41 protein-coding genes and 1 riboswitch are annotated in these 48,272 nt (G+C 69.3%); of the genes, 25 read left to right on the plus strand and 16 right to left on the minus strand.

Features of this window, described 5'->3' with window-relative positions:
* On the minus strand, window positions 1-437 hold a 437-nt coding region (locus PPSIR1_RS29610), incomplete at its 3' end, for a PAS domain-containing protein (RefSeq protein ID WP_232296567.1).
* A gap of 227 nt (window positions 438-664) precedes the next feature.
* Between PPSIR1_RS29610 and PPSIR1_RS29615 the strand changes: the two genes are divergently transcribed.
* Together PPSIR1_RS29615 and PPSIR1_RS44200 are read left to right on the plus strand one after the other, a co-directional pair.
* Window positions 665-1,852 (plus strand): FIST signal transduction protein, encoded by a 1,188-nt coding sequence (locus PPSIR1_RS29615; protein ID WP_006974898.1) that lies wholly within the window; start codon window positions 665-667, stop codon window positions 1,850-1,852.
* Window positions 1,849-2,835, plus strand: a complete 987-nt coding sequence (locus PPSIR1_RS44200) for an STAS domain-containing protein (RefSeq protein WP_006974899.1) — start codon at window positions 1,849-1,851, stop codon at window positions 2,833-2,835. Before PPSIR1_RS29615 ends, PPSIR1_RS44200 begins: the two co-directional genes overlap by 4 nt.
* 10 nt (window positions 2,836-2,845) lie before the next feature.
* On the opposite strand, the gene PPSIR1_RS29625 is transcribed toward PPSIR1_RS44200, so the two are convergent.
* On the minus strand, window positions 2,846-3,598 hold the full coding sequence (locus tag PPSIR1_RS29625; RefSeq protein ID WP_006974900.1) for a hypothetical protein: 753 nt from the start codon (window positions 3,596-3,598) through the stop codon (window positions 2,846-2,848).
* 138 nt (window positions 3,599-3,736) lie between these two features.
* Here PPSIR1_RS29625 and PPSIR1_RS29630 point away from each other — a divergent pair, with 138 nt between their 5' ends.
* The 5 genes from PPSIR1_RS29630 to PPSIR1_RS29650 all read left to right on the plus strand — a co-directional run bounded on the left by PPSIR1_RS29630 (window position 3,737) and on the right by PPSIR1_RS29650 (window position 9,847).
* A complete protein-coding gene (locus tag PPSIR1_RS29630; protein ID WP_006974901.1) occupies window positions 3,737-4,621 on the plus strand; it encodes a 3-hydroxyacyl-CoA dehydrogenase family protein in 885 nt (294 codons plus the stop codon).
* 193 nt (window positions 4,622-4,814) lie between these two features.
* Window positions 4,815-4,969: riboswitch (cobalamin riboswitch) on the plus strand.
* Window positions 4,970-5,008: 39 nt separating this feature from the next.
* Window positions 5,009-7,255 (plus strand): TonB-dependent receptor plug domain-containing protein, encoded by a 2,247-nt coding sequence (locus PPSIR1_RS29635; RefSeq protein ID WP_006974902.1) that lies wholly within the window; start codon window positions 5,009-5,011, stop codon window positions 7,253-7,255.
* A complete protein-coding gene (locus tag PPSIR1_RS29640) occupies window positions 7,252-8,493 on the plus strand; it encodes a hypothetical protein (RefSeq protein WP_006974903.1) in 1,242 nt (413 codons plus the stop codon). Before PPSIR1_RS29635 ends, PPSIR1_RS29640 begins: the two co-directional genes overlap by 4 nt.
* 142 nt (window positions 8,494-8,635) lie before the next feature.
* Window positions 8,636-9,199 carry a hypothetical protein gene (locus PPSIR1_RS29645; RefSeq protein WP_045117012.1) on the plus strand — a complete coding sequence of 188 codons (564 nt, stop codon included), beginning with the start codon at window positions 8,636-8,638 and terminating at the stop codon, window positions 9,197-9,199.
* Window positions 9,200-9,319: 120 nt separating this feature from the next.
* Window positions 9,320-9,847: a DUF1993 domain-containing protein gene (locus PPSIR1_RS29650; protein ID WP_006974905.1), complete on the plus strand. Its 528-nt coding sequence runs from the start codon at window positions 9,320-9,322 to the stop codon at window positions 9,845-9,847.
* 24 nt (window positions 9,848-9,871) lie between these two features.
* Here PPSIR1_RS29650 and PPSIR1_RS29655 read toward each other — a convergent pair whose 3' ends face one another.
* Window positions 9,872-12,976, minus strand: a complete 3,105-nt coding sequence (locus PPSIR1_RS29655) for a serine/threonine-protein kinase (RefSeq protein WP_157596108.1) — start codon at window positions 12,974-12,976, stop codon at window positions 9,872-9,874.
* A 135-nt stretch (window positions 12,977-13,111) separates the two neighbouring features.
* Between PPSIR1_RS29655 and PPSIR1_RS50350 the strand changes: the two genes are divergently transcribed.
* The 3 genes from PPSIR1_RS50350 to PPSIR1_RS44205 are packed head-to-tail and all read left to right on the plus strand — an operon-like array spanning window position 13,112 to window position 16,241.
* Entirely contained in the window at window positions 13,112-14,230 is a 1,119-nt protein-coding gene (locus PPSIR1_RS50350; protein WP_006974907.1) for a serine/threonine-protein kinase, read from the plus strand.
* Between the two features lie 41 nt (window positions 14,231-14,271).
* The gene (locus PPSIR1_RS29665; RefSeq protein ID WP_086001814.1) at window positions 14,272-15,204 is read left to right on the plus strand and encodes a serine/threonine protein kinase; all 933 of its coding nucleotides are present in this window, start codon (window positions 14,272-14,274) and stop codon (window positions 15,202-15,204) included.
* Window positions 15,201-16,241, plus strand: coding sequence for a GNAT family N-acetyltransferase (locus PPSIR1_RS44205; RefSeq protein ID WP_006974909.1), 1,041 nt, complete (start codon window positions 15,201-15,203; stop codon window positions 16,239-16,241). The genes PPSIR1_RS29665 and PPSIR1_RS44205 overlap by 4 nt, the downstream gene beginning before the upstream one ends.
* 120 nt (window positions 16,242-16,361) lie before the next feature.
* On the opposite strand, the gene PPSIR1_RS29675 is transcribed toward PPSIR1_RS44205, so the two are convergent.
* Window positions 16,362-17,315, minus strand: coding sequence for a M57 family metalloprotease (locus PPSIR1_RS29675; RefSeq protein ID WP_198154642.1), 954 nt, complete (start codon window positions 17,313-17,315; stop codon window positions 16,362-16,364).
* 363 nt (window positions 17,316-17,678) lie between these two features.
* Here PPSIR1_RS29675 and PPSIR1_RS29680 point away from each other — a divergent pair, with 363 nt between their 5' ends.
* Window positions 17,679-18,728, plus strand: a complete 1,050-nt coding sequence (locus tag PPSIR1_RS29680) for an NAD(P)/FAD-dependent oxidoreductase (protein WP_006974911.1) — start codon at window positions 17,679-17,681, stop codon at window positions 18,726-18,728.
* Here the strand turns inward: PPSIR1_RS29680 and PPSIR1_RS29685 are convergent.
* On the minus strand, window positions 18,652-19,491 hold the full coding sequence (locus tag PPSIR1_RS29685) for an AraC family transcriptional regulator (RefSeq protein ID WP_086001815.1): 840 nt from the start codon (window positions 19,489-19,491) through the stop codon (window positions 18,652-18,654). The genes PPSIR1_RS29680 and PPSIR1_RS29685 overlap by 77 nt on opposite strands.
* Window positions 19,492-19,573: 82 nt before the next feature.
* A complete protein-coding gene (locus tag PPSIR1_RS44210) occupies window positions 19,574-20,308 on the minus strand; it encodes a hypothetical protein (protein WP_006974913.1) in 735 nt (244 codons plus the stop codon).
* 13 nt (window positions 20,309-20,321) lie between these two features.
* On the opposite strand from PPSIR1_RS44210, the gene PPSIR1_RS29695 reads away from it, so the two are divergent.
* Complete coding sequence (locus PPSIR1_RS29695; RefSeq protein WP_006974914.1) at window positions 20,322-21,494, plus strand: hypothetical protein; 1,173 nt, start codon at window positions 20,322-20,324, stop codon at window positions 21,492-21,494.
* A 102-nt stretch (window positions 21,495-21,596) separates the two neighbouring features.
* Here PPSIR1_RS29695 and PPSIR1_RS50355 read toward each other — a convergent pair whose 3' ends face one another.
* A complete protein-coding gene (locus tag PPSIR1_RS50355; RefSeq protein ID WP_006974916.1) occupies window positions 21,597-22,145 on the minus strand; it encodes a M48 metallopeptidase family protein in 549 nt (182 codons plus the stop codon).
* 102 nt (window positions 22,146-22,247) lie between these two features.
* Between PPSIR1_RS50355 and PPSIR1_RS50360 the strand changes: the two genes are divergently transcribed.
* Window positions 22,248-22,640 carry a c-type cytochrome gene (locus tag PPSIR1_RS50360; protein WP_006974917.1) on the plus strand — a complete coding sequence of 131 codons (393 nt, stop codon included), beginning with the start codon at window positions 22,248-22,250 and terminating at the stop codon, window positions 22,638-22,640.
* Between the two features lie 132 nt (window positions 22,641-22,772).
* On the plus strand, window positions 22,773-23,639 hold the full coding sequence (locus PPSIR1_RS29710) for an AgmX/PglI C-terminal domain-containing protein (protein WP_086001816.1): 867 nt from the start codon (window positions 22,773-22,775) through the stop codon (window positions 23,637-23,639).
* A gap of 9 nt (window positions 23,640-23,648) precedes the next feature.
* Here the strand turns inward: PPSIR1_RS29710 and PPSIR1_RS29715 are convergent, their stop codons facing one another.
* A complete protein-coding gene (locus PPSIR1_RS29715) occupies window positions 23,649-24,587 on the minus strand; it encodes a hypothetical protein (RefSeq protein WP_086001817.1) in 939 nt (312 codons plus the stop codon).
* Window positions 24,588-24,632: 45 nt separating this feature from the next.
* Between PPSIR1_RS29715 and PPSIR1_RS29720 the strand changes: the two genes are divergently transcribed.
* Window positions 24,633-25,490, plus strand: coding sequence for a YkgJ family cysteine cluster protein (locus PPSIR1_RS29720; protein ID WP_157596111.1), 858 nt, complete (start codon window positions 24,633-24,635; stop codon window positions 25,488-25,490).
* Window positions 25,491-26,013: 523 nt separating this feature from the next.
* Here PPSIR1_RS29720 and PPSIR1_RS29725 read toward each other — a convergent pair.
* From PPSIR1_RS29725 to PPSIR1_RS29735, 3 genes are read right to left on the minus strand one after another with little or no spacing between them, the layout of a single operon-like run.
* On the minus strand, window positions 26,014-26,856 hold the full coding sequence (locus PPSIR1_RS29725) for a hypothetical protein (protein WP_006974921.1): 843 nt from the start codon (window positions 26,854-26,856) through the stop codon (window positions 26,014-26,016).
* Window positions 26,857-26,873: 17 nt separating this feature from the next.
* Complete coding sequence (locus PPSIR1_RS29730) at window positions 26,874-27,674, minus strand: hypothetical protein (protein ID WP_006974922.1); 801 nt, start codon at window positions 27,672-27,674, stop codon at window positions 26,874-26,876.
* Window positions 27,674-28,861, minus strand: a complete 1,188-nt coding sequence (locus tag PPSIR1_RS29735) for a hypothetical protein (protein ID WP_006974923.1) — start codon at window positions 28,859-28,861, stop codon at window positions 27,674-27,676. Before PPSIR1_RS29735 ends, PPSIR1_RS29730 begins: the two co-directional genes overlap by 1 nt.
* 424 nt (window positions 28,862-29,285) lie before the next feature.
* On the opposite strand from PPSIR1_RS29735, the gene PPSIR1_RS29740 reads away from it, so the two are divergent.
* The 4 genes from PPSIR1_RS29740 to PPSIR1_RS29755 all read left to right on the plus strand — a co-directional run bounded on the left by PPSIR1_RS29740 (window position 29,286) and on the right by PPSIR1_RS29755 (window position 33,366).
* A complete protein-coding gene (locus PPSIR1_RS29740) occupies window positions 29,286-30,311 on the plus strand; it encodes a hypothetical protein (RefSeq protein ID WP_006974924.1) in 1,026 nt (341 codons plus the stop codon).
* A gap of 61 nt (window positions 30,312-30,372) precedes the next feature.
* Entirely contained in the window at window positions 30,373-32,352 is a 1,980-nt protein-coding gene (locus tag PPSIR1_RS29745) for a hypothetical protein (RefSeq protein WP_006974925.1), read from the plus strand.
* A gap of 13 nt (window positions 32,353-32,365) precedes the next feature.
* Window positions 32,366-32,791: a hypothetical protein gene (locus PPSIR1_RS29750; RefSeq protein WP_006974926.1), complete on the plus strand. Its 426-nt coding sequence runs from the start codon at window positions 32,366-32,368 to the stop codon at window positions 32,789-32,791.
* 83 nt (window positions 32,792-32,874) lie between these two features.
* A complete protein-coding gene (locus PPSIR1_RS29755) occupies window positions 32,875-33,366 on the plus strand; it encodes a hypothetical protein (RefSeq protein ID WP_006974927.1) in 492 nt (163 codons plus the stop codon).
* A 3-nt stretch (window positions 33,367-33,369) separates the two neighbouring features.
* On the opposite strand, the gene PPSIR1_RS44215 is transcribed toward PPSIR1_RS29755, so the two are convergent.
* Window positions 33,370-34,707 (minus strand): serine/threonine-protein kinase, encoded by a 1,338-nt coding sequence (locus PPSIR1_RS44215; RefSeq protein ID WP_006974928.1) that lies wholly within the window; start codon window positions 34,705-34,707, stop codon window positions 33,370-33,372.
* A gap of 38 nt (window positions 34,708-34,745) precedes the next feature.
* Between PPSIR1_RS44215 and PPSIR1_RS51335 the strand changes: the two genes are divergently transcribed.
* From PPSIR1_RS51335 to PPSIR1_RS29770, 3 genes are all read left to right on the plus strand, one after another.
* Window positions 34,746-35,279: an RNA polymerase sigma factor gene (locus PPSIR1_RS51335; RefSeq protein WP_086001820.1), complete on the plus strand. Its 534-nt coding sequence runs from the start codon at window positions 34,746-34,748 to the stop codon at window positions 35,277-35,279.
* A 401-nt stretch (window positions 35,280-35,680) separates the two neighbouring features.
* Window positions 35,681-36,832, plus strand: coding sequence for a hypothetical protein (locus PPSIR1_RS48425; RefSeq protein WP_157596112.1), 1,152 nt, complete (start codon window positions 35,681-35,683; stop codon window positions 36,830-36,832).
* A 323-nt stretch (window positions 36,833-37,155) separates the two neighbouring features.
* On the plus strand, window positions 37,156-38,280 hold the full coding sequence (locus PPSIR1_RS29770; RefSeq protein ID WP_006974930.1) for a tyrosine-type recombinase/integrase: 1,125 nt from the start codon (window positions 37,156-37,158) through the stop codon (window positions 38,278-38,280).
* Between the two features lie 231 nt (window positions 38,281-38,511).
* Here PPSIR1_RS29770 and PPSIR1_RS29775 read toward each other — a convergent pair whose 3' ends face one another.
* Window positions 38,512-40,587 (minus strand): PrkA family serine protein kinase, encoded by a 2,076-nt coding sequence (locus PPSIR1_RS29775; RefSeq protein ID WP_006974931.1) that lies wholly within the window; start codon window positions 40,585-40,587, stop codon window positions 38,512-38,514.
* A gap of 381 nt (window positions 40,588-40,968) precedes the next feature.
* Between PPSIR1_RS29775 and PPSIR1_RS29780 the strand changes: the two genes are divergently transcribed.
* The 3 genes from PPSIR1_RS29780 to PPSIR1_RS29790 are packed head-to-tail and all read left to right on the plus strand — an operon-like array spanning window position 40,969 to window position 44,401.
* Window positions 40,969-42,078, plus strand: a complete 1,110-nt coding sequence (locus PPSIR1_RS29780; protein ID WP_006974932.1) for a DUF444 family protein — start codon at window positions 40,969-40,971, stop codon at window positions 42,076-42,078.
* A complete protein-coding gene (locus tag PPSIR1_RS29785; protein WP_006974933.1) occupies window positions 42,078-43,601 on the plus strand; it encodes a SpoVR family protein in 1,524 nt (507 codons plus the stop codon). The genes PPSIR1_RS29780 and PPSIR1_RS29785 overlap by 1 nt, the downstream gene beginning before the upstream one ends.
* Before the next feature lie 53 nt (window positions 43,602-43,654).
* Complete coding sequence (locus tag PPSIR1_RS29790) at window positions 43,655-44,401, plus strand: aspartate/glutamate racemase family protein (protein WP_006974934.1); 747 nt, start codon at window positions 43,655-43,657, stop codon at window positions 44,399-44,401.
* Between the two features lie 255 nt (window positions 44,402-44,656).
* Here PPSIR1_RS29790 and PPSIR1_RS29795 read toward each other — a convergent pair whose 3' ends face one another.
* The 3 genes from PPSIR1_RS29795 to PPSIR1_RS44220 form a co-directional block, all read right to left on the minus strand.
* The gene (locus PPSIR1_RS29795) at window positions 44,657-45,058 is read right to left on the minus strand and encodes a hypothetical protein (protein ID WP_157596113.1); all 402 of its coding nucleotides are present in this window, start codon (window positions 45,056-45,058) and stop codon (window positions 44,657-44,659) included.
* A gap of 353 nt (window positions 45,059-45,411) precedes the next feature.
* Window positions 45,412-46,902: an ATP-binding protein gene (locus PPSIR1_RS29800; RefSeq protein WP_006974936.1), complete on the minus strand. Its 1,491-nt coding sequence runs from the start codon at window positions 46,900-46,902 to the stop codon at window positions 45,412-45,414.
* A partial coding sequence (locus tag PPSIR1_RS44220; RefSeq protein ID WP_269744733.1) for a contractile injection system tape measure protein occupies window positions 46,902-48,272 on the minus strand: 1,371 nt, incomplete at its 5' end. The genes PPSIR1_RS44220 and PPSIR1_RS29800, both read right to left, overlap by 1 nt.

The following is a 48,272-nucleotide window of genomic DNA, read 5'->3' on the forward strand; positions in this document are numbered from 1 at the left end:
TCCCCGGTCTCGAGCACCTCTTCGTCGATGGCGCGGACCCGAGCCATGAGGCTCGCGGGCAGCAGCTCCTCCTCGAGGCGCCCGACGACGTCCGCCGGATCGATGCCAAACTTTTCGCGAAAGCCCTCGCTGATCCACCCCACCCGCCGCTCGGAGTCGCTCAGGTAGGCGACCAGCTGCGAGGCGTCCATGAACATTCGAAAGCGCTCCTCGGCCCGGGCGTACTCCTGCTCTTGCTCCTCGACCAGCGCGACCAGGTCGTAGTGCGCGACGAGGTTGCGGGCCACGCTCATGATCGGGCCCAAGCTGGCGATGAAGGCGTCGTCGAAGCCGCCGCTGCGATTGATCAACCCGACGACCAGCTCGTTGCGCGCGACCTCCGTGTCCGCGGCGGTCATCCTCGGCGTGGAGCTGCGCGCGATCGGCAGGGTGAGCATGTTGTCCACCGGCAGTCCCTGAGGGCCTCGAACAGGCAGGGCCGCCGCGCCGTGAACAAGTCGGCGAGGGGCCGGGGGGGCGCCGCGCCGGCTCCGAGCTCCCGACCCTCTGAGCGCTCCACTGTAGCGATCAGGGTCTGGCGCGGCTTCGCCCGTACCGACCCCTCAGTCATTGAATTCGGGCCTCCCGGGCGCTTTAGCACCAGCGAAGCTGGTAGATTTCCACCATGGATATCGCCACGGTGACGAGCTTGGAGGCGGACACCCGCGCGGCCTTCTCCGCGGCCTATGCCGCGCTGGTCGGGAAGCTCGGCGGTCCACCCGACTGGCTGATCGTGCAGTCCGCCGTGCGCCACGAGGTCGCCACCTTGCGCGAGGCGGCGCGGCTCAGCGGCGTCGAACAGCTCCACGGCAGCAGCTCGTGCCTGGGGGTCATGAGCGACGCGGGCGTCGACACGGCCGGGGGCCTGGGCCTGTTCGGCCTGCGCGACAGTGACGGGGACTTTGGCGTCGGCAGTGCCCCGCTGGGGGACGATCCAGCGGCGGCGGCCGGAGCTGCGCTGCGCCAGGCCATCGCCAACGCGCAGCGCGAGGGCGAGCTGCCCGAATTGGTCTGGGTCAGCGCGTCCCCAGGCACGGAGGAGCGCTGCATCGCGGGGATCGAAGCCGAGATTGGAGCCGGCGCGCCCATCGTGGGCGGCAGCGCGGCCGATGACGCGGTCGCGGGCGGCTGGTACCTCTTCGACGCCCACGCCGACTACGGCAGCGGCATCGTCGTCAGCGTGCTCTATCCGTCCACGGGGGTCCACTCCGTGTTCCACAGCGGCTACTCGCCGACGACCACGACGGGCACGGTCACGGCGGCCACCGGTCGCGCGATCGAGACCATCGACGGCGACGCAGCAGCGGCGACCTACGACCGCTGGACCGGCGGGGCCGTGGGCGAGGCCTTGGAGGCGGGCGGCAGCGTGCTCGGGAGCACGACCTTGCACCCCATCGGCCGGCGCGTGGGCGAGGACGGCGGGGTCAGCTACTACCGCCTCGCCCACCCCGAGTCGGTCACCGCCGAGGGCCACCTGGTCCTGTTCGCCGAGGTCTCCGTCGGCGACGAGCTGATCTTGATGACCGGGAGCACCGACGCCCTGCGCTCTCGGGCGGGGCGCGTGGCCGCCGACGCCCTGGCCCGCGCGCGGCGGCCCTCCTCGGAGATCGCCGGCGCGCTGGTGATCTTCTGCGCCGGCTGCATGCTGACGATCCGCGACGAGCTCGACGACGTGGTCGCGAGCTTGCGCGGGGTCCTGGGCGACGTGCCCTTCCTGGGCGGCTTCACCTTTGGAGAGCAGGGCTGCTTCGTCGGCGGAGAGAACTGCCACGGGAACCTGATGATCTCGGTGACGGTGTTCGAGCGAGCATGAGCGAGGAGTTCAACGAGCACATCGAACGCCTCGAGCAGGCCCTCGCGACCGAGCGAGAGCAGCGACAGACCTCCGAGGCCGCCCTCGCCGGGCTGCGCCTGATTGCGACCGCCAAAGACCTCGACGCGACGGACCGGGCGCTGTGCGAGGGCCTGCGCCCCCTGCTCGCCTACGAGCGGGCCGTCATGCTGCGCGCCGACCCAAAAGACCCGGACCTGCTCGGGCCGCGGGACGCCGAGGACCCCCAGCTGCGGGCCTTTCGCTGGCCCCCGGGGCGGCTGCGCGATCGCGTCGCCAAGGGCCAGACCGTCGCCCTCTACGACCTGCGCAAGGTCCCCGAGCTCGCGCCGCGCCTCGACGCCCCCGCCTTCCGCTCGATGCTGTGCATGCCGCTGTCGCTGCCCAACCGCCCCGCGATCTTGATCGGCCTGCACTCCGAGCCCGGCTTCTTCGGCTCCCACTACGTCGCGCTCGCGCGCAGCTTCGCGGCCACCGCCGTGCGCATGCTCGAGAGCCTCGACGCCCGGGCCCGGGACCAGCAGCGCCTGCTCGCCGAAGAGCACGCGCGCAGCCTGACCCGGACCAACGAGGCGCTGCGCGAGCAGCTCGAGACCATCCAGAGCCAGCGCCAGGAGATCCAGCGCCTGCGCGCCCCGGTCCTGCTCGTGGCCGAGCGGACCCTGGTCATCCCGCTCATCGGAGCGCTCGATCCGGGCGACCTCGCCGAGGTCACCGAGTCCCTGCTCGACGCCCTGGTGGCCCACCGCGCGCGCACGGTGATCCTCGACCTGACCGGCTTCGAGTCCCACGACGCGGGCGTGACCGCGCGCCTCGGCGCCCTCGCCCGGACCACCGCGATGCTCGGGGGCCGCTGCGTGCTCAGCGGGCTGCGGCCGGCCGTCGCCCTCGCGCTCTCGGTCGCCGGGGTCGACATGCCAGCCTACGCGAGCCTGGCCGCGGCCCTCGTCGCCCAGCGAGCCTAGCGAGCCCTCGTCAGGTGAACAGCGCCGCGAGCACGGCGAGCACGCCGGCCGCGAGCAGCACGAACACCATGCGCCGCTCGAGCAGATCCGACTCGCCGTCGCCGATGTCAAAGTCGAAGGGCTCGCGCCGGCTGAGCTCGCTCGGGGCCTCGCCCTCGTCCTGGCGCGCGTGCGAGCGCTCGACCACGCGCGCGCGCTCCCGCGCCCGGGCCCGGGCGGCCTTGCGCCGACGGATGAGCTCGGCGGCCACCGGGATGTCCGGCAGCTGCAGCCGCGCGGTGTCCCCGTCGAGGACCTCGTCCGCGCCCAGCCGAACCACCGGCATGGCCAGGCTCGAGCTGTCGTTGATGGGCAACAGCTCGCGCAGCTGCAGGTCCCCGGGCGAGCGCCGCCGGCGAAAGCGACCGCTGTTGGTGCAGAAGGTGTCGAGGACGTTGAGCACCGAGCTGCTCTGCAAGTTGAGATCGTGGCTGACGTCGAGGCGGACCAGGAACTGCCGGTGGCTGCGCGCGCTGTTGAACACGGCCTCGACCCGGCCCATGTGCGGCCCGTCCAGGGCCTCGCTCTCGCAGGCGAACAGCAAGGTCCAGCGCTTGGGCTCGGCGAGGACCTGGAGCACCCGCTCGGGCGCCTCGTCCACGCCCACGAGCACCGTCGCCGCCTGATCCTGCTCGGCCAGAGCCCGGGCGAGCGCGCGGACCAGCTCGGCGTCCTGCGTCGCGCCCGCGAGCACGAGCGCCACCTCCTTGACCTCGATGGGCACGGTCGGCCATCGATTTTACACACTCGGGGGCCAGCCGTGCGCGCCCGGCCCCCCGCCCCAAGAAAACACACGGTCGGCTCGGCCCACACCCCGCTCTCGGGCACGGCAAGGGCCCCGCGCTTGCGGTAGATCGCGGTCATGTCCGACTCCTCGACTCTCCCCAACGATGCGATCGCGACCGTCGCCGTGCTCGGCGCGGGCACCATGGGCCACGGCATCGCCCAGGTCTGCGCCATGGCGGGCTGCGCCACCCGGCTCCAAGATCTCGGCGCCGAGCAGGTCGAGGCCGGCCTCGCCCGCATCGCCAAGAACCTCGACAAGGGCGTCGCCCGGGGCAAGGTCAGCGAGGAGCAGAAGGCGTCGACGCTCGCCAAGCTGAGCGGGACCCCGGACCTGGCCGAGGCCGTGCGCGGGGCCGACCTGATCATCGAGGCCGCCCCCGAGAAGCTCGAGATCAAGCGCGACCTGTTCACCCGCGTCGCCGCGGTCGTCGGCGACGACGCCATCCTCGGGACCAACACCAGCTCCCTGTCGATCACCGACATCGCCGCGCCCATCCCCAACCCGAGCCGCGTCATCGGCCTGCACTTTTTCAACCCGGTGCACATCATGAAGCTGCTCGAGATCGTCGTCGGCAAGCAGACCAGCGACGCGGTCCTCGGCCGCATGCGCGCCTTCTCCGAGCGCATCGGCAAGCAGGCCATCGTCGTCCAGGACGCGCCCGGCTTCGCGACCAGCCGCCTGGGCCTGGTCATCGGCCTCGAGGCCATCCGCATGGTCGAGCAGGGCGTCGCCTCGCCCGAGGACATCGACAAGGCCATGACCCTCGGCTACGGCTTCCCCATGGGCCCGCTGAAGCTCACGGATCTGGTCGGCCTCGACGTGCGCCTGAGCATCGCCGAGTACCTCGCCGGCAAGCTCGAGCAGGGCGAGCACTTCAACCCGCCCCAGCTCCTGCGCGACATGGTCGCCGAGGGCAAGCTGGGCAAGAAGTCCGGCCAGGGCTTCTACAGCTGGGAGTAGCGCCAAGCCCCACGGGGTGGGGGCGCAAGAGCCCCGCGCTCGAGGACCGACCCGACGCTGCGACTCGGACTTGGGGCGGCGGCGCGTGGTGAGCGGCCCGAGGCTGGTAGGCCCTCAGGCTTGACCGGCGTCGGGGGGCGTGCGAGGACGGTCTCAACCAACCCCGCGCGGGTGGTGCCGCTCGAGCCGGGCAGTCCGGCGAGGCGGCGAAGAGGGAACCCGGTGCGAACCCGGGACGGCTCCCGCCACTGTGAGCGGCGACGCGAGGGCACGAACGCCACTGGGACCACGGACACGCGGTCTTGGGAAGGACGCCCGAGCGGAAGACCCGCGAGTCAGGAGACCTGCCCCCGCGCCTCGAACCGGTGAGACGGGAGTCAACTCGCCATGGTCCACGCCCTGCCGAGCGCCCTCCTCCACCTCTCGCTGCTGTGCGCCTCTCCGCCCCCCGCGTCCCCCCCGGCCGCGGTCGAGGGCGGCGAGGATGATGCGGCCGAGACCGCGGCGAGGCCCTACCGCACGGAGGTCGTCAGCGACGACGCGGGCGACGGCCTCGACGCCCAGCGGGCCCTGAGCAAGGCCAACCTCGGCTTCGTCACCGCCATCGATCTGCGCGCCGAGGGGCCGCTGCCGAGCGACGATCTGGCCACCGTGGTCAGCCGCGCGCCGGGGGTCACCGTGCGCTCGATCGGCGGCCTCGGCCAGTTCAGCGCCATCTCGATCCGCGGCAGCACCAGCTTGCAGGTCCCGGTCTTCCTCGACGGCGCCCCGCTCACCGGCAGCCTCTCGGGCCTCGTCGACCTCTCGACCGCCCCCCTGGACGCCCTCGCCCGCGTCGAGGTCTACCGCGGCCACGTCCCCGTGCGCTACGGCGCGGCGGCGATCGGCGGGGCCGTCGATCTGGTCGGCGAGGTCCACCGCGGGCCCCCCCGGCTGTGGGCCGCCGCCGGCTTCGGCAGCTTCCTCGCTCGCGAGCTCCGGGTCGGCTACGCCCAGGCGCTCCCGGGCGGGTGGAGCGTGGCCACCCGGGTCGGCTACGCCGGAGCGCGCGGCGACTTCCCCTACTTCGACGACGGCAACACCCCGCAGCTCGAGGCCGACGACGGCCAGGCCCGGCGGGCCAACAACCACTACGACCGCGGCCTGGGCCAGCTGCGCTTCGATCACCGCCGCGGCCCGACCACCGCCGCGATCCAGGGCCTCGCGTGGTGGAAGCTCCAGGGCATCCCGGGCACGGCCCAGGCCCCCGCGAGCGAGACCAACCTGCGCATGGCCTCGGGCCGGCTCATCGCCAAGCTCCGCCACGCCGAGGGCCTGGGGCCCGGGGGCTACTTCGAGTGGGTGGGCAGCGTCGCCGTCGAGGACCGCGTGCTCCGGGACCTCGACGGCGAGGTCGGGCTCTCGGCCAACGACCAGCGCGCCCTCGGGGTCGACGGCTGGCTGTCCCCGCGCATGCGCGTGGCCCTGTGGCGCTCGGCCTGGCTCAACCTCAGCGCCGAGCTGCGCCACGAGCGGATCGACGTCGACGAGCGCTACGGCGCCGACGCCCAGCCCGGCGAGGGCCCGGTGCTCAGCTCCGGCGACGCCGCGCGCTCGCGGACCGGCCTCGGCCTCGGCCTCGAGCTCGACCAGTGGCTGCTTCGCCGGCGCTGGGCCGTCTCGCCGGGCCTGCGCCTCGACGCCGCCGACAGCCGCTTCGCTGTACCCGAGGGCGAGGGCGAGGTCGACGACGAGGGCCGCGACGAGCGGATCTTCGGGGTCTCCCCGCGCCTGGCGACCAAGGTGAAATTGCTCGAGGGCGTGGAGCTGCGCGCCAGCGTCGGCCGCTACCTGCGTCAGCCGACCCTGAGCGAGCTGTTCGGCGACCGCGGCTACGTCGTCGGCAACGAGGGCCTGCGCCCGGAGCAGGGCACCAAGGTCGACGGCGGCCTGCTCCTGGACCTGCGCCGGCCCGCGGACACGGACGCAGCAACTGGAAAACGCGTGGCCGTGTTCGCCCAGGTCGTCGGCTTTGCGACCTGGAGCGTCGACCGCATCGCGTGGATCCGCAGCGGCCCCGTGGTCCGGGCCATCAACCTCGCCAGCACCCGCGTGCGCGGCCTCGAGACCGGGCTGAGCGTGCGCGCCCGCGTGGGGCCCGGGCCCGCGGCCACGCGCCTCGAGCTCGACGCCGCCTACACCTTCCTCGACAGCCGCAACGACACCCCCGAGGCCGAGCAAAACGGCAAGCCGCTGCCCGGCCGGCCGCGCCACTCCCTGCTGCTGCGCCCGGGCCTGGCCCACCGCTTCGCCCCCAAGCGCCGCCGGCCCAGCCTCGAGCCGCGCGTGGGCTACGAGCTCGAGTGGATCGCCGGGACGACCCTCGACCTGTCCGGCCGCGTCGAGCTCCCGCCGCGCCTGCTCCACGGGCTCAGCGCGTCCCTGCGCCTCGCCGACCGCGTCGAGCTGGGGCTGAGCGTGCGCAACCTGAGCGACCAGCGGCGCGTGGTCATCGACCCCAGCGAGGGCCCGCCGACGCCCTACCCCGCCGCGCTCAGCGACTTCATCGGCTACCCCATCCCCGGGCGCAGCGTGTGGGGGACGCTGCGCGTCGACTTTGCCCTCCGCCCGTCCGCGCCCCGAGGTCCCGCATGAACCGCCGCCTGCTCGCCGCCCTGCTCCCGAGTGCCTTCGCCTTCGCTTGCACCGACGACGCGGCCGGAGGCGACGACGAGGCCGGGGCCGTCGAGGTCCTGGTCCCCGAGCTCGTCGACGGCTACCCGAGCCTCGCCGGCCCCTGCCGCGGACCCGTCGAGGCGCCCACCCACCTCGTGGTCACGAGCACGGACTTCAACACCGGCGCCGTCGGCCTGGTCACGCTGCCCGGCGAGGGCTCCGACGCCCACGAGGTCGCCGCGGACCTGGCCCTTGCCTCGACCGACGCCGTGCCCGTGGTCGATGCGGGCCGCGTGTTCGTCCTCAACCGCTTCGGCTTCGACTACGTCGACGAGCTCGCCCCCGCGGACCTGGGCCTCGTCCACGAGTTCGCCGTCGCGGCCCAGCTCAGCGAGGACTCCGCCAACCCCCACGACCTCCTGCTCGTCGGCGAGCACGGCTGGCTGAGCCTGTTCGGCGCGCCGGAGCTCCAGCGCGTGCGCTTCCCGGAGCTGGCCTTCGCCACCCCGAGCGTCGACCGGGCCCTCGACCTGAGCGCCTTCGCCGACGCCGACGGCGTGCCCGAGCTGGGCCAGCTGATCGGCTGCGGCCCCGAGCTCGCCTTCGTCAGCGCCGAGCGCATCGATCGCAGCGCCTGGGTCCCCGCCGACGACACCCTGCTGATCCCCGTCCGCCTCGGCGACAGCCCGGCGGTCTACGACTTCGACCCGGCCCACCCTGGCGCCGACGGCATCCCCCTCCTGGGGACGGGGGTCGGGGCCTGGCGCCTCGACCCCAGCGCGAGCGACGGTCACACCCTCGTGATGCTCAACTCCGGCCTCGAGCGCATCGACCTGGCCGCAGGCAGCTCGGAGTGGGTGATCCCCGAGGCGGTGTTCGAGGCCGAGGGGATCACCCGGTTGCACCTGTCCGGATTTGGGTACGACAGCCAGGGCCAAATCTGGCTGTCCATCGCCGACGCGGACTTCAGTGCCTTCGCCCTGTACCGTGCGGACTTCGCCGGACCCGACGACGCCGTCGAACTGATCCGCAGCGTCGAGGGTCTACAGAGCGTGACCGGAGCGCTGGCGGTGATCGGAGACCGGGCTTACTTCGCCGATACGACAATTGGCGCATCTGGCTTGCGCATCTTTGAGCTCGCGCAAAACCCGGTGAGTGAGCTCCCCTCCTCGCCGCTCCCGATGGGGCTCCCGCCCCTGAGCCTCACGACTCTGTGACCTCCAAGTGTCCGTGCCAAGAGATGAAAGATCCGATCATTCCGGACATTCACTTCGTTGATTTGTACGGCCGATGTATTCGAGCTCGCACGCCCAACAAAAAATCGTGGACACTTGCAAGCCAAAAAACACTTTGAACTTGATGCGCCTGCTTCCCTCTCTTTTCGTCCCCGCCGCCGTCCTCGCCCTCAGCATGGGCTTCGCTGGCTCCGTCGCCGCGAACGGAAGCGAGATCAAACAGTCTCCGACGACCAACCAGATCGAGCAGATGCCCCTCGGCGCGAAGCTGGTCGAGTCCGCATCCACCAGCTGCAACGTCGATGAGGTCCACCTCTTCGTCGACAACCAAGCCGACTGGTTCATCATCCTCGACGGCGTCCGTCGGCCCCTCGGCGATCCCTCGGTCAACGTCTTCCTGGGCAACCAGGCCAGCGCGACCCTCGTGGTCCACTTTGGGACCCCGGGCTGGCTGATGGAGGTCGATCCCGACGACGAGGACCCCGTCACCCTCGCCATGGTCGAAGGCCGGGAGATCAGCTACGAGCTCATGCCCGACACCCTCGATGACCTCCGCGACTTCGTCGTGATCGCCGAGTGGTTTGGCAAGGGCGGCATGCAGACCGAGGAGGGCATCCCGACCGTGCCCCTGACCATCAAGACCGACAAGAACTGCCCGCCCGAGGACCTCAACGGGCCCAACGGCTGAGCGCCGACCCAGGCACGGGCCCGCCACGTTGCGAGCCCGTGTCTGTTTCATCGTGGCTCCCCCTGGGTGGGCGGCCGCTCCGGCGTTGACCGCCGTGGTCGCGGGCAGGACAGTGCGGCCATGTCTCTGCACGCCCACAGCGTCCTCCAGATGTCGTCCATGCTCCGCAACCTCGAGGGCTTCCTCGCCAAGGCGGTCGCCTTCGCCGAGGCCAAGCCCATGGAGGTCGACGCCTTGCTGAACGCCCGCCTGTCCCCGGACATGCGCCCGCTGACCTTCCAGATCCAGGCGGCCTGCGACGCGGCCAAGTTCGCCGGCGCGCGCCTGGCCGGGGTCGAGGCCCCCAGCCACCCCGACACCGAGGAGACCCTCGCCCAGCTGCGCTCGCGCATCGCCGCCGTGCTCGAGTACCTCGCGGGCCTCGACGCCGAGGCCGTCAACGCTGGCGCCGACCGGGACGTCCGCCTGGGCTTCCTCCCCGGCAAGGTCCTGCGCGGCGAGGACTACCTGCGCCAGCTCGCCCTGCCCAACTTCTACTTCCACGTGACCACGGCCTACGCCCTGCTGCGCGCCACGGGCGTGGCGATCGGCAAGCAGGACTTCATCACCGAGCTGAACCTGCGCGACGACGAGGCCGCCCAGAGCTGAACCAGAGCTGAACCAGAGCTGAACCTACTCTGGGCGCTCCTCGAGCAGCCAGGCCTCGACCTCGTCGAGGGCCTGCTCGGAGCCCGGGCCCGCGAGGGCGTAGCTGGCCCGCGCCTCGTCGGCCAGGGCCACGGCGCGCTGCCACCGGTAGGTCCAGTCCTCCCCGGGCAGCGCGCCGAGCAGCGCCCGGGCCAGGGCGAAGCGGGTCTTGGCCAGCTCCGTCGCCTCGACCGTCGCGTCTTCGCGCAGGCGCAGCATCAAGGCCCGCTCGAGCGCCTCGGCGGCCCCGTCCGCGTCCCCGAGGCCCAGCTTTGCTTGGCCCAAGCCCGTGAGCGAGTAGGCCAGGTCCGGGTGGTCCTCGCCCATGGCGGCCTCGCCGATCGCCAGCGCCCGCTCGTGGTGCGCCCGGGCCTGCTCGAACTCCCCGAGGGCGAGCGCGACCGAGCCCAGGTTGTCGAGGGTGATCGCGACCACCGGGTGCGACTCGCCCAGGCTCGCCTCGTAGATCGCCAGCGCCCCCTCGAAGGAGGCCCGCGCCCCCGCGTAGTCGCCCAGCTCGGTCGCGGCGTTGCCCAGGTTGTTGAGCGCCGTCGCCACGCTCGGGTGCTCGGCGCCCAAGCTGGCCTCGGTCAGGCTCAGGGCCCGCGCGTGGTGGGCCCGCGCCCGCTCGTAGTCGGCCTCGGCGAAGGCGAGGTTGCCGAGGCTGTTGAGGGTCGTGGCCAGGCCCGGGTGCTCGCGGCCGAGGGCGCCCTCTTCGATGGCCAGAGCCCGCTCGTAGTAGGCCCGCGCGTCGGCGTAGCGCCCCTGGGCCTTGGCGACCAGGCCCAGGCCGTTGAGGGATGCGGCGACGTCCGGGTGCGAGGGCCCGAGGCTCTGCTCGCGGATCGCCAGGGCGCGCCCCCACAGCTCCCGCGCGCGCCCGTGATCGCCCTGGGTGAAGGCGACGTTGCCCAGGTTGTTGAGCGCCGTCGCCACGCTCGGGTGCTCGGGCCCGCCGATGGCCTCGAAGTGGACCCGGGACTCCTCCCACAGCGCCTCGGCCTCGCCGTACTCGGCCTGCTCGAAGGCCACGCTGCCCAGGCGGTTGCAAAAGGCCGCCCGCGCGGCCTCGCTGTTGGCCGCGCGCGACAGGGGCTCGGCGTGCTTGGCCCAGCCCCGGCCCTCGTCCTGGCGCGCGAGCTCGTGGCCCACGACCCAGACCAGCTGGCCCGCGGCCTCGGCCGCCTCGGGGAGCAGGCCGCGGCGCAGGGCCGCGGCGTAGCTGCGCTCGAAGGTCTGCTCGGCGCGCGCGTGGGCCCCCGTGCGCTGCTGCAGATCGCCCTGCACCAGCCACGCCCGCAGCAGCGCCGGCTCGTGCTCGAGCGCGGCCGCGTCTTCGGCCAACGCGTCCGCGGCCGCCAGCGCGGCCTCGTACTTGCCCGCGTGGGTCAGCGCCTCGACCCGGGCCAGCGCGTCTTCGAACGCGTCGATTTCCCCCGGCCCGAGGTGCCCGGCGCCCGCCCAGTGGGGGTCCGCCTCGACCTCGATGCCCGCGCGCTCGCGGAGGGCCTCGAGGTCCGCGCAGTCCTCCGGCCTCGGCAGCGCGGCGACGGCCGGCACCGCGCCCTGGACCACGGTCGCGTCGGCGTGGGCGAGGACCTCCGTGACCGCCTCGAGGTCGCGCAGCCGATCGTCGAGGCAGGCCATGCGCAGGTCGAGGAGCACGCCGGACTGCTCGCCCCGGGCCGTCGACTCGCAGGCCTCGACCCGGCCCGCGACCCAGCGCTCGGCGTAGTCGTCGAGGCGCTCGCGGACCCGCGCCGAGGTCTCTTCGGCGTAGGGCAGCCCGGTGGCCTCGAGGGCGCTGGCGATCGCCTCGCTGCGCGCCGGATCCCACACCCCGCCGAGCTTGTCTTGCATGTCCGCGCAGCTCGGTCCCCCGCTGGGGCTGCGCAGCTCGTAGCCCAGCCCGACCGCGAGGGCGCAGCACAGACCGACGGCCGCGCCCCGTCGCCAGCGGCGACGGCGGGCCCGGCCGCCCTCGAGGGCCTCGAGCAGCGCGTCCATGGACGGCCAGCGGTTCTCGGGCTCTGGCGCGAGGCCCCGGACCACGACCCGGCGCAGCCACGCCGGCACCGGGCTGGCCGCGCCCCGCGGAGCCGGACGCACCCGCCCCTCCTCGAGCGCCGCCAGGAGCTGGCCGAGGGTCTCGCCGGGGAAGGGCCGCTCGCCATAGAGGGCCTCGTAGAGCGCCGCGCAGAAGCTGAACTGATCGCTGCGCGCGTCGACCTCGGCGCCGTCGAATTGCTCGAGGGACATGTAGGCCGGCGTGCCCATCATCGCGCCCGTCCGGGTCAGCGGGCTGCTCAACAGCTGCTTGCCAGCGGAGCCCTCCCGGATGGGCGCGCTCGCCTGCCCGAGGGTGTCGGCCAACGCCTGCCGCCGCGAAGCGCTGCCAACCCGGGCCCGGGCCCGGGCCCGGGGCTCCGCCGCCTCGCCGTCGAGGCTCTCGCCGTCCGCGGCCTCCTCGGCCCGGGCCAGGCCAAAGTCCATCACCCGCACGCGCCCGTCCGCGCCCAGCATGACGTTGTCGGGCTTGAAGTCCCGGTGGATCAACCCGGCGGCGTGGGCCGCCGCGAGGCCCCGCCCCGCCGCGAGGAACACCGGCGTCAGCTCCCGCCACGGGCGCGGACCCGGGCCCGCTTCGTCCAGCCACTCGCTCAGGGTCTGCCCCGCGACGAACTCCATGCCCACGAACACCTGGCCCAGGTGCACGCCCACGTCGTGCACGGCGACGACGTTGGGGTGATCGAGCTTGGCGAGGGCCTGGGCCTCGCGCTGGAGCCGGGCGCTGGCCACCGACGAGCGATCGGGCGAGCGCAGCAGCTTGATCGCCACCTTGCGGTCGAGCTCCGGGTCGTAGGCGGCGAACACCACCCCCATGGCGCCCGCGCCCAGGCGACGCAGCACGACGTAGCGGCCGAGCTGCTCCCCGATCTGGGCGCGCCCGCGTCCGCTTGGGACATCGCCCTCCCCGAGGGTCCGCCCGCCGCCCCCCGTGTCGACCAGGGACTCCACGCCCGAGGGAGCCGGGACGGTCGGACCCGCAGAGCCCGAGGCGCCCATCCCCAGTCCCGCCATCCTGGCCATCGCGGCCATGCTACACCTGCGCGTCAGGGGCGAGTCGCGCAGCGCGAGCACGCCCCTTGCGGTTCGTCCACCCCGTCCCCACCCGCTGACCGGGGGGCCCTTGGCCCGCTCCCGGGGACTGCTAAGATCGACTCGATGAGCACCCCTGAGCCGCCCGGGGACGGACCCATCCGCCTCGGCCGCTACTCCGTCCTCCGCCACCTCGGCCGCGGCGGCATGAGCACGGTCTACCGCGCCTACGACCCCGAGCTCGACCGCCAGGTCGCCCTCAAGCTGGTCACCATCGACGATCCACGCGACGCCGACGGCCCCGCTCGCCTGGTCCGCGAGGCCCGGGCGATGGCCAAGATCAGCCACCCCAACGTCGCCCCGGTCTACGACGTCGGCCTCGTCGAAGGCGCCGTGTTCATCGCCATGGAGCTCATCGAGGGCCCCAACCTCGACACCTGGCTGCGCGAGTGTGCGCGGCCGTGGACCGAGGTCACCAGCATGTTCATGCAGGCCGGCCGCGGCCTGCTCGCGGCCCACGACGTCGGCCTGGCCCACCGCGACTTCAAGCCCGACAACGTCATGGTCGGCCCCGACGGCCGGGCCCGCGTGCTCGACTTCGGCCTCGCCCGGCCGACCCCACCCGGCGAGGGCATCGAGGACGAGCTCCTGCTCGAAGAGACCGAGTACGAGGCCCTGATCCTCCCCGAAGATCCGGACGACGTCGACGAGGACGCCCTCGCCCGGCTCGAGGCCTCGTTCGCCGAGTTGCAGATCCAAGGCGAGGTCCCCACCCAAGCCGGGGGACACGCGGGCCTCGACCCTCGCACGGATCCCACCCTCGGAGGAGTCCCACCCCTCGGAGGAGTCGAGCGCCTGCTCCAGGCCGAGAGCTCCGGCAGCTTCGACCTCAAGGTCTCCGTCACCCACAACGGGATCGTCACCGGCACGCCGGCCTACATGGCACCCGAGCAACACCTCGGCGATGCCGGGGGCGCCGCCGCGGACCAGTTCGCCTTTTGCGTGTCGATGTGGGAGGGCCTGTACCGCCAGCGCCCCTTCCACGGCCACACCTTCGCCGAGATCGCCTGTGCGATCGTCGACGGCGATCGCCGGCCTGCGCCGAGTCACACCCGCGTACCCGGTTGGCTGTCCGCCCTGCTCGAGCGCGGCATGGACCCGGACCCTCGGGAGCGCCACCCGTCCATGCGCGCGCTCCTGGCCTCGATCTCGCTGTCCTTCCGCATCCTTCATGGGCTGAGCTGAACGGACTAGCCGTGGGACCCCCCCGGCGCTAAGGTCGGGGGGTGAGCGACCAGGCTCAGGGTGGGGTGGTGATCGGCGAGGAGGGGACGAGCGTCGAGCTCGAGCCCGGCACGCTGATCACCCAGTCCAAGACCTACAAGATCGTCGGTCGCCTCGGCGAGGGGGGCTTTGGCAAGGTCTACAAGGTCTTCGATCCGATCATGAACCGCTACGCGGCGCTCAAGATGATGAAGATGAACGTGCCCGAGGAGGAGCGCCGGCGCTTCCGCCAGGAGGCGCGGCTGTGCGGCACCTTCATGCACCCCAACCTGGTCCGCACCCTCGAGGTCGGCACCACCCAGGAGCACGGGCTGTTCTGGTTCGCCATGGACTACCTCGAGGGCTCCGACCTGATGGGCTACCTCAACCGCGGCGAGGCGCTCAGCTGGCCCCAGATCCGCGAGATCATCGCCCAGACCCTCGACGCCCTGACCCACGTCCACGCCCGCAACTTCGTCCACTGCGACATCAAGCCGGGCAACATCTTCGTGGCCACGGACCTCTACGACCCGAACCTTCGCCTGGTCAAGCTCATCGACTTCGGCGTGGCCAAGGATCTCTCGGACACGAGCCCGCCGCCGAGCAAGCGGATCATGGGCGACCCCTTCTACATGCCGCCCGAGCAGACCTACGCCAACCCCACCCTCGACGCGCGCTCGGACCTCTACGCCCTCGGCATCACCTTCTACGAGCTCGTCACCAACGGCCGCCACCCCCTCGAGGACCTGTTCGAGGTCAACCCCCGCGAGGCCCTCATGGCCCAGCGCGAGCGGCCCCACACCCCGCCGAGCACCTACATGGACCCGGGGCTCAACGCCGAGCATCGCAGCGACGTGGACGCCTTCTTCGCCTCGGCGACGGCGAAGAACCCTGCGGAGCGCTTCCCCACGGCGGAGATCATGAAGCGGGCGATGCAGCACATCGAGGGGCCTTGAGCCCCGACCCCCTCGCCAGCACTGACTCGTGGTCGATCACCGACGGTGTCGTCGCCATCCAGCCCCCGCGCCCGGGTGACGGCGCGCGGCTGATCGCCGGCCGGGACGCGGAGTGGGCCCGGTGGATGGGCCCCGGCGGCGACGACCCGCGACCCACGGCGTGCATCCACGTCGCCGGTCAGCTCGTCGGCTGGGTCGACTACGCGCGCGGGCACCCGTGGCTGGGCCCGGGCGAGGTCAACGTCGGCTACACCGTGTTCGCGGCTCACCGCGGCCGGGGCTACGCCACCCGCGCCGTGAAGCTGCTCGTCCACCGCCTCGCCCTCGAGGGCGAGCACAGCCGCGCGAGCGTGGTCATCCACCCCGACAACCTGGCCTCGATCCGCGTCGCCCAGCGCTCGGGCTTCGAAGCTCGGGGCCAGGCGGGCGGCGGCGACTACCGCGTCCGGCCGGTCCCGCCGCTGCGCTACACCGACGGCGTCGTGTCGATCCGACGATTGTCACCGAGAGACCTCGAGGCCGATCTCGAGGCCAAGGACGAGGCGCAGATCCGCTGGATGTGGGAGCCCGGCGAGCGCGAGCAGTGGGCAGCGATGCGCCCAGCCGAGCAGCGCGAGCACGCTCGCCGCGGGCTCGAGGCGCGACGCGACGCCTTCGGCTCCGGGCCCAAGTGGTGCTTCGCCGTCGACACCCAAGCCCACGCCTACGTCGCCTACGTCGACTGCGACCTCGCCAGCCCCAACGCCCCCGCCGGCGAGGCCAACCTCGCCTACTCCTGCCACCCCGCCCACCGCGGGCGCGGTCACGTCAAGCGAGCCGTCCGCTTGCTGCTGCGCTTCGTCGCCGAGCACACCGGCGCGCGCCAGGCCCACGTCGTCCTCGATCCCAACAACGCGGCCTCGGAGCGGGTCGCCCGCGCCGTCACCAACGCGGAGCCTCAGACCTTCGTGAACGCCCACGGGCAGACCTGGCTGCGCTTCGTGTGCCCCGTGGACGTGGGGCAGGGAGGGCGTGGCTCATTCTGGCCGACCCGCTGATCTGAGCCCGAGCCCAAATGAAACCAGGGCCCACGTTCGAGCAGTTCGAACGGGGCCCCGCTTGCGAGGACGCCTCGGCGCCCTCAGCTCAGCGATGGGATGGGACGCAGGTCGTGGAGGCTAGTCGCAGACCGCCGCCTTGTCGTCGCAGCAGTCGCCGTAGCTCTCACACACCGAGTCGCAGTAGCACGCGCCCGACTGGCTGTAGCCGCCGCAGTACCCCGTACAACCGGGCGCGGGCTCACCGGGATCGGGGTCGGGCGAGCCCGAGCCCGGGTAGAGGTACTCGAGCGCGGTGCGGTCGTAGCTGCTGAACTCGCCGCTCACCCCGGAGTTGAAGCAGGCCAGCATGATCGAGCTCATGTCGGCGCCCGTCGGCGTGCCCGGGATGTGTTGCGCCCCGACGCCGCTGGAGCCCTCGTTGCCGCCCGAGCCGCAGCTGATCGAGCGGTTGAAGTAGTCCGTGTGGCGGAAGCCCACGCAGTGGCCGATCTCGTGGGTGATGACGTGCTCCACGACGTCCGTGCCGAAGTTCGAGGTCCCGCTCTGGATCTGGACGAACTTGTAGGGGTTGCCGTTCTCCGGGAAGCCGGCCTGTCCGCCACCGTTGCCGCTGACCTTGTAAACGACGATGTCCTTGTCCTGGTAGTTCGTCCCCGTGGTCAGGGTGAAGGTCAGGCCGAGGTTCATCTCGTTGTAGTTCTGAACCGCCATCTGCAGGGCGGTCTGCATGGTCGAGTCGAGGGCGTTGCCGCCTCCGGTGTAGCCGATCACGCTGATGGTCTTCGGCGAATTGACCAGGTTGTTGGTCCGGTACTGCCGGAAGGCCTCCTCCTCGTCTTCGAACAGGGGCGCCACCTGGCGCGCGCCCGCCATCTCGCGCGAAGCCTGGAGGGTCACCACCGCGTCGCCGCCGACGATCACCTCGTCCTCGCGGACCTCGATCTCTTCCGCGGGGAAGCCCGCGACCATCAGGTTTTCGACGATTTCCTCGGCCTCGAGCTCGGCGAGGAGCTCAGCCTCACCAGTATCCGGTTCGCTACTACAAGCAAACGCGAGAGAGACAATGGCCATACCACAGAACGAGATGTACTTCTTCATGATCCCACAACCGAGCGCATCACCCAGCTGGAGACATCTATATATGAACAATAAACCAAGTGAAACCAATTTGTTTGGTTGGCTCGAGCAACAAATTAAGAGTGTACCTTGGTCAAAACAGTGTCCGTAGGGACATGCGAATGCCGCGTTCTAGCTCATTTTGATGCCCTTCAACTGTACTCGAGAACAACTGCAATCGATTACAGTGCACAATCCGCTTAACAAACTACGCACTTTTCCATTGGCACACAGGTGCGCACTGCACACTTCCAGCGCCGGACCTCCCCAAAAAGCGTCGCGAACCCCGCAGCTCCCACCTACGGCACGGTCCAATGGGTGAGGCTCGCTGCGATCCACGATTTCGCCGATCGCAGCGAGGGCCTCGCCCTGCCCTCCTCGCCCATCGAGGGCTATGCCTCGATCGTGCTCTACGACGTCATCATCGTCGGTGGCGGCCCCGCAGGCCTCGCCGCCGCCCTCACCCTCGGCCGCGCCCGTCGGCGGACCCTCCTGCTCGACAACGGCCCGCGCCGCAACGCGGCCGCGGCCAAGATCTACAACTTCGTCACCCGCGACGGTACGCCCCCCGACGCGTTCCGCGAGCTCGGCCGCGCCCAGCTCGAGCGCTACCCCAAGGTCGAAACCCAAGACGCCCGCGTATCGACCATCGGCGGCTCCCTCGGAGCCTTCCGCGTCGCCCTCGTCGACGGCCCCACGCTGACGGCCAAGCGCGTGCTGCTGTGCACCGGGATGATCGACGAGCGCCTGCCCCTGCCCGGCTTCGACGCGGTCTGGGGCACCCACGCCTACCAGTGCCCCTACTGCCACGGCTGGGAGGTCCAAGACCAGCGCTGGGGCTTCCTGCTGCTCCCGGGCCAGGAAGCCCACGCCTTGCCCTTCGCGGCCCTGCTGCGCGGCTGGACCGATCGGGTCACCGGCTTCCTCGCCGAGGGTGCAGCGCTCCCCGACGCGGTCCGCGACCAGCTCGCAGGACTCGGCGTCCAGCTCGAGGGCGCCCCGGCCCGCCTGGTCACCGAGGACGGCGCGCTCGCGGCCGTCGAGCTGTCGACGGGGGCGCGCGTGGCCATCGACGTCCTCTACGCCCACCCGCCCCAGCGCCAGGTCGAGCTCGTCCGCGCCCTCGACCCCGAGCTCGACGAGCAGGGCTACGTGCGCGTCGACGCTGCGACCGGCGAGACCTCCATCCCCGGCGTGCACGCGGCGGGCGACCTGACCACGCGCATGCAAGCGGCGCTGCTCGCCGCAGCGAGCGGGAGCCGGACCGCGGCCGCGATGAACCTCGCCCTGGCTATGCCAACGGCGCCCGAGCAGCCGAGCGCCACGCCGCCGGGGTCAGCTCGTAGTGCCGCCGGAACAGCCGGATGAAGTGGGTGGGGTCGCGATAGCCGACGCGCTCGGCGATGATCTCGACCATCTCGTCGGTGTACTTCAGGCGCCGGCAGGCCTCCGCGAGGCGCCCCTCGATGATCCACGCCTTGACGGACTTGCCCGTGGCCCGACGCAGCGCCGTCGACACGTGGGCGGGCGAGCGGTGCACCGCCCTGGCGACGTCGCCGACGGTGATCGGCTCGAGGCAGCGGCGCTCGATGAAGGCCAGGGCGTCGCCGACGAGGCTCCCCGGGACCTCGCTGGTGTGCACGGCGGTCGCGGCCCGGGAGACCTCGGCGAGGATCAGCGAGAGCAAGCTGCGCTGGGCGAGGGCGCCGTGGGGGCTCGGCGCCCGCGCGGTCGTCTCGGCGTCGAGCTCGGCGCACAGCGTGGCGAGGAACTCGCGGCGCGCGTCGGGGATCGGGACCACCGTCGACGCCCCCGCGCGCACGCGGTCGAAGGGTCCGTAGAGCGAGCCGACCTCCGTGCCCGCGAAGCAGGGCGGGCAAAAGCGGACGCCCCAAAACTCGAGGCTGTCGGCGGACACCATGCGGTGCTGGGAGCCCGCGGGGATCAGGTAGGCGTCGCCCGGGCGAAGGCAAAAGCGCTGGCCCTGGTCGACCACCGCCTCGCCCTCGAGCACGAAGCCGAGCACCGAGTAGCTGTGCACCGCCGAGGCGTGGGGCTCGACCCTCTCCCACGCTTGGCGGCGCGCCGCGACCGGCTGTCCGCGGTCCGTGGGTGAGGCCGTATCGTCCACAGAGCCTCAAATTAGTGTAGCCAGAGACAACACGCAAGCCACTTGCACCTCGCCCCTGGCCGCATCGGGGGCGCCGCCTCGCTCAGAAGCAGCCGGCCATGTTGCCGCAAGCGAACATCGCGTTGGCCGTGTCGAGGTTGACCTGGGCGGGCATGACCTGCGCCGCGCAGTCGGTGAGGCAGGCGTTGAGCGCCCCGCCCCCGGCGACGCAGCCGCCCACGCACACGGTCACGTCCACGCACTCTTGCTCGTCTGCGCAAGCGTCGAGCAGACCCTCGCAGTTGGCCTCGACGCAGGCGACCTGGTTGCTAAAAGGCGCCCAGCAGTCCGGCGCGCACGAGAGCTGGTTCTCGACCCCATCGCACGCGCCGTTGCCACACTCGGCCCCCATGCCGCCCCCGCCCCCGTTGGGGCAGTCCGCGAGGCAGCTGGTCGAGTTCTCCGGCGGCTCGCAGATCGAGTCGCCGCAGCTCCCGTCGACGGGCGCGCAGTCCATGGCGCAGCTGCTCGCCTCGCCCTCGCTGCACTCCCCGTCGCCGCAGTCGGCCCCGCGGCCCTCGGCGTCGATGGTCCGCGCGTAGGCCGCGTCGACCTGGGTCAGCGCCGGGAGCTGGGCCCCCAGCACGACCACCGGATCCGCGGGACGGTCGAGGCCCGCCGGCGTGTCGGACCCGCCCCCGCTGGTCTCGCCCTCGCTCGTCTCGCCCTCGCTCGTCTCGCTCGTCTCGCCCGTCTCGCCCGTCTCGGCGTCCTCACCGACCTCGTCGTCGTTCGAGCCGAGGCCCCCAGCCGACGACGGAGCCGACGAGCTCGGCACCGGCGAAAACCCCGTGCTCGTCCCCACCGGCGTGTGTCTGTCGGAGTCAGGCCTGAACGCCTTCGGCTACCGCCACCAGTGCACCGGCATCCTGGCTCTCTCCTTCGAGGGCACCGTCGTGGTCGCCGGGACAACCTACGACTTCGAGAGTGGGACGTCCTTCGACTCCGGCCCCGGCGCCTCGAACCCCACGTGGTGGGAGCAGCCCGACGCCTACGACACCCCCCTCGTCGCAGCCTGCTGCGGCCCATACGACTACGACCTCAACGCTGCGGGGCAGGCAGAGAAGACCCCCTACGTCAACAACTGCATCGCCGACTCCGTGCAGCAAGCCTGCATCGGGATGCCGGCCTTCATCGAGAAGCTCGCCGCCGAGCTGCCTCCGGATACAGACCACGAGGAGCTGATCCAGGGCCAGATGGCCAAGATGGCCGAGCATATCGACACCCACACCGACGAGTGCTTTTGGAGCCTGTACGAGCAGGCTCCGGGTCCCTCGGGAGCCGCGTGGAACGAGCTCGGGGGCACGACCTACGCGTTTTGCTGGACATCCAACGACTGCGCGACCGTGACACTCGGGGCCTCTCGAATCGACGACTGGACGACCGTCCATGACATCCCCGACCCCGACCCCGTCCCCGAATGGGCGACCTGCGTGAACTGGGACGACAACAACACTTCGGTGATTCCGACGGCGAGCGTCGCAGTCCCCGGCTACGACGCGGTGGCGTCGTCCTCGCTCGCGCCGGGGGCCAGCCTCTCTCTGTCTTCGACCTTCGGCACGCAAGGCCTCACCCTCGACACGACCGCTTCGGCCATGACCACGGCGACGAACTCTGCGACCACCGCGATGATCGTCTCGCAGCTCAACCTCATCGGCGCGACACCAACTGCCGGGCCGAGCGCAGATCCCAAGCCGATCTACGACTCCAAGCTGGCCCTCGATGGACCCCTCGAGCCCCTCATCTTCGGGACGAAGTGGGTCGTGACACCAGGGGATGCGGTGTTCATCGCAGCGGTCCACTTTGACGGAGGCAGCCGCGTGGTCGAGATGGTCAACGCCACGCGCTCGAGCTTCTGGCAGACCAGCACGGGCTGGGAGTTCGCCCCCTTCGAGCTCGAGTACGAAGACGGCGCAGGCATCATCTGGACCCTCACCATCGACGATCTCCGATTCACCCCGTAGACCATCGACTTCACCCAGCCATCAACGCCTGGGCAATCAAGCCATCGAGCAGCTCCGCGAAGGCCTCGACCCCGCGCACCCGCGCCTCCAGGCTCGCGCCGCTCACTCCGGCTTCGGCTTCTTGGCCTTCTTCGCCTTCCGCTCGCGCACCGGCTTGCCCTCGAGCTCGCGCCAGGTCAGCCACATGCGCATGTCGAACTCGACCTGGTGGTACTCGGGCAGCATGTGCTCGCACAGCCGATAAAAGGCCTTGTCGTGGTCGCGCTCGCGCAGGTGGGCGAGCTCGTGGACGACGATCATCTCGAGGAAGGCCAGCGGGCCCTGCTTGAACACGCTCGCCACGCGCAGCTCGTGCTTGGTCTTGAGCTTCGCGCCCTGGACCCGGGTCGCGTAGGTGTGCAGACCCAGGGCGTGGTTGAGGGTGCTGATCTTGTCGCAGTAGCGCACCTTGCTCAGCGGCTTGGACTGGCTCATCTTGGCGCGCTTGATGCCCATCGCGAACTCGTAGAGCGCGGCGTTGCTCTGGATCTCGTGGCCCTCGGGGTAGCGGCGCGCGAGCACCTCCCCGAGTCGGCCGTCGTCGATGAGCCCCTGAACCTGCGCGCGCAGGCCCTCCGAGTAGTGGGCCAGGTATTTCGAGGGGGAGGCCAAGGCGCGCAGTATAGGCCCGAGGCGGCAAAAGCTGCCGGGCCCTGGCCTCCCGCCCGCAGCCGTGTACTCTCCCTGCGCTCGCAACCCGAGCTCGCTCCGTCCATGTCTCGCGCCACCGCCGCCCTCGCCATCCTCACGACCGCGTCCATCGCAGCCATCATCGCGCTGCTCGCCTCCTCCACGGCCTGCAACAGCGGCGGCGGCATGGACCCCAAGGTCGAGGCCAAGAAGATCTGGGTCGACCGCTGCGTGACCTGCCACGGCGATCAGGGCAAGGGCGACGGACCGACCTCCGCCGCGCTCTTGGTCAAGCCGCGCTCCTTCGGCGACCCCGGCTGGCAGTCGAGCGTGACCAACGAGCGCATCGCCACGGTCATCGTCAAGGGCGGCACCTCCGTGGGCCTGAGCGACGTGATGGCCCCCAACGCCGACCTGGCCTCGAAGCCCGAGGTCGTCGAGGCGCTGGTCCGGATCATCCGCAGCCAGGCGAAGTAGGCCGCCCCCAGCGAAGCGACCCCCAAGCGAAGCCAGTTGTGACTCTGGCTCATTCGGGCGCGCGCGCAGCCTGGCTGCGGGCCTCGTCCATGGGAGTGGTCCCACGCGAGCTCGCGATGCTAGCTTCGGGCCATGCGTCATCGAAGCGTCGATAGAACGGCACGGATCGGAGCCTGCGTCCTCGCCCTGGGCTTGGCGACGGCCTGCGACAAGAGCCAGCCCGCGAGCGCCACCCCAGCCCAGGCCGACGCCGCCCCGGCCGAGCCCGCGAGCGAGCCCAGCCCGGCCGCGCCAGCCAGCACCGAGGACGCCATGGACCTCGACGCCTGCTGCGACAGCTGCGACACCATGAGCTGCACCGGCTGCGAGCTCCTGGCCGCGGGGGCGAGCTGCGCCAAGACCTCGGCGAGCTGCGACCGCGTCGAGGGCGAGCTCGACTGCTTCTCCCTCGACGTCGAGACCGTCGACGGCTGCTGCCAGGCCTGCGAGACCGGCCTGTGCACGGGCTGCGAGCTCTTCGGCGCGGGCGAGTCCTGCGCGGGGGTCGAGGCCGTGTGCGACCAGATCGGCGACGAGCTCGACTGCCTGCCCCTCGACGGGACCATCGGCGACGGCGAGGGCGACGGTGCAGGCAGCGGCTACGGCTTCGGCGGTCGGGGTGAGCGGGTCCCCAAGGTCACCCAGGCGAAGGCAGAGGTGTCCAGCGACGGCCTCGACAAGGACATCATCCGCCGCATCGTGCGGGCCCACATCAACGAGGTCCGCAGCTGCTACGACGCCGCCCTGGCCAAGAACCCCGAGGAGGGCGGGCGCCTGGCCGTCGAGTTCACCATCGCCGCCTCGGGCAAGGTCAGCTCGGCAGCGGTCAGCGAGAGCACCCTCGCGGACGCCGGGGTCGGGACCTGCGTGGCCTCGGCCATCGAGCGCTGGAAGTTCCCCAAGCCCAAGGGCGGGGCCGAGGTCACCGTGATCTACCCCTTCAACCTGACCGCCGGCTGACGCAGACCGTCAACGCGGCGCCTCGATGGGGTAGCGCATCCCCGTCGCGTCGACGAGCTCCACCGGGGCGCCCAGGGCCGCCGCGCGGGCGTAGGCCCGGGCCAGGCTCGGCGGCCCGGGGGGCGTGACCGGCGTGGCGATCTCCGAGCTCCCCTTGGCCCCCGCGGCCACGTGCATGCGGATCAGCCCGAGCTCCGGCGCGCCCTTTTTGCCCTGGCCGTCGAGCACGGTCAGCTCGAGGTCCGGGCTGTCGGCGGACACCCCCATCAAGTACACCCGCGTCTGCCCGCGCACCTTCTTGGCCTTCTTCTTGCCTGGGCTCGGCGGCGCGACCTCGCGGAATACGAACAGCCGCCAGTCTCCGCCGGGATACTCGGCCTGCGCGGCGGCCAGGGCTCGCGCCATGGCGTCGAGGGCCCGGCGCTGACCCTCCGTCGGCGCCGTCGTGATCTCCACGGGCTCGAGGGCCTCGTCGGGGTCGAGGGCCACCGAGACCGTCAACCACCGCCGGGCCTCGCCCGCCTCGGCGCGGCCGTCCTCGAGGCTCGCCGCGTCCCAGGCGAAGTAGGCGACCTCCCCGGAATTGCCCACCGGGTCGATGGTCGCAATGCCCAGCGTGCGCGGGGGTCGGGCGCCGCCGTAGCGCTCGAGGGCCGCGTCGGTCAAGGCCTGCGCCCGCTGCATCCGCCACAGCTCGAGCCCCCGCGCCCGCGCGCCCTCGAGATCCTCGTCGCGCAGCGCCTGTGGCACGCGGCGCATGTCCGGCGAGGACGCGTCGACGTAGCCCGGGACCTCCGTGCTCTGTTCGCCGCTGGCCGCGTCGCAGCCGAGGTTCGCGACGCTCAGCGAGCCGGCCAGACCGACCAGGAGCAGCGCGGAGTTCCGAAGCCGCAGCGCGCCCGCGGCAGCTCGAGCGGTCGGGGGCGCGGGTGGGGTGCGAGGGCGCATGCCGGAGACCTTAGCCGCCATCGCGCCGTGGTAAAAATGAGCACCGTGGTTCGCCTTCGCGTGGTCGATGAGGACGGTCGCTCCGCAGCCCAGCGCAGCCAGGAGCTGCACCGCGCGCGCGACCAGCCCGAGTCGCGCGCGCGCCTCGAGGCCGTGCTCGCGCCCCTGCACAAAGCGCAGCGCCTGGTCGAGTCGGCCCTCGAGCGGCGCGCCCAGGCCCACGCTCGAGGCGGCACCCAAGGCGGCGCCGCGGCCAACGACGCGACCTTGACCGTGCCCGCCGGCGTGTGGCCCCTGCTCGACGAGGCCTACGCCGCCCTCGACGTCTACCTCGCCCACCTGCTGCACACCGCCGCCATCGACCCCGCCTGCGCCCCGCGCTGCTCGGCCTGCTGCACCGACCTCCCGCCGATCTTGCCCATCGAGGCCCTGCGCATGCTCCGGGCCCTGCGCCGCGACGTCCCCGAGCGCGCGCCCAAGCGGATCCAACGCGCCGTCGAGCTCGCCCGCGCCTTCCAGCGCCACCTGCACCAGTCCGCCGGCGGCGTCGAGCTGCTCCGCGACAAGACCCTCGACACCAGCGCGCCCAGCTACCGCGAGGCCCAGATCGGCTGGCGCCGCCTCGGCCACCCCTGCCCCATCCTCGGCGACGACGGCAGCTGCAGCCAGTACGCCGACCGCCCGCTGAGCTGCCGGGCCCACGTGCACGTCGAGGACCCCGCCCACTGCGAGCCCCAGAGCCCGCGCTTTTTGATCGCCGAGCGCCCCCCGCTGTGGGGCCACGTGCGCGAGTGCGAGGTCGAGGTCGCCCTGGCCAGCCTGGGCAAGCTGCTCGGGCTCCCCGGCGTGCCCAACCTGCACTGGGGCATGGCGCAGCTCCACGGGCACCCGAGCGCTGGCTGATTGCCAGCGCTCTCTAGTACCGCGTGTCCGAAGTCCGCGCCGGGTTTGGAGCGGCACTGGAACCCGAATGGCTGTGTCGCCGCTCCTCGCAGTGGGGTCCACCACAGCGTCGTCGCGGCTCCTTGCCCTCGGGTCCCAGCGATGCCCCAAACCCGGCACGAACTTCAGACACGCGGTACTAGCTTTGATGGAGGGGCTTCGCAGCCACCTCCCCCGCGCCGGCAAAGCCGTCACGGGTCCCCCTCCCCTTTACCCCCTTCGAACCCAACCCACCGAGATCGCTGCTGTTTCGCATGTGGTGGGGGTTCTGGGCCAGTTTGGCGCTTCCTTAGAAGTGCTCCTCAGTCTCTCTCGTCCCGCCTGATCCCGGCGAGTCGGTGGAGACATCCTGGAGACGACCATCGGGCCGACTTGGCACGGTTCTCCGTGGCCACATCGACCCGTTTTCGTCTCCACAACCCCAACCACGACGACGAGCCGGACCCATCCCGGGGCCCGGCTCGCTCACGTTGAGCTCATGCCGTCAGGCGGAGATCTCGAAGTTCCAGCGCCCGATCAACACCTTCCCCATCTCGGGGTCGTTGTCGATCGCGCGCAGCGTCACCGAGCCGCGCGCCGCGTCCTCGCAGAACATGATCTGCTCGTTCAGCCCGTGCTCGCCCACGCGCATGAACTTCACGTTCTCCCGGTTGGTCGTCCAGACCATCTCGTCGGTGCGGTAGGGCATGATGAGGTCGTAGGGCGTCTCGGGGTTGACCTTGTAGACGGCGGTCAAATCCGGCTTGAGCCGACCCTCGGGATGCCCCTTGCTGCCGTAGCCCGTCGCCTGCTCGCCAGACTCGCGCGCAGCCACGAGGATCTTGTCCCGCGGCACCGTCAGCCGCTCACCCGCGCGGTGGCCATGGCCGGCGAAGGTCCCGAAGTGCTCCGCGAGCATCACCGCCGGCCGGATCCGCGTCTCGACCGTCTCCTCGCCGACCTCCAGCACCGTGACCTCCATGAGCTCGACCTGCGTCCGCTCGAAGGGTCCCTGGGGATCGCTCTGCACGGCCACGACGATCACGTCCTTGGGCTCGAGGTTGTCGATCACCTCGTCGGTCGGCGGCCATCCGTCGGGGAAGCGCTCATCCAGCTTGGCTCGGAGCTCGGGGTCGAGCTCGTCGACGCCGAGCAGATGCCCCGTCGCCGGCCGAGGGGGAACCTCGTCATCGACCACCCGCCTGCTCGGCTTGTTCTTCGGCTTGGCCTCTGTCTCCGCCTCGGCCGCGTCCCGCTTCGCCTTGTGACGCTTCAGGAACCACCAGAGCCCCGCGCTGATGCCCAGGCCCGTTGCCGCAACCAGTCCGATGATCTGCCAGGTCTTCATTCTCTGCTCTTCTCCAGTCAGACGACGACGAAGCGCCACCGCCCCAACGAGAGGCCCTCGCCCAGCTCCGTGTCTCCGTGGAGCTCGCACTCCACCCGCCCGCGCTGGGTTCGACGCAGGGCGATCGTCGTCGCCCGGTCCCGACGGCCGAGCTCCACGACCTCCGCCGCTCCCCGGGGCTCGATCGTCCAGGCCCTGGGCGTCGCCGCGCCGAAGCTCAGCTGGATCGGCTCACCTTCACGCACGTAGCGGACCCGCGCCGCTCCCTCCCAACGCTCGAGCTCCCCATCCTGCTCGGGGTCCTCAGGCGTCGCCCACCCAACTATCGTGCGCCGAGGGACGAGAGCCAGACTCTGACAGGTGACCCCGTGGCGCTCGCTTTCTCGCGGCGCGCAGCTGGGCGCGACGATGAGGTCCTCGCCGTCGACGGCGATCACCGTGGCGGTGAGCAGCTCTCGGGTCGTCGTTCCAGGCTGGCTGCCGACTTCGAGCACGACCCCCACCCGGTCGCCCTCGCTGATCCTCGACTGCCCGAGCTCCCGGAGCATCGGCCAGCGCTTGGACAGCACGGCCGCGACCTCGCGCACCTGGAAGTCGCCGAGCTCGGCCCGAGACACGCAGCTGTAGCCCGCGCACCGGTCAGCCTGGCAACGCGTGAACACGTCGGCGAGCTCATCCTCCGCGGCGCTCCGCTCTGCTCGGGCGGCCTCATCCTTGCGGTCGCGCTCATCGGCGAGGCGAGCCCCGTAGCGCTGCACGACCACGACCCCGACGGCCACGAGGGCCCCAACCACGGCGAGCTTCCCCAACCAGCCCATCACGCCACCTTCGCCAGGTCGAACTTCCAACTGCACAGCGCCCGCTCACGGTCGCCCTTGGGCACGAGCAGTGCCACGTTCACCTCGCCGGCGACACCTTCGAGGCTGATCACCGCTCGCGTGCCGTCGACCTCGATGACGCGCATCTCCACGTCATCGCGGGATACTCGCAGCGTCGAGCCGCGTGGCAGCGTCGCCATCTTCTCCGGCCGCAGCTCGATCTGCCCGCCGGGTATGACCCGGTAGCGCTTGCGCCGGTTTTTGGGCACGACCATCGCAGGCGGCTCGACCTTCAAAGGTGGGGCAGCTGTCGGGGGAGCAGCTGAGAGAGCTCGGGGAGCTGGGGAGGCTGGGGGAGCCGATTCGGCCTGAGCGGGCTCAGGCGTCGCCAGCGGCTCGTCTTGCTTGTCATCCGCACCCGCCTTCGCCGGGATCTTGATCACCCGAAGCACGCACAGCGGGTGGACCACGAGCTTGTCGCCCACGCTCACCCAACACCCCGGGGAGTCCTGGTGACGCGCGCCCTTCGTGTCGAGGCGGGCGAGGACGTCGAGCACGACCTCCCCCTCCTCGAAGCCTTGGATCTCGGCGGCGAAGTAGTGGGGCTTCGCCCGCTCAGCCCCGACCAGCTTGGACGCGGACGCGAGCAGGACTTGATCGCCGATCCCCGGCTCGTACTGAAGCCCGTGCGTGTAGCCGGGGAAGGCGTCCTCGACCAACAGGCCCAGGGCGTGAAGCACGTCCCCGTCGAGCTGGCGCCTCTCGTACATGCCCGTCTCCGCGAACTCTTCACCACCCTGAGCTTGTGGCTCCGTGGCGGGCTCAGGCTCGGGCGCCTCGGCTTTCGGATCGGCCGCCTGCGCCTGCTCTTTCGCCCCAGTCTCCTTCAGTGGTGCGGCGGGCGTCGTTCGCTCCTTCGGTGTCGAGCTCGTCTCTTGCTTGCTCGTCTCCGACGGAGCACCCGTACCCCTCTCGCGCTCAGCCAGGAAGCTCTCCGCGTCGATCCGCGACCCCGTCAGCGTCGACTCATCGATGTCGAGATGGACGGGACCGTCTGGCATCTTCGGCGTGTGCACGGCCCGTTGAGGCTCGCTGAGAAGCCCCTCGAGGTAGAGCCCCCCGAGGATCAGAGCGCCCCCCACGAGGACGACTCCCCCCAGCGCCAGCAGGACCTCCCTCTTCATCATCACCAGTAAGTCTGACGCGCTTTCGGGGCCCCAGCCAAGCTCGCCGCGCGGACGGCCACCGCACGAACGGGTCGTCGGGAGAGCCCTCCGCCGCGCAGGCTCGACGATGGGGCCGCCCCGCGGCCGGCACCAAAACAGCCCTCGCGCCCGGCGACGTCAGAAAAAATCGAAGCTAGCTTGAGCGCGTAGCACTGCCATTTGCACGGCCGAATTGCACTGCCATTTCGGGCTGAGCTCCGCCTCATTTCCCCGCGAGCACTGCCCCACGTCCGCCAAGAAAGCCTCGACCATGCCCAAGCGAGCCAAGAAGCGAGCCCCCACGCAAACCCCTCCCGAGTGGCCCGAGTTCTTCCGTCAACACGACACGGAGCTCACCCGAGTCCGCATGCTCTGGCGTCGAGGCGGCGGTCGATACCGTCCTCTCGTGCCGGTCAACCTCGCCCTCGAAGACCTCGAGCAAGCCGACTTTGAGACCTGGGAAGAGCTCGAACTGCCCGAGACCCACTTCGAGTGGGCGCTCGTCGAGAACATCCCGCCCGAACAGCGCGCCAGGCAGCTCGAAGACGTCGCCCGCGACCTGTGGAGCGTCGCCGTCCTCTGGACCAGGGCCAAGGGGCCCGTGTGCGACTTCCAGATCCGCGGCTACGGCAGCGAGGACACGATCCTCTTCGAGGACGGCAAGCGCTGCAACCTCAGCGGCGAGCGCTCGCGCTACGACGATGGCGAGACCCGCGAGCGCGCCCCGATCGACGAGGCCATCCGCGGGATGATCGGTGATGAGCGCGCCGCGTGGCTACAACTCGACCGCGTCAAGGACACGCTGATCGACAAGCTCAACGGAGACCGCGAGAAGCTCTTCGAGCACCTCGAGCGCGTGAACCGGGCTGCGCCGGAGACGATCGAGAACGCCCACGGCATCCTCGACCGCGCGCTCCAGTTCCAGCAGCGCGCGTTCGACAACCTGGTGAGCCAGGAGGATCACACCCTTGAGATCCGGCTCCACGCGATCACCGAGCACAACCGAACCGAGCGCATCCAGTCCTTCTTCAAGTTCGTCAAGGACGTGGGCGAGTCGGCCGTGGGAGCTCTGCCGACGATCCAGAGCACTTTGGAAGGGGTCGTCACGGGAGCTCGCACCTTGCCCCGCTTCCGCGTGGCCCAAGACGCGCTCCGCTACCTGAAGATCAGCCTGGAGTCCGAGCGTCTGGTGATGTGCTTCTACGGCACGCCCTCGGAGAAGCGCAAGGCCGCCGACGAGGTCATGACGACGCTCAAGCGGCTGAGCAAGACTGAGGACGAGAACACCGCGCTGGCGGGCTGCGGGGCGCTCGTCGACAAGCTGTTCAAGACCCGGATCTTCCGCGAGGTTGCGACCCGTCAAGAGCAGTTCGCGGCGGAGTTCATCATGGGCAAACTCGCCACCGAGCGCATCATCCTGGACGACTACTGACCTCGCGGCCCGTCCCGCGGGATGTTCCACCCCAGAGCCGGGGCGCGCAGACTCGAAGACGATGCTCCTACGCCCCGACGCGACACACCGGGACCAGGCCACCAATCAGCTCGCGCGGATTTTCCCGGAGAGCACCGGCTGGCTTCAGTTCAAGTCCCACCTCCCCGGCAAGGAGGTCTTCGCCAACTCGATCCTCGACCCCTCGATCGGCATCGACGGCGAGCTCGCGCTGGAGACCTTCGCCAAGGCCGACTGGATGAACTGGATCTCGACGACCCAGATCAGCCTGTACGAGGTCGGGACCCGCGTCGGCCTCACGCCCACGGTCGGCCGCCCCCTGACCAGCGCGCTCGCGGACGTCTACAAGAACATCCAGTTCACCCTCGACGCCTACAACCGAGGCGCCGCGCCCGAGGAGCTCGTCGCCGACCTCCTCAAGAACGCGGGCCTGCAAGCGCTCCAGCAGATCGCCGGCCAGTCCAACATGATCGCGCAGACCGTCGCGCAGGTGATCGCCGCCGCGGTCTGGGCAGCAGATGTCTGGGCCACCCACCGCAACTCCGAGCTCGCCAAGAACGTCAGCCTGCCCCCTCTTCAGTCCGAGGAGCCAGCGACCGACAGCTGGCAGGTGAACCGGGTGTTCGAGTTCATCCGCCGCGCAGGCTCGGGCGGCGTTGTCTACCCTGACGGGAAGATCGAGGCGGCTTCGAACGCCAACTACACCAAGCTGTTTCTGCCCGCGTACCGACACACCATGCCCTGGAAGATCCAGTACCGGGGCGGTGGCGTCGCGGCGCAGCAGGGCAACCCAAGCAAGGCTCGGGGACCCCGAGGCGAGACCCAGTTCAACTTCGACCCGGGCGACGGCTCGACCTTCGGGTTCATGCCGGGGACGACCACCAGCCTGCGGGTCCTCCAAGCCTCCCATCGGTTCTACCAGAGCGTTCGCGGCACCCCGGTGGACCGCTACGCGCTTCGATGTCGTGGTGTCGACAAGCCATGCTGGCAGTCGCCGAAGTCCTTCGATGGAACCAAGGACTGCCGCCAGTGCGTCACTGCTGAGTCGGTATGGCCGACCAAGGGGGTCGGCTGGGCCTACGGCGGGGCCCCGCTGAACGCGACGACACCGGGAGAGAACGTGGGGGCCTTCTATCCGTCCATGAACAAGCTCCTGCTGAACCTGTTGGAGATGATCGTCCAGCCGGGGCCGCTCTTGTTCACGGTGGACTTCGTCCAGGTCTTCGACAGCTGGCGGACATGCTTCGAGAGCTTCTGGGACTTCATTCAACGGGAGTGGACGACGTACCGCGGCGCGGGCTGGCGCGGGCAGTTGTCGCGGCTGGCGACGCTCATGACCGCCTATCACAGTGACGCCGGGCCCGTCCTCGGGGGCCGCGATCCTGGACACCCCCTGGCGTTGATCCAAGACCCGCGAAGCGAGCGGTTCTCCGTGTCCTTCGCGTCCTCGATCTTCTCTGAGATCATCGCCCCGTATTGCCGGGATGCCTACGCCATGCAGGCTCACTACCTCGACACCCTCGAGGTCGCGTACATCCCTCCGGGAGCTGGCGCGCTGTACCGGAGCTCCGGGAAGCTCAAGAGTGACGAACTCGCACTCAAGTTCGTCCGCTCGCGGACACAGCTGCTTTCGAGCCCAAAGCGAATGAGCGTGAATCTGCGACGCGTGAGCGACCCCGAGTATCGGGCGGAGCTGGTCAAGTCCGGAGTGAAGATGCCGAAGACGAACCCGATCCTTGACGGCAGTCCAGGCCTCGGTCACCAGCTCCTTGCGCCCCAGGAAAAGCCCGCCCGCGCCCCGAGGCGTCCCAAGGTGATGGTGGAGCCGGCGCTCGCGGGCATCAACGCCCTCGCCAGTCGAGCGCCGAAGCCCGCGCGACAAGCTCGGCGGCTCGACGCTTCGCCTCCTTGGTCTGCTGGTGAGCGCGCCGGAGTAGCGGTCGCCATAGGAGCGGCTGCAGTGGTCGGTGTCGCGGGGGCCGTGGCACTTCGACGGCGGGACCCCGAGGCTGACGAGGAGTGATAGAGTCCCGTCGATGCGCAAGACCCTCACCTTGCTCTCTCTCGTGTTCGCGTGCGCGTGCGCTGAGCCTGATATCTCTCAGGAGGTCGAGGACTACGCGGGCGAGTTGGGCGGCGCCGAAGAGCTCGTCTGCCAGTGTCCGCTCGTCCTCGGCTTTGACAACGCCGCCGAGTGCGGGGCCGCCTTCGGCATCGTGGGCTCCGAGCGGCAAGAGTGCATGCGTGAGGCGATCCAAGACCAAGAGGACCCCAAGTCCTTCTTGAGTTGCGCTACGAACGCCGTCCAGCTGTATTCCGTTTGCTTGACGACGAGTATCGATGATGGATGCGAGCAGAGTCAGCACCTCACGTGCATCGATGAGTTTGAGAACGCCGTGCTTCAGTGCTCTGGAGTCTCGGCGTCCGCTGCCGGTGAGTTCCTCACCTGCGAAAACACCTGAACCGCTGGCCAGAGTGAGCGCGTCCACTCTCGCGCTTCTCAGTCTTGGCGCGGAGTTCCTGGGTGGCTGAGTAGAATCCCGACATGTCGAGGAAGTTCACTCTCTCAGTCGCGGGCCTGGTTGCCTTTGCGCTCTTCACTGCACCTGCGTCGGCGAGCGCGGAGTACCGAGATCTTTGCGACAGCTCGAAGGTCTGCGAGTACACGGGGCCAGGTGCCCCGGTCCTAGACGAGGACGTGTGCCTCGATCCCACCGGGGAGGTTCGTCTCAAAGGGTCGACCACCTGCGGGGCTGGGTCGGTTCCCTTTCACGTGCGCTTCGGAGAAGTCGTGGACCCTGTCCTACAGCTCGTGGTGGCCTACGTCCCGCTGGAGAACGCTTGCTCCGTGGAGGGGTTGTGTTCACCGAAGTCGTACGACGATGGAACGTCGGGGGGCACGGAGCAGACCATCTGCTGCATCAACGGCGTCTGCTGGCCGGTCTATGACTGCGGGGGGACCCTGCTTTGGTGCGTTGATGGCGTGTGCAACGAGGACGGGACCGTGACGTGCTTCGAGTATGTCGAAGGCGAGTAGCGCTCAAAGAGCGTGTTCAATTTTCCGACGGTTCTCGTCGGCGGTGAACGCCTGCTCTCGGTCGCCGAGGTCGAGGTAGAGGTGTCGGACCATCCACCAGGCATCGATGGCTTCGTGCCCGTAGCCCAACTCTTCGAGCTCTTTCGCCGCGAACTTGGCGATCCCCACGAAGCGCCGTTGTTCTTTTCGCGCGCGAGCTTCGAGGTAGCCGGCCGTCACCGCGCCGATGGTCTTGGTAGCGTCTTTCTTGTCCACCTGCTCGACGACCTCCAAGGCTGCGGCATCGAGCTTCGACAGCTCGTACTCCACGTGGAGTTGATGGACCGGCATGAGCTTCACCGCCAAGGCCGTGGATGTCAGCCCGAGGACGAGCAAGCCTCCGAGCCACGACCAGCCCCGCGGGCTCGCGGCGTCGTCGAGCTCGGCCACGAGCGTGGCCACGGACGGCCACCGCTCCCCTGGCACGACGGCCATCCCACGCTTGAGCACCTTGCGAACGCGTCGCTTGATCGCACCTCCACCGCGTGTGGGACCTTCCAGCGCCTTGTAGTAGCTCTCTAGCCCTGTCGCAGGCCCAAAGGGAAACTCACCTGTCAGGGCCCACCAAAGGGAGACGCAAAACGCGAACTGGTCGCTGCGCTCGTCGCCAGGGCTCCCGCGGAGCCGCTCTCGGGACATGAACTGGATCGTGCCGGACGCGATCAACTGCTCGCTCTCGTAGCCGTTGAGCGACTCCGCGTTCCTGGCGAGCCCAAAGTCCGTCACCACAGCCCTGCCTCGGTGGAGCATGATGTTCCCGGGCTTGAAGTCTCGGTGGACGAGCCCCCGCCGATGAGCGGCATCGAGCCCTTGGCCTGCTTCCAAGTAGCGAGCGATGATCTCCCGCGCGGGAGGGCGCTCCTGGCACCAGTCGCTCAACTTGGGGCCGTCGAGAAAGTCGAGGATCAGCCAGCGGTAGTCGGCATGCTGCCCGCGATCGATGATTCGCACGACGTTGGGGTGGTCCAGAGCCGCGAGTGCCTTCCCCTCCCGGTCTGCCACCGCCGGATCCCCCAGGGCCATCACCTTCACGGCCACCCGGCGGTCGAGCTCCAGGTCGGTGGCCTCGTACACTCGACCATAGCTACCAATCCCCACCCGACGTTCGAGCCGGTAGCGACCGGCCACGAAGACTTCCTCGTAAGGCTTCCCGACCTTCTTCCAGACCCGCGAGATCTCGAACTCCAGGGCGATCGAGAGCCCCGCCGTGCTCGGGACATCGTCGACCTCGAGCTCGTCCAGGTCAGAGGCCAACTCGCTCTCGTCGAACTCGAAGTCGAACGGATTTGGGAGGTCTTCCATCCCAGGTCGGCACCATGGTAAACGACTAGCTCCCCACCATGGACGATCGCTGCTCCCCCTTCGAAGCCTTCCTCCGCGCCGATGACGTTGGGATTGCTAGCTTTGTCGCCGAGCACCATGGCTGGGCCGTCAAGTATGCGCTCCGTCGTGGCCGGGTAGCGTCAGATGTCGCCGAGGACATCGTGAACTCGATCTGGGTCAAGCTGATCGAAAGGCCACCAGAGGGACTTGAGGGCTACCCGCCGCGAGCCCTGCTCGCCCTCTGGCTTCGATGGCGTTGTACAGACTGGCACCGCAAGGCCCGGAGCCAGCCCATCACGATGGGGACGATGCCAGAGTTCGCCAGTCCCGAGGACATCAGCGCACTCGCCAGGCATGGACGGATACTAGACGAGGTTCGGGGGGCCGTTCTCAGACTTCAGACCCTCCAGAGGGAAGTCCTCCGGCTTGCCTGCGAAGAGGGCCTGAACTCGACGCAGATCGGTAGCCGGCTATCGGTATCTCCCTCTACCGTGCGAGGGATTCTTCGGCGCGGGCGAATCGCTCTCCGGCTTGAGTTAGGCCTTTCGTGAACCAGTCTCCGCGCCACGTGCACTTGACGAACGAATGATTCTCTGCCTGGTGGCAGAACGAGGGGTCTGCAACCGTTACTTCCAAAACCCATATATGCCAGACATCTATCTCAAGGATAGTCGTACAGAGCTTGACTGTATGGGGCTACCCTGGCTATTGTTGGTTGAATTGAGGTCGAGGAAACACGATGCAGATCAAGTGTCACCAGTGTCATAATTTACTGGCAGTTAATCCCGCTGGGGGACAGTTTCGGTGTCCTACTTGTGGCGCAATAAACGTGGTGGGTGCTCCAGTAGGGAGTGCTGTTGCACCGCCTCCCCGTACGAACAATGCCACTAAGAAGAAGGATAGCCGCAGAGGGCTCGTAATCGTTGGATCCCTGGTCCTATGTTTAGTCTCGTTGCTGATTGGCTGGTGGGGTGCAGCGCTTGGGGCAGTACTCTTGGCATGGGCTATCGCAGGGGCTATCGGGAAAATGAAGGGGCCACTTAACCTGCTATTTCCAGATTCTGGCCGAACGGCTTTACTGGCGGCAGTTGGGATTGGGCTTGCTGTATCCGTGACTACGTGTGGCGCTATGGGTGGCGTCGCAGAGTATGATGCTCAAAAGAAAGAGGCTCGTGAGGCACAAGAGAAGGCTGACAGTGATGCGGCCGAGAAAGAAAAGAGGGAGAAGCAAAAGTCTGAGGCGGCTGCCGTCAGGGCCAAGCATGAGGCTGAGTTGAATGCAAAAGCTGGTGAGGCGGCCAAAGATTATGCCGCCAAACTTGATGCTGTTGAGAGTTTGACTCAACAAGATAAATGGCAGGAAGCGGGTGACGAGATGAAAGAGGTTACTGCGTCCATTGGGGAATACAAGCAACTCGACCCAATTCCAGAAGAGATTGCAGCCCTCATGCCTCGACATGACTTGCTCACCTCAAAGCTTGACGCAAATCGACGCGTTCGAGAAGCAGTTGCTTGGATAGAGCGAGCCGAAGCGGTCGTTGGCGAGAAAGGCAAGTGCCAAGATCCTTCCGAAGTAAAATCTGCGCGCAAGCAGGTCGAGGGGCTCGTCGAGTCGGATCCTGGCTATACTCGGGTGCAAGAGTTGAATGCTGAGCTTGATGCTTGTCTCAAGAATATGCCTCCGCCAAGCAAGTGGCTGTATGACATGCGTGCGGACCCCATGGGTGGGACAGTGTCGCTTGCGGCTGTTCAGAGTAGCAATATGTTCGATTTTGACTTCCCTTACCAAGGCACACAGCAAGCAACCCTCATGGTTCGTCATGAGAGTGGGACCGACATAATCCTGTCCATCGAGCGTGGTCAGTTTACGTGTGCACTTGGGTGCTCAGTAATGGTTCGCTTTGACGACGGAAAGACGGAGCGCTGGCGGGCAGTTGGACCCTCGGATCACAGTACCGAATCTATTTTTCTACGCCGGGAATCAAGCTTCATGAAGAAACTTAAGAAGGCCCGGACTCTCAGAATCGAAGCAGAGTTCTTCCAAGAGGGGACGCGTGTTTTGGAGTTCCCTGTTGCGCGGTTTGACCCGAGCAAGCTTAACTAGGACTATGTGGAGTATCTGCGAGACTTGAGGTTAGGCGTTGGCGAAAGGCCAAGCGAGGGGTCGTGAGAGGTCTGCTACGAGTACCGAATGACAACGGCAGGAGCCCGCGCCAGGTGGACCTAGGGTGACCTTCTAAACCGACTGGTCAGGCACCAACGCAGTCACGTGGTCTCCGCCACCCGTCGCTCAGCCGGCTTGTGTCCCAGCCCTTTTTAGGACCAGGCTCGTGGAACAACCCTCCGCACCGTAGCGTCTCGGCGTCCCATCCTCTAGGATGGACCCCGCGAAGCAGCAGCGGCTCGTGGTTGAGAAAGCGACCCACGATGACCGTGAAAATCCGCCCCTACCGCAACGGGGGCTACGAAGTCGACATCATGACCCGCCTGCCCAACGGCAAGAGCCACCGAGAGCGCCGCAAGTCGCCGCACTCGTCCAAGGCCGCGTCGTTGCGCTGGGGCAGGGAGCGCGAGCGCTACCTGCTGGTTCATGGGCCGACCCGCCGTGCCTCGGGAGAGGACACGGCCCAACCCAAGAAGGAGGTCCCGACCTTCACCGAGTTCGCGCCCCGCTACGTGGAGGGGCAGGTCAAGGGCAACGGCGCCAAGCCGAGCCACACCGAGTCGATCGAGCGGCACCTGCGGATCCACATCCTCCCAGCCTTCGGGGACAAGCGCCTTGACGAGCTCGAGCAAGAAGATCTGGAACGCTTCAAGGCGAAGCTCGGGGAGACCCGCAAGAACAAGACGATCAACAACATCCAGACGACCCTCAGCACCTTGCTCAAGGCGGCGGTGGCGTGGAAGGTGATCGAGGAGGTCCCGGTGGAGATCAAGCGCTTGCGTGTGGTCCGCAAGAAGATGGACTTCTTCGACTTCGACGAGTTCGCGTGGCTGCGCGAGTTCGCGGCCAAGGCCCCGAGCGATGGGATTGACCTCGCCATCGTCCTGCTCGGCGGAGACGCGGGGCTGCGCGCGGGTGAGATCCGCGGGCTGCACTGGGACTCCCTCGACTTCCAGCGCAATCGGCTGACGGTCGAGCGCGCGGAGTGGCACGGCCACATCACGACGCCCAAGCACGACAAGATCCGCGTGCTGCCCATGACGCAGCGGCTGAACAAGGCGCTCCGCCAGCTCCCGCGGGAGTGCAAGCTCGTGCTCCCCCAGCCCTCGGGCGAGCCACTCACGGCGGGCTTGCTCGACAAGCGCCTGCGTCGGGTCGAGAAGCGGGCGGGGCTGCGCGACAAGGGACCGCACACGCTCCGGCACACCTTCTGTAGTCACCTGGCCATGCGCGGGATCCCGGCGCGCGTGATCCAGCAGCTCGCCGGACACTCCAGCCTGGTCACGACGGAGCGCTACATGCATCTGTCTCCCGGCGCGACGACGGCTGCGATCGCAGCTCTGGAGGCCCCTCCGCCCCATCAGGAGATCACCAAGCCCGACGAGTAGGGCCGCCGCACGTGGAGAAATGCTGGAGACGGCTCTCCACCCGGATCAGAAACCAAAGTTAAATCAACGAACTAACGCTGACTGGCGCAGGGCCCCCTCCCCGGCGGTCGGGCTTGGGCCCTCCAGTCCCAAGGGTCACAGATCTGACTCGACTCGAGGCCACAGATCCGGGCCTCACCAAAACGAAAGGGAGCCTCGCGGCTCCCCCTCTGGTCCGTCGAGCGGTGCTCGCTACTCGCCCTTCATCTCGCCCCGGGCGAAGATGCTCGCCACGTAGGTCAGCACGTCCGAGGCCGAGGCCTCGTCGTAGCCGTAGTCGCGGATCAGCCGCTGCTTGACCACGTCGATCTTCTCCTGGGCCTCCTTGTCGACCACCGAGCTGACCAGCGAGGTCAGCTTGATGCTGTCTTTTTGGTCCTCGAAGAGCTTGAGCTCGAGGGCCTTGTAGAGCCGCTCGTTGGTCCGGAAGTTGAACTGCTTGCCCTCGACCGCGAGCGCGCCGATGTAGTGCATGATCTCGCGGCGGAAGTCGTCCTTGCGGCTCTCGGCGATGTCGATCTTGGTCTCGATCGAGCGCATCAGCCGCTCGTCCGGCTCCTCGTCCTGGCCCGTGTAGGGGTTCTTGACCTTCTCGCGCTGGGTGTAGGCCTTGACGTTGTCGATGTAGTTCGCGCACAGGCGATCGATGGCGTCCTCGTCGGCCGAGATGGCGCGCTGGACCTCGTTCTTGACGATGTCCTCGTACTCTTGCTTGGTCACCGCGAGCAGCTCGCGGTAGCGCTTGCGCTGGTCCTCGCTGGTGATCAGCGAGTGGTTGCGCAGCCCCGACTCGAGCTCGTTCATCAGCAGGAAGGGGTTGATGTTGGTCTGCCCGCGGTCGCTGACCAGGCAGTTGGCGATCTTGTCCTGGATGTAGCGCGGCGACACGCCGTCCATGCCCTCGCGCTTGGCCTCCTTGCGCAGCTCCTTGACGCTGTCTTGGGTGTAGCCCGGCATGGTCTTGCCGTCGTAGAGCTTGAGCTTTTGGAGCACCGAGAGGTTCTGCTTCTTGGGCTCCTCGAGGCGCGAGAGCACCGCCCACATCGCGGCGACCTCGAGGGTGTGCGGGGCGATGAAGCGGCCGCGGACCTTCTCGGGGTTGTAGTCCTTGACGTAGATCTTGATCTCTTCCTGGAGCTTGGTGATGTACGGGACGTCGATCTTGACCGTCCGATCGCGCAGCGCCTCCATGAACTTGTTCTCGAGCAGGCGCTCGTACTCGGCCTCGTTGGTGTGGCCGATGATGACCTCGTCGATGTCCGTCTGGGCGAACTTCTTGGGCTTGATGCGCCGCTCCTGGGTGGCGCCGAGCAGGTCATAGAGAAAGGCGACGTCGAGCTTGAGGATCTCGACGAACTCGATCAGCCCGCGGTTGGCGACGTTGAACTCGCCGTCGAAGTTGAAGGCCCGCGGGTCCGTGTCCGAGCCGTACTCGGCGATGCGCCGGTAGTTGATGTCGCCGGTCAGCTCCGTCGCGTCCTGGTTCTTCTCGTCCTTGGGCTGGAAGGTGCCGATGCCGACGCGGTCCTCCTCGGAGATCAGCATGCGGCGCACGCGGACGTGCTGGATGACCTTGCCCCAGTCGCCGCCGTAGTGCGCCATGAGCTCGCGGAAGATGAAGCGGCAGGCCGGGTTGAGCTGGCCGGGCACGTAGGGCGTGAAGGCCATGCGCCCGGCCTCGCCCGGATCGCACAGGCCGAACTCGCGGATGGCCTTGTTGCGCCACTCGGGCGGGATCAGCTTGAGGGGCTCCTCGTTCATCGGCGAGCGGAACACCTCCTCGCCCGCGGTCAGGTGGCGCAGAGAGTCGGGCAGGGTCCACTCGTAGGTGTACAGGGCGCCCTCGGGGCTGCGGCTGTACTCCTCGAGGCCCTGCTTGAGCAGGCGGGCGATGGTCGACTTCGACGAGCCGACCGGGCCGTGGAGCAAGATGATGCGCTTTTCGGTGCCGTAGCGCATGGCCGCGGCCTTGAGCACGTTGACCAGGCGCATCAGCGGGATGTCGAGGCCGTAGATGGCGTCGCGGCCCCCGTGGCGCTCGTCGTCGAAGAACTTGTAGCGCGTGATCTTCTTCTTGTTGTCGACGTAGGTCTCGGCCCCCGCGGCCAGCACCATGTCGTAGAGGCGCTCGTGGGAGGTCCGGGCGATCCTGGGCTTGTTGCGGACGAGCTCGAGGTAGTCCTCGAAGCTCCCGGTCCAGTTCAGGTCTTCGTAGCGCTCATAGTCCTGGAGTGCGGCGATCTGATTGACGAGGGTGCTGGTGCTCATTCGAGTTCCGGATACAAAAGCTGGGGTCGAGTGGAGGCGAGATCGAGAGCGAGGCGCGGGCGCGGTGACCCTCTGCCGTTAGCATACGACCGATGCCTACCCGCGGGCCACCGCGAGGCGCTCAGCGGCGCTCACGACCCCGTCGAAGCGGCCTCCCCCAACGGCGGGGCCGGGGCGCAACGACAGCGCGCAGGATGCCAGTTCGAGCGCCCATCGGGATGCCAGTCCAGTCGCGGGCCGATGCCGGTTCTGATGTAAGTGTCACACGTTCACACGTGCGCCGCGGGCCGCGGTGCTACACTGAGATTCCGAGCTTCCAGCCGGGGCGCTCCCGCACCCCAGGGCCTGGAGCCGGCCCGACCCCGACCAGGTCCCCGCTGCATGATTTCGCGAATCGAGAAGGACCACCGCCGCTTCCGCGAGATCGTCCGCGGGCGCATCCGCGAGAACCTCCGCCGCTACGTCTCGCGCGGCGACATGATCAGCCGCAAGGGCAAGGAGACCGTCTCCATCCCCATGCCGCAGATCGACATCCCCCGCTTCGTCCACGGGAGCAACAAGGGCAAGGGCGTCGGTCAGGGGGACGGTGACCCCGGCGACGCCGTCGAGCAGGGCGAGGGCGAGGGCGACGGCTCGGGCAAGGCCGGCGAGGGCGAGGGCCAAAAGGCCGTCGAGGTCGAGGTCACCCTCGACGAGCTCGCGGCGATCATGGGCGAGGAGCTCGGCCTGCCGCGCATCGAGCCGCGCGGCTCGCAGAACCTCGAGACGGTCAAGGACCGCTACGTCGGCCTGCGGACCACCGGACCCGAGAGCCTCCGCCACTTCAAGGCCACCTTCAAGCGCGCGCTGAGGCGACAGATCGCCATGGGCACCTACGATCCTCAGCGGCCGATCATCGTGCCGATCCGCGAGGACAAGCGCTACCGCTCGTGGAAGAGCGACCCCAAGCCCCAGAGCAACGCGCTGATCATCTACATGATGGACGTGTCCGGCTCCATGGGCGACGAGCAAAAAGAGATCGTCCGCATCGAGAGCTTCTGGATCGACACCTGGCTGCGCAGCCAATACAAGGGCATCGAGTCGCGCTACATCATCCACGACGCCACCGCCCGCGAGGTCGAGCGCGAGGTCTTCTTCAGCACCCGCGAGTCCGGCGGCACGATGATCTCCTCGGCCTACCGCATGGCCGTCGAGCTCATCGAGCGCGAGTTCGACCCGAGCAACTGGAACATCTACGCCTTCCACTTCAGCGACGGCGACAACTGGTCCGTCGACGACACCGCCGCGTGCATCAAGCTGCTCCGCGAGCAGCTGCTCCCGGCCTGCAACCAGTTCGGCTACGGCCAGGTCGAGAGCCCCTACGGCTCGGGCCAGTTCATCAAGGACCTGCGCTCGGCCTTCGGCGACGAGGAGCTGCTGATCACCTCCGAGGTCAAGACCAAGGACGACATCATGGACTCGATCCGTGACTTCCTGAAGGGAGGTCGGTGATGCCCCTGCCCCGCCACCTCGCGCAAATGCAGATCGAGATCGAGGGCTACGCCCGCGACTACGGCCTCGACCTGTTCACCACCATCTACGAGCTCATCGACTACCGCCAGATGGCCGAGATCGCCTCCTACGAGGGCTTCCCGGTCCGCTACCCGCACTGGCGCTTCGGCATGGAGTACGACCGGATGATGAAGAGCCAGGCCTACGGCCTGAGCAAGATCTACGAGCTCGTCATCAACACCGACCCCTGCTACGCCTACCTGCTCGAGGGCAACAGCCTCGTCGATCAAAAGCTCGTCATGTGCCACGTGTCCGGGCACTGCGACTTCTTCAAGCACAACCGCTTCTTCTCGCACACCGATCGCAAGATGATCGACGGCATGGCCAACCACGCCAGCCGCGTGCGCCGGCACATGGACCGCCACGGCGTCGACCCGGTCGAGGCCTTCATCGACACCTGCCACTCCATCGACAACCTCATCGACCCCTGGCTGCCCTTCCGCGCCAACTTGGCCGATGAAAAGGGCGGCGCGCGCAGCAACCCGATCCGCGAGCCGAGCGGCGAGGTGCCCATCAACATCGGCCGGCTCAGCTCCGACCGCTCCTACCTCGACGACTACCTCAACCCGCCCGAGTTCATCGAGGAGCAGCGCAAGCGCGCCCTCCAAGAGCGCGAGCAGGCCAAGAAGATCCCGCCCCGCCCCGAGCGCGACCTGCTGGGCTTTTTGCTCATGCACGCCCCGCTCGAGCCCTGGGAGGCCGACGTGCTCGGCATCATCCGGGAAGAGGCGTACTACTTCCTGCCCCAGCGCCAGACCAAGATCATGAACGAGGGCTGGGCGACCTACTGGCACTCCAAGCTGATGACCACCCGCGCCCTGCGCGACGACGAGGTCATCGACTACGCCGAGGCCGCCTCGGGGGTCACCGCCATGGCCCCCAACCAGCTCAACCCCTACAAGATCGGCGTCGAGCTCTACCGCGACATCGAGGAGCGCTGGGACACCGGCAAGTTCGGCAAGCAGTGGGACGAGTGCGACGACCAGCAGGCCAAGGAGGAGTGGGATCTGCAGCTCAACCTCGGCAAGAGCAAGATCTTCGAGGTCCGCCGCCTCTACAACGACGTCACCTTCATCGACGAGTTCTTCACCATGGACTTTTGCCGCCGGCACAAGTTCTTCACCTTCGCCGAGAACCGCCGCACCGGCCGGGCCGAGATCGAGACCCGCGAGTTCAAGAAGGTCAAGGAGCAGATGCTCCAGCAGCTGACCAACTTCGGCCAGCCCTTCATCTACGTCGTCGACGCCAACGACCACAACCGCGGCGAGCTGCTCTTGGCCCACCGCCACGAGGGCATCGACCTCAAGCTCGGCTACGCCCGGGACACGCTGCGCAACCTGGTCCGCATCTGGAAGCGGCCGGTCTCGCTGCTGACCATCATCGACGACAAGGCCAAGCGGATTCGCTTCGACGGCACCGAGATCACCGTCAGCGAAGAAAAGGCCGCCTGGAAGCTAACCTAGGCACTTCAGGGGCCGTTTGACGGCGCAAAGGCGCCGTTGCACGCTCGCCGACGGTGTCGACCCAGGCGAGCAGCAAGACCATCGGAATCGTCGGCGGCCTCGGGCCGTGGACGGGCCTCGACCTCCACCGGCGCGTGCTCGCGGCCACGCCCGTCGAGGAGGACCAGGACCACCTCTCGATCGTCCACCTCGCCCGGCCGAGGGCGATCGGCAACCGCAACGCCTTCTTGCTCGGCGACAGCCCGGTCAACCCCGGCGAGGCCATCGCCGCCGTCGTCGAGGACCTGCTGCGCTGCGGCGCCGAGCTCATCGCCATCCCCTGCATCACCGCCCACGCCGCGCCCATCATCGCCCCCGTCGAGGCCTGCCTCGCCCGCCACCCCAGCGCCGCCCGCATCGACCTGCGCACCCTGCTCGAGGCCGAGCTGCTCGCCGCCCACGCCCAGGGCGCCCGACGCTGCGCCGTCCTGTGCACCGTCGGCAGCCGCCGGGCCCAGGTCTTCGAAGACCTCGCGCACCCCCCCGGCCTCGAGCTCGCGTTCCCCACCGCCCCCATCCAGGCCCGCGTCCAGTCCCTGATCAACGCCATCAAGGCCGACGGCAGCCCCACCTGGGACGAAGCCGGCGAGACCCGCCAAGCCATCGTCGACGACATGCGCGAGCAAGGCTGCGACGCCGTCCTGCTCGGCTGCACCGAGCTCCCCCTCCCCCGCCTCCCCATCGAGGGCGCCCACGTCATCGACCCCAACGCCAGCCTAGCCGCCGCCCTCTACAACGCCGCCACCTCAAAAAAATCCTAGAAACCCCCAGCCCCCCAACAAACCCAAGCGCGCACGAGAAGGGCCGTGGGGGTCCCTCTTCGTAAGCTAAAGGGCCGGTCTCCACCTCCCCAAACTCCCACGATCCACCCACACCAAACGCGCCCGTCCACGAGCCCCGAACCCGGGAGCCCAGTCTCGCTGCGGGACCCCCACGGCCCGTGCGCGCTCTCCAAGATCAGAGCGACGCCCGCACCAAGGCCAACTACACGGACGGCCTCGCAGGTGACCCTGCCCTCAGTCCTGCTCAGGCACGAGCACCTGCGCCTGCTCGAGCGAATCGACGAGCCCCTCGACGGGCGCCCCCTTGTCCGTGAACGCGTCCAACATCGCGTCGATCGAACCCAGGGTGTCGTTTTGCGCGCGGCGCCCCATGAGCAAGTTGATGCCCGCGAAGATGCTGCGGAACATCGACTGCCGCAGGGTGTGCCCGAGCAGCACCGTCCACGAAGCCTCGAGCACCGACTCGCTCTCATCGAAGAAGGTCGCCAGAGCCTTCCGCGTCGCGGTGTCGAAGACGGGGCAGTCCCCACCGACGATCGCCGCGAGCAGCACCGGACCGTGCGCACTATTCATCTCAATGATCTTTCGACCAAGTTTTCCCATCGCCTCCGGGCTCGGCTCGAGCCAGCGGATCACGAGGAGGTTTCTGTCTTCGTAGGCGCGAAAAGGTGCCCCCATCCCCCACAAGATATCGCCTGTTGGGCCCCAACTCGAATGTTCTGGCTCAAAGTTTATCCTGCACCGACCCGCAGCACCTCGATTGGCTCAGCTTCTATCCCCAATAATTGACGGTATACGGCGATTTCAGGCGATTCGCGCCGAAAACTCCCGCCCGCGCGAGCGCGGAAGGATCACCGAGCGGCTTCGCGCGCTGCGATGTTCACGCCGGATCGCGGGGGGTGCGCATCCCCTCTCGAGGGGCAGGGCGCGCTCAGCGTCAAGAACTGTTTCTTGGACCAACAATTGTCACTAAGCGCAGTTCGACTCGATCACAGCCCCTTGCCCTCTTTCTTGAGCTCCCGCCGAATCGCCTTGCGCATCCGCGCCTCGTCGATCACCTGCCCATCTCCCGCGATCGACTCGAGGCAAACCTGGCGCACGACATTCATGATCGCCCCGCCGCTGAGCTCGTACTCCCGCGCGATCGCGTGGAAGTCGACGCCCTCCACGGGCGCCCGCTCGGGGAAGGCCTTGCGCCACAGCGAGAGCCGCTCTTCCGGCCGCGGCGTGGGGAAGTAGATCACCGACTCGAAGCGCCGCGTGAACGCGTCGTCGAGGTTCTCCGGCAGGTTCGAGGCCAGGATGGTCACGCCGTCGAAGCTCTCGATGCGCTGCAGCAAGTAGGCGACCTCCTGGTTGGCGTAGCGGTCGTGGGAGTCCTTGGTCTCCCCGCGCTTGCCGAACAGCGCGTCGGCCTCGTCGAAGAACAAGATCCACCCGCGCCGCTCCGCCCGGTCGAACACCCGCGCGAGGTTCTTCTCGGTCTCGCCGATGTACTTCGACACGATCATCGATAGATCGATGCGGTAGACCTCCCGCCCCGTGGACGCGCCGAGCAGCGCCGCCGTCATGCTCTTGCCGGTCCCGGGCGGGCCGTGAAAGAGCACCCGCAGGCCCGGGCGCAGCTTGCGGACCATGCCCCAGTCGTAGAGCAGGGTCTCGCCGTGGTCGAGCCAGGTCATCACCCCGTCGACCTGCCGGCGGGTGACCGGATGCAAGACCAGGTCGTCCCAGCTCAGCGGCGTCTCGAGCCGCCGCGCGGGGAAGTCCATGCTCAGCCGCGGCGGCGGGACCTGGCCCCGGGTGAGCAGCCCGAGGGTGTCCGCCGGCACGCGCATGGGCGCCTGGAGCAGGGGCGGCGGGCGCTCGCCGAGGTCGATGGTCAGCAGCTCGTTGCGCGCGAAGGCGTGGTCCGGGCCGAGCAGGTCGACGACGTAGATGCGGCCGAGCAGCTCCCCGCCGTCGAGGACGAAGGCCAGGGTCTCCCCCGTCGGGACGAAGCGCTCGCTCGGCCCGGAGTTGACCCCGCCGAACTCCGTGAACCGCCGGCCCGTGGCCGAGTTCTTGATCGCAAACACGTCGAGGGCCTGGGGCCGGAGCTCGGCGGCCAGGGCCAGGGCCAGGGCCAGGCGCTCGGGGACGTCGAGCTCGAGGGCGCGGACCATCGCCGCGTAGTCGCTCTCGTTGTCGACGGGCGGCGGCGCGACCGACAGCGGGCTGGGCAGGCCGGGCTTGGGCGCCGCCTCGTTCGAGGCTGCCTCTCCCTCGCTCGGGGCCGTCTCCGTGTCCTCGGGGGCCGGGCCCTCGGGGGTCTCTCCCTCGCTCGGGGCCGCCTCCGTGTCCTCGGGGGCCTCGGGCTCGCTCGGGGCGGCCTCCCCCACCGCGCCAAAGTAATGGCGCAAGCGCAGGTCCAACACGACGCTGAGCCAGTCGAGCTCGGCCGCGATCGCGGCGGCGTTCAGGGCGACGCGCGGGTCCATCACCACTCCACCCGCAGCGGCTCGGCCATCCAAGGCAGGGACACCCACGACCACGACCACGGCACGCGCGCGAGCAGCAGGTCGTAGGCCTCACCGGCGACGCGCAGCAGCCACGCCCCGTCCCGGGACACGAGCACGCCGCCGCGGAGCAGGAAGCTCCCGCGCAGGCCGTCGACGCCGCGCAGCCCGAGGCCCTCGGCGTGGCCGAGCACCGCCTCGAGCAGCCGCTCGCCCTCGTCGAGGAAGGTCGCGGGCAGGGCCTCGGCGAGGCCGTCGGGGTCGAGAGGGGCGTCGGGCTCGAGGCCGCACAACAGCTTGGGCAGGGTCATGGTGAACTCGGGGGGGTCCTCGGCGTAGGCCGCAGGTCCGCGGGCGAGGGCGTGGAGCAGCCGGGCGCCGAGGGTCTGGGCCCGGAGGTGCGGGAAGGTGCGGGACTCGGGGTCGACGAGCTCGAGGCGCTGGAGCAGGCGCTCGAGGAAGGGCCATAGCATGACCAGGCCAGCGTCCTCGACGGCCAGGCCGCCCTGATCGAGGAGCTCGGCCAGGCCTCGGGGGGGGACGCGGCGAGCCGGCGCGGGCTCGCCTCGGTCCGGCGTCGGGCGGGGGGTGTGGGCCGCGGGCCCTCGTCCCGAGGCTGGGGAGCCCGCGGCCGAGGTCAAGCTCGCGTTGAGCTCGACGAGCAGGGCCTCGCGCCAGGGCTGAGGGAGCTCGGCGGCCGCGGGCGAGGCCAGCCACTCGAGCTGCCCGCGCAGCGCCGCCGGGGTCGGACGCTGGGCCAGCAGCGCCCGGGCCAGCGCGAGGATGCTGCGCTGGAGCGCCTCGGGTTGGGCGCTCGCGGGCGGGAGCGCGGGCAGGGTCGAGGCCTCGCTGCCCTCCGAGTCCGCGCGCGCGGCGTGCCCATCGACGAGCGCCCGGACCAGCCGGCGCAGCGCCGCGCTCACGCCCTGGACCGGCGCCTCCTCCTCTCGGCGCCGACGAAGGTCCTCGCCAGCCGCCGGGGCTGTCGCCTCCGTCGGCCCCGGACGAGTGGTCGCCTCCGTCGGAGCGCTCGCCCCCGCCCCTTGGGCCTCGGCCGCCGCGCGCTCCCTTGCGCGGACGGCTCGACTCGCTCGCGCGCCCAGCTGCGGGCTCACGCGCGCCCAGTCCAAAGCCGAGAGCAGCGCCGCCGCCTCTGTCGTCGTCGAGGAGAGCGCGCCCTCGGTCTCGGCCGCCCCGGCGCCGAAGACCCCCTCGACCACCGCGGCCCCGAGCGCTGCCCGCCCCAGCAGGCCGTGAGCGGCCACCACGTCGGCGACCATGTCCAGGCTGCGCCGGACCACCCCCTCCGCCTCGGGGCCGCTCAGGTGGCCACGAGCGGCCTCCTCGACCAC

The sequence above is a fragment of the Plesiocystis pacifica SIR-1 genome, assembly GCF_000170895.1.
GTDB lineage: Bacteria > Myxococcota_A > Polyangia > Nannocystales > Nannocystaceae > Plesiocystis > Plesiocystis pacifica.

Excerpts from the sequence above, each read along its gene's own strand:
- PPSIR1_RS29770 (WP_006974930.1), top strand. The coding sequence starts at position 37,156 with ATGACCGTGAAAATCCGCCCCTACCGCAACGGGGGCTACGAAGTCGAC.
- PPSIR1_RS29745 (WP_006974925.1), top strand. The coding sequence starts at position 30,373 with ATGCTCCTACGCCCCGACGCGACACACCGGGACCAGGCCACCAATCAG.
- PPSIR1_RS29715 (WP_086001817.1), bottom strand. The coding sequence starts at position 24,587 with ATGCGCCCTCGCACCCCACCCGCGCCCCCGACCGCTCGAGCTGCCGCG.
- PPSIR1_RS29640 (WP_006974903.1), top strand. The coding sequence starts at position 7,252 with ATGAACCGCCGCCTGCTCGCCGCCCTGCTCCCGAGTGCCTTCGCCTTC.
- PPSIR1_RS29730 (WP_006974922.1), bottom strand. The coding sequence starts at position 27,674 with ATGGGCTGGTTGGGGAAGCTCGCCGTGGTTGGGGCCCTCGTGGCCGTC.
- PPSIR1_RS29645 (WP_045117012.1), top strand. The coding sequence starts at position 8,636 with ATGCGCCTGCTTCCCTCTCTTTTCGTCCCCGCCGCCGTCCTCGCCCTC.
- PPSIR1_RS29635 (WP_006974902.1), top strand. The coding sequence starts at position 5,009 with ATGGTCCACGCCCTGCCGAGCGCCCTCCTCCACCTCTCGCTGCTGTGC.
- PPSIR1_RS29675 (WP_198154642.1), bottom strand. The coding sequence starts at position 17,315 with ATGGCCATTGTCTCTCTCGCGTTTGCTTGTAGTAGCGAACCGGATACT.
- PPSIR1_RS51335 (WP_086001820.1), top strand. The coding sequence starts at position 34,746 with ATGGACGATCGCTGCTCCCCCTTCGAAGCCTTCCTCCGCGCCGATGAC.
- PPSIR1_RS50360 (WP_006974917.1), top strand. The coding sequence starts at position 22,248 with ATGTCTCGCGCCACCGCCGCCCTCGCCATCCTCACGACCGCGTCCATC.
- PPSIR1_RS50350 (WP_006974907.1), top strand. The coding sequence starts at position 13,112 with ATGAGCACCCCTGAGCCGCCCGGGGACGGACCCATCCGCCTCGGCCGC.
- PPSIR1_RS44215 (WP_006974928.1), bottom strand. The coding sequence starts at position 34,707 with ATGGAAGACCTCCCAAATCCGTTCGACTTCGAGTTCGACGAGAGCGAG.
- PPSIR1_RS29735 (WP_006974923.1), bottom strand. The coding sequence starts at position 28,861 with ATGATGAAGAGGGAGGTCCTGCTGGCGCTGGGGGGAGTCGTCCTCGTG.
- PPSIR1_RS29755 (WP_006974927.1), top strand. The coding sequence starts at position 32,875 with ATGTCGAGGAAGTTCACTCTCTCAGTCGCGGGCCTGGTTGCCTTTGCG.
- PPSIR1_RS29710 (WP_086001816.1), top strand. The coding sequence starts at position 22,773 with ATGCGTCATCGAAGCGTCGATAGAACGGCACGGATCGGAGCCTGCGTC.
- PPSIR1_RS29800 (WP_006974936.1), bottom strand. The coding sequence starts at position 46,902 with ATGGACCCGCGCGTCGCCCTGAACGCCGCCGCGATCGCGGCCGAGCTC.
- PPSIR1_RS29785 (WP_006974933.1), top strand. The coding sequence starts at position 42,078 with ATGCCCCTGCCCCGCCACCTCGCGCAAATGCAGATCGAGATCGAGGGC.
- PPSIR1_RS29775 (WP_006974931.1), bottom strand. The coding sequence starts at position 40,587 with ATGAGCACCAGCACCCTCGTCAATCAGATCGCCGCACTCCAGGACTAT.
- PPSIR1_RS29630 (WP_006974901.1), top strand. The coding sequence starts at position 3,737 with ATGTCCGACTCCTCGACTCTCCCCAACGATGCGATCGCGACCGTCGCC.
- PPSIR1_RS29615 (WP_006974898.1), top strand. The coding sequence starts at position 665 with ATGGATATCGCCACGGTGACGAGCTTGGAGGCGGACACCCGCGCGGCC.
- PPSIR1_RS29655 (WP_157596108.1), bottom strand. The coding sequence starts at position 12,976 with ATGGCCAGGATGGCGGGACTGGGGATGGGCGCCTCGGGCTCTGCGGGT.
- PPSIR1_RS29750 (WP_006974926.1), top strand. The coding sequence starts at position 32,366 with ATGCGCAAGACCCTCACCTTGCTCTCTCTCGTGTTCGCGTGCGCGTGC.
- PPSIR1_RS29650 (WP_006974905.1), top strand. The coding sequence starts at position 9,320 with ATGTCTCTGCACGCCCACAGCGTCCTCCAGATGTCGTCCATGCTCCGC.
- PPSIR1_RS29780 (WP_006974932.1), top strand. The coding sequence starts at position 40,969 with ATGATTTCGCGAATCGAGAAGGACCACCGCCGCTTCCGCGAGATCGTC.
- PPSIR1_RS44200 (WP_006974899.1), top strand. The coding sequence starts at position 1,849 with ATGAGCGAGGAGTTCAACGAGCACATCGAACGCCTCGAGCAGGCCCTC.
- PPSIR1_RS29725 (WP_006974921.1), bottom strand. The coding sequence starts at position 26,856 with ATGAAGACCTGGCAGATCATCGGACTGGTTGCGGCAACGGGCCTGGGC.